Origin of the sequence: Kosakonia sp. LAM2021, assembly GCF_016620385.1 — a bacterium.
Classification (GTDB): domain Bacteria; phylum Pseudomonadota; class Gammaproteobacteria; order Enterobacterales; family Enterobacteriaceae; genus Kosakonia; species Kosakonia sacchari.
On sequence record NZ_JAENHT010000009.1, the window covers coordinates 167,896 to 213,025 of the forward strand.

At 54.1% G+C, this 45,130-nt stretch carries 42 protein-coding genes (1 of these 42 cut by a window edge); 25 read left to right on the top strand and 17 right to left on the bottom strand.

Translation table 11 applies throughout. The features are described 5' to 3' along the window. From yceG to ptsG, 5 genes are all read left to right on the top strand, one after another. On the top strand, nt 1-422 hold the end of the coding sequence (gene yceG / locus JKP81_RS18495) for a cell division protein YceG (protein ID WP_017456426.1). It extends 601 nt beyond the left edge of the window; the window shows 422 of its 1,023 coding nt (coding positions 602-1,023); its start codon lies off the left edge, out of view; the stop codon is at nt 420-422. Then, complete coding sequence (tmk, locus tag JKP81_RS18500; protein WP_200552861.1) at nt 412-1,053, top strand: dTMP kinase; 642 nt, start codon at nt 412-414, stop codon at nt 1,051-1,053. The genes yceG and tmk overlap by 11 nt, the downstream gene beginning before the upstream one ends. After that, nucleotides 1,050-2,054: a DNA polymerase III subunit delta' gene (gene holB, locus JKP81_RS18505; protein ID WP_200552862.1), complete on the top strand. Its 1,005-nt coding sequence runs from the start codon at nt 1,050-1,052 to the stop codon at nt 2,052-2,054. The genes tmk and holB overlap by 4 nt, the downstream gene beginning before the upstream one ends. Before the next feature lie 9 nt (nt 2,055-2,063). Then, on the top strand, nt 2,064-2,858 hold the full coding sequence (locus JKP81_RS18510; protein ID WP_200552863.1) for a metal-dependent hydrolase: 795 nt from the start codon (nt 2,064-2,066) through the stop codon (nt 2,856-2,858). 299 nt (nt 2,859-3,157) lie between these two features. Further along, complete coding sequence (gene ptsG, locus JKP81_RS18515; RefSeq protein ID WP_200552864.1) at nt 3,158-4,591, top strand: PTS glucose transporter subunit IIBC; 1,434 nt, start codon at nt 3,158-3,160, stop codon at nt 4,589-4,591. A gap of 525 nt (nt 4,592-5,116) precedes the next feature. Here ptsG and fhuE read toward each other — a convergent pair. Beyond that, entirely contained in the window at nt 5,117-7,330 is a 2,214-nt protein-coding gene (gene fhuE, locus JKP81_RS18520; protein ID WP_200552865.1) for a ferric-rhodotorulic acid/ferric-coprogen receptor FhuE, read from the bottom strand. 339 nt (nt 7,331-7,669) lie between these two features. On the opposite strand from fhuE, the gene hinT reads away from it, so the two are divergent. From hinT to JKP81_RS18560, 8 genes are all read left to right on the top strand, one after another. Beyond that, the gene (gene hinT, locus JKP81_RS18525) at nt 7,670-8,029 is read left to right on the top strand and encodes a purine nucleoside phosphoramidase (RefSeq protein ID WP_200552866.1); all 360 of its coding nucleotides are present in this window, start codon (nt 7,670-7,672) and stop codon (nt 8,027-8,029) included. A 1-nt stretch (nt 8,030) separates the two neighbouring features. Further along, nucleotides 8,031-8,405: a YcfL family protein gene (locus JKP81_RS18530; protein WP_200552867.1), complete on the top strand. Its 375-nt coding sequence runs from the start codon at nt 8,031-8,033 to the stop codon at nt 8,403-8,405. A gap of 10 nt (nt 8,406-8,415) precedes the next feature. Next, nucleotides 8,416-9,075 carry a penicillin-binding protein activator LpoB gene (lpoB, locus tag JKP81_RS18535; RefSeq protein ID WP_200552868.1) on the top strand — a complete coding sequence of 220 codons (660 nt, stop codon included), beginning with the start codon at nt 8,416-8,418 and terminating at the stop codon, nt 9,073-9,075. Next, nucleotides 9,056-9,871, top strand: a complete 816-nt coding sequence (gene thiK / locus JKP81_RS18540) for a thiamine kinase (protein ID WP_200552869.1) — start codon at nt 9,056-9,058, stop codon at nt 9,869-9,871. Before lpoB ends, thiK begins: the two co-directional genes overlap by 20 nt. A gap of 11 nt (nt 9,872-9,882) precedes the next feature. Then, nucleotides 9,883-10,908 carry a beta-N-acetylhexosaminidase gene (gene nagZ, locus JKP81_RS18545; protein WP_200552870.1) on the top strand — a complete coding sequence of 342 codons (1,026 nt, stop codon included), beginning with the start codon at nt 9,883-9,885 and terminating at the stop codon, nt 10,906-10,908. Between the two features lie 36 nt (nt 10,909-10,944). Continuing rightward, the gene (ycfP, locus tag JKP81_RS18550) at nt 10,945-11,487 is read left to right on the top strand and encodes an alpha/beta hydrolase YcfP (protein WP_020457464.1); all 543 of its coding nucleotides are present in this window, start codon (nt 10,945-10,947) and stop codon (nt 11,485-11,487) included. Nucleotides 11,488-11,745: 258 nt separating this feature from the next. Continuing rightward, nucleotides 11,746-13,050, top strand: a complete 1,305-nt coding sequence (locus tag JKP81_RS18555; RefSeq protein ID WP_200552871.1) for an NAD(P)/FAD-dependent oxidoreductase — start codon at nt 11,746-11,748, stop codon at nt 13,048-13,050. Nucleotides 13,051-13,244: 194 nt separating this feature from the next. Continuing rightward, nucleotides 13,245-13,784 carry a glycine zipper 2TM domain-containing protein gene (locus tag JKP81_RS18560; protein WP_065368729.1) on the top strand — a complete coding sequence of 180 codons (540 nt, stop codon included), beginning with the start codon at nt 13,245-13,247 and terminating at the stop codon, nt 13,782-13,784. Between the two features lie 521 nt (nt 13,785-14,305). Here JKP81_RS18560 and JKP81_RS18565 read toward each other — a convergent pair. Then, the gene (locus tag JKP81_RS18565; RefSeq protein ID WP_065368728.1) at nt 14,306-14,941 is read right to left on the bottom strand and encodes a TetR/AcrR family transcriptional regulator; all 636 of its coding nucleotides are present in this window, start codon (nt 14,939-14,941) and stop codon (nt 14,306-14,308) included. Between the two features lie 244 nt (nt 14,942-15,185). Here JKP81_RS18565 and JKP81_RS18570 point away from each other — a divergent pair, with 244 nt between their 5' ends. Further along, nucleotides 15,186-15,443 (top strand): DUF1471 domain-containing protein, encoded by a 258-nt coding sequence (locus JKP81_RS18570; protein WP_200552872.1) that lies wholly within the window; start codon nt 15,186-15,188, stop codon nt 15,441-15,443. A 77-nt stretch (nt 15,444-15,520) separates the two neighbouring features. Here JKP81_RS18570 and JKP81_RS18575 read toward each other — a convergent pair whose 3' ends face one another. From JKP81_RS18575 to JKP81_RS18585, 3 genes are all read right to left on the bottom strand, one after another. Beyond that, nucleotides 15,521-16,486, bottom strand: a complete 966-nt coding sequence (locus JKP81_RS18575) for a L,D-transpeptidase family protein (protein WP_200552873.1) — start codon at nt 16,484-16,486, stop codon at nt 15,521-15,523. 160 nt (nt 16,487-16,646) lie between these two features. Continuing rightward, nucleotides 16,647-20,093 (bottom strand): transcription-repair coupling factor, encoded by a 3,447-nt coding sequence (mfd, locus tag JKP81_RS18580; protein WP_200552874.1) that lies wholly within the window; start codon nt 20,091-20,093, stop codon nt 16,647-16,649. Between the two features lie 112 nt (nt 20,094-20,205). Then, the gene (locus JKP81_RS18585; protein WP_200552875.1) at nt 20,206-21,279 is read right to left on the bottom strand and encodes an acyltransferase family protein; all 1,074 of its coding nucleotides are present in this window, start codon (nt 21,277-21,279) and stop codon (nt 20,206-20,208) included. A 293-nt stretch (nt 21,280-21,572) separates the two neighbouring features. On the opposite strand from JKP81_RS18585, the gene lolC reads away from it, so the two are divergent. The 8 genes from lolC (at nt 21,573) to JKP81_RS18625 (ending at nt 29,417) form a co-directional block, all read left to right on the top strand. Then, entirely contained in the window at nt 21,573-22,772 is a 1,200-nt protein-coding gene (lolC, locus tag JKP81_RS18590; protein ID WP_200552876.1) for a lipoprotein-releasing ABC transporter permease subunit LolC, read from the top strand. Then, entirely contained in the window at nt 22,765-23,466 is a 702-nt protein-coding gene (gene lolD, locus JKP81_RS18595) for a lipoprotein-releasing ABC transporter ATP-binding protein LolD (protein ID WP_200552877.1), read from the top strand. The genes lolC and lolD overlap by 8 nt, the downstream gene beginning before the upstream one ends. After that, a complete protein-coding gene (gene lolE, locus JKP81_RS18600; protein WP_200552878.1) occupies nt 23,466-24,710 on the top strand; it encodes a lipoprotein-releasing ABC transporter permease subunit LolE in 1,245 nt (414 codons plus the stop codon). The genes lolD and lolE overlap by 1 nt, the downstream gene beginning before the upstream one ends. Before the next feature lie 35 nt (nt 24,711-24,745). Beyond that, complete coding sequence (gene nagK / locus JKP81_RS18605; protein ID WP_200552879.1) at nt 24,746-25,657, top strand: N-acetylglucosamine kinase; 912 nt, start codon at nt 24,746-24,748, stop codon at nt 25,655-25,657. 14 nt (nt 25,658-25,671) lie between these two features. Next, entirely contained in the window at nt 25,672-26,493 is an 822-nt protein-coding gene (cobB, locus tag JKP81_RS18610; protein ID WP_200552880.1) for a Sir2 family NAD+-dependent deacetylase, read from the top strand. Between the two features lie 161 nt (nt 26,494-26,654). Next, nucleotides 26,655-27,416 carry a MipA/OmpV family protein gene (locus tag JKP81_RS18615; RefSeq protein ID WP_200552881.1) on the top strand — a complete coding sequence of 254 codons (762 nt, stop codon included), beginning with the start codon at nt 26,655-26,657 and terminating at the stop codon, nt 27,414-27,416. Continuing rightward, on the top strand, nt 27,416-28,102 hold the full coding sequence (locus JKP81_RS18620) for a response regulator transcription factor (RefSeq protein WP_200552882.1): 687 nt from the start codon (nt 27,416-27,418) through the stop codon (nt 28,100-28,102). The genes JKP81_RS18615 and JKP81_RS18620 overlap by 1 nt, the downstream gene beginning before the upstream one ends. Then, a complete protein-coding gene (locus JKP81_RS18625; RefSeq protein WP_200552883.1) occupies nt 28,071-29,417 on the top strand; it encodes an ATP-binding protein in 1,347 nt (448 codons plus the stop codon). The genes JKP81_RS18620 and JKP81_RS18625 overlap by 32 nt, the downstream gene beginning before the upstream one ends. Nucleotides 29,418-29,438: 21 nt before the next feature. Here JKP81_RS18625 and potD read toward each other — a convergent pair whose 3' ends face one another. The 4 genes from potD to potA form a co-directional block, all read right to left on the bottom strand. Continuing rightward, nucleotides 29,439-30,485 (bottom strand): spermidine/putrescine ABC transporter substrate-binding protein PotD, encoded by a 1,047-nt coding sequence (potD, locus tag JKP81_RS18630; protein WP_175272459.1) that lies wholly within the window; start codon nt 30,483-30,485, stop codon nt 29,439-29,441. 129 nt (nt 30,486-30,614) lie between these two features. Next, on the bottom strand, nt 30,615-31,412 hold the full coding sequence (gene potC / locus JKP81_RS18635; protein ID WP_065368717.1) for a spermidine/putrescine ABC transporter permease PotC: 798 nt from the start codon (nt 31,410-31,412) through the stop codon (nt 30,615-30,617). A 26-nt stretch (nt 31,413-31,438) separates the two neighbouring features. After that, nucleotides 31,439-32,266: a spermidine/putrescine ABC transporter permease PotB gene (gene potB, locus JKP81_RS18640; RefSeq protein WP_200552884.1), complete on the bottom strand. Its 828-nt coding sequence runs from the start codon at nt 32,264-32,266 to the stop codon at nt 31,439-31,441. Next, complete coding sequence (gene potA, locus JKP81_RS18645) at nt 32,250-33,368, bottom strand: spermidine/putrescine ABC transporter ATP-binding protein PotA (protein ID WP_200552885.1); 1,119 nt, start codon at nt 33,366-33,368, stop codon at nt 32,250-32,252. Before potA ends, potB begins: the two co-directional genes overlap by 17 nt. 290 nt (nt 33,369-33,658) lie before the next feature. Here potA and pepT point away from each other — a divergent pair, with 290 nt between their 5' ends. Then, entirely contained in the window at nt 33,659-34,885 is a 1,227-nt protein-coding gene (gene pepT, locus JKP81_RS18650; protein ID WP_200552886.1) for a peptidase T, read from the top strand. Between the two features lie 51 nt (nt 34,886-34,936). Here the strand turns inward: pepT and JKP81_RS18655 are convergent, their stop codons facing one another. From JKP81_RS18655 to rluE, 8 genes are all read right to left on the bottom strand, one after another. Continuing rightward, nucleotides 34,937-36,058 carry a cupin domain-containing protein gene (locus JKP81_RS18655; RefSeq protein WP_200552887.1) on the bottom strand — a complete coding sequence of 374 codons (1,122 nt, stop codon included), beginning with the start codon at nt 36,056-36,058 and terminating at the stop codon, nt 34,937-34,939. Between the two features lie 150 nt (nt 36,059-36,208). Continuing rightward, complete coding sequence (gene phoQ, locus JKP81_RS18660) at nt 36,209-37,672, bottom strand: two-component system sensor histidine kinase PhoQ (protein ID WP_200552888.1); 1,464 nt, start codon at nt 37,670-37,672, stop codon at nt 36,209-36,211. Next, on the bottom strand, nt 37,669-38,343 hold the full coding sequence (phoP, locus tag JKP81_RS18665) for a two-component system response regulator PhoP (RefSeq protein ID WP_017456462.1): 675 nt from the start codon (nt 38,341-38,343) through the stop codon (nt 37,669-37,671). The genes phoQ and phoP overlap by 4 nt, the downstream gene beginning before the upstream one ends. A 138-nt stretch (nt 38,344-38,481) precedes the next feature. Beyond that, on the bottom strand, nt 38,482-39,852 hold the full coding sequence (gene purB, locus JKP81_RS18670) for an adenylosuccinate lyase (protein WP_200552889.1): 1,371 nt from the start codon (nt 39,850-39,852) through the stop codon (nt 38,482-38,484). 19 nt (nt 39,853-39,871) lie between these two features. Then, the gene (hflD, locus tag JKP81_RS18675; protein WP_020457488.1) at nt 39,872-40,501 is read right to left on the bottom strand and encodes a high frequency lysogenization protein HflD; all 630 of its coding nucleotides are present in this window, start codon (nt 40,499-40,501) and stop codon (nt 39,872-39,874) included. Between the two features lie 73 nt (nt 40,502-40,574). Next, nucleotides 40,575-41,681, bottom strand: a complete 1,107-nt coding sequence (gene mnmA, locus JKP81_RS18680) for a tRNA 2-thiouridine(34) synthase MnmA (RefSeq protein WP_200552890.1) — start codon at nt 41,679-41,681, stop codon at nt 40,575-40,577. Nucleotides 41,682-41,736: 55 nt separating this feature from the next. Beyond that, nucleotides 41,737-42,195, bottom strand: coding sequence for an NUDIX hydrolase (locus JKP81_RS18685; protein ID WP_200552891.1), 459 nt, complete (start codon nt 42,193-42,195; stop codon nt 41,737-41,739). 14 nt (nt 42,196-42,209) lie between these two features. Further along, nucleotides 42,210-42,857: a 23S rRNA pseudouridine(2457) synthase RluE gene (gene rluE / locus JKP81_RS18690; protein ID WP_200552892.1), complete on the bottom strand. Its 648-nt coding sequence runs from the start codon at nt 42,855-42,857 to the stop codon at nt 42,210-42,212. A gap of 185 nt (nt 42,858-43,042) precedes the next feature. Here rluE and icd point away from each other — a divergent pair, with 185 nt between their 5' ends. Together icd and JKP81_RS18700 are read left to right on the top strand one after the other, a co-directional pair. Then, nucleotides 43,043-44,293, top strand: a complete 1,251-nt coding sequence (gene icd / locus JKP81_RS18695) for an NADP-dependent isocitrate dehydrogenase (RefSeq protein ID WP_200552893.1) — start codon at nt 43,043-43,045, stop codon at nt 44,291-44,293. 149 nt (nt 44,294-44,442) lie between these two features. Continuing rightward, on the top strand, nt 44,443-45,015 hold the full coding sequence (locus JKP81_RS18700; RefSeq protein ID WP_200552894.1) for a hypothetical protein: 573 nt from the start codon (nt 44,443-44,445) through the stop codon (nt 45,013-45,015). The last annotated feature ends 115 nt before the right edge of the window (nt 45,016-45,130 follow it).

Sequence of the window (45,130 nt, forward strand, 5' to 3'; positions counted from 1 at the left end):
CGTATAAAGATCAGAATCAGTTGGTAACGATGGCGTCGATTGTCGAAAAAGAGACGGCTGTCGCCAGCGAACGCGATCAGGTGGCATCCGTCTTTATCAACCGCTTGCGCATTGGGATGCGGCTGCAGACCGATCCGACGGTTATCTACGGGATGGGCGCGCGTTATAATGGTAAGCTGTCGCGCGCCGATCTGGAAACGCCGACCGACTATAACACCTATGTGATTAGCGGTTTGCCGCCTGGCCCCATTGCAACACCTGGTGAGGCTTCGCTGAAAGCGGCGGCGCATCCGGCGAAGACGCCGTATCTCTATTTTGTCGCGGATGGTAAAGGCGGACATACGTTTAATACCAATCTCGCCAGCCATAACCGGGCAGTGCAGGACTACCTGAAAGTACTTAAGGAAAAAAATGGGCAGTAAATACATCGTTATCGAAGGGCTTGAAGGCGCAGGGAAAACCACGGCGCGCGATGTCATCGTTGAGACGCTGAAAGAGCTTGGCGTCGGTGAAATGGTGTTTACGCGTGAACCGGGCGGTACGCTGCTGGCAGAAAAATTGCGTAGCCTGGTGCTGGATATCCGTTCCGTTGGTGATGAAGTCATTACCGATAAAGCCGAAGTTCTGATGTTTTACGCCGCCCGGGTTCAACTGGTAGAAACCGTCATTAAACCCGCACTGGCACGTGGTTGCTGGGTGATCGGCGATCGCCATGATCTCTCAACGCAGGCGTACCAGGGCGGCGGACGAGGCATTGATCAGACCATGCTGGCCACGCTGCGCGATGCCGTACTGGGAGATTTTCGCCCGGATTTGACGCTCTATCTGGATGTCACGCCGGAAGTCGGCCTGAAGCGTGCGCGTGCCCGTGGCGAGTTGGATCGCATTGAACAAGAGTCGCTGGATTTCTTTAATCGTACCCGCGCGCGCTACCTTGAACTGGCTGCGCAAGATGAGCGCATTCGCACCGTTGATGCTACTCAACCGCTGGATAAAGTGATTGCCGACATCCGCCAGACGGTAACAGCCTGGGTGCAGGAGCAGGGCGCATGAAATGGTATCCGTGGCTGCGTCCCGATTTTGAGCAACTGGTTGCCAGTTATCAGAGCGGTCGTGGGCACCACGCGTTGCTGATCCATGCCCTGCCGGGGATGGGCGAAGATGCGTTGATTTACGCCATCAGCCGTTTCCTGTTATGCCAGACACCTGAAGGCCATAAAAGCTGCGGTCACTGCCGCGGCTGTCAGCTTATGCAGGCTGGAACGCACCCTGATTACTATGCATTGGCACCGGAAAAAGGAAAATCCGCGCTGGGCATTGATGCGGTGCGTGAAGTGAGTGAAAAGCTTTACGAACATGCGCGGCTGGGCGGTGCGAAAGTGGTGTGGATCCAGGATGCCGCGTTATTGACCGACGCTGCCGCCAACGCCTTGCTGAAGACGCTGGAAGAGCCGCCCGCGCGCACCTGGTTCTTCCTCGGCTGCCGCGAACCGGCGAGATTATTAGCGACCTTGCGCAGCCGCTGCCGCTTGCACCACCTTGCGCCTCCTGCAGAAAACTACGCCTGTAGCTGGCTTGCACGGGAAGTTACCACCTCGCAAGAGACAATTCTGACCGCATTACGTTTGTGCGCCGGTTCGCCTGGTGCGGCAGAAGCGCTGCTTCAGGACGATGTTTGGGCGCAACGGCAAACGCTTTGCCAGGCGACAGAGGCAGCGCTGAATAACGGTGACTGGCTGGCGATGCTCCCGACACTGAACCACGATAAAGTGGCTGAGCGTTTACAGTGGCTCTCTGCGTTGCTGCTTGATGCATTAAAAATGCAGCAAGGCGCGACGTTGCTCAGCAATGTTGATGCCTTAGCGCTGGTAGAGAAGCTGGCGCGCCAGGTGCAAGCGTCAACGCTGCACGCGCTACTGCATGCTATTTTTACCTGTCGTGAACAGTTGCTTAGTGTGGTTGGGGTTAACCGCGAGTTGCTGCTGACCGATCTATTGTTAACGCTGGAACGTTACCAACAAACAGGCGTAACGCTTCCTGTATCCCATCTGTAAGAGAAGATTATGTTTTTAGTTGATTCGCACTGCCACCTCGATGGCCTGGATTACCACTCTTTGCACAAAGACGTTGATGATGTGCTGGCAAAAGCCGCCGCGCGCGATGTGAAGTTTTGTCTGGCGGTTGCCACGACATTACCGGGTTACCGCGCAATGCGTGAGCTGGTGGGTGAGCGCCCGAACGTGGTCTTTTCCTGCGGTGTGCATCCGCTGAATCAGGATGAAGAGTACGACATTGAAACGCTGCGCCAACTGGCGGCGGAAGAGGGCGTCGTAGCGATGGGAGAAACCGGGCTGGACTATTTTTATACGCCTGAAACGAAGCCGCGCCAGCAGGAATCCTTCCGTAACCATATCCGTATTGGTCGCGAACTGAACAAGCCGGTGATCGTCCATACGCGCGATGCGCGAGAAGATACGCTTGCGATTTTGCAGGAAGAGCGCGTGACGGATTGTGGCGGCGTGTTGCACTGTTTTACCGAAGATCGCGAAACGGCGGGTAAGCTGCTAGATATGGGCTTTTACATCTCATTTTCGGGTATCGTCACCTTCCGCAACGCAGAGCAGTTGCGTGATGCGGCACGTTACATCCCGCTCGATCGCTTACTGGTCGAAACCGATTCGCCTTATCTCGCCCCGGTGCCGCATCGCGGTAAAGAGAATCAGCCAGCGATGACGCGCGATGTGGCGGAATATATGGCGGTGCTGAAAGGCGTTTCTGTCGAAGAACTTGCGCAACAAACGACACAGAACTTTGCCCATTTGTTCCATATTGACCTCTCCCGCCTGCAATCTGCCTGATCTGTCAGCTTATTTTAGTACTCGTAATTAATAAACGATCGGAGTAAAGTTCACCACCATAAAAAAGGCGGTGGCGGTCGTTTTTCATACGGAAGCTGACACCTTTTGTAAATCAATGTGAGTTTCGCGATGGGCGCTAGCTGAAACGTGATAGCCGTCAAACAAACTTTTACTGATTTATTTTACTCTGTGTAATAAATAAAGGGCGCTTAGATGCCCTTCCCACGGCGCGGTTCTCCCCCCTCGCCAATGCGTGAAAGCGTAGAAAAAAGCACTAATACTCAGGAGCACTCTCAATTATGTTTAAGAATGCATTTGCTAACCTGCAGAAGGTCGGTAAATCGCTGATGCTGCCAGTATCCGTACTGCCTATCGCAGGTATCCTGCTGGGCGTCGGTTCTGCAAACTTCAGCTGGCTGCCAGAAGTGGTTTCCCACGTTATGGCCGAAGCGGGCGGTTCCGTTTTTGCTAACATGCCGTTGATTTTCGCTATCGGTGTTGCGCTTGGCTTCACCAATAACGACGGCGTTTCGGCTCTGGCCTCCGTTGTTGCCTATGGCATCATGGTGAAAACCATGGCAGTGGTTGCGCCGCTGGTTCTGCATTTACCTGCTGAAGAAATTGCCGCAAAACACCTGGCTGATACCGGTGTGCTCGGCGGTATTATCTCCGGCGCGATTGCCGCGTATATGTTTAACCGCTTCTATCGCATCAAGCTGCCTGAGTACCTGGGCTTCTTCGCTGGTAAACGTTTCGTGCCGATCATCTCCGGTCTGGCAGCGATTTTCACTGGCGTGATCCTCTCCTTCATTTGGCCGCCGATCGGTACTGCGATTCAAACCTTCTCCCAGTGGGCCGCTTATCAGAACCCGGTTGTGGCGTTCGGTATCTACGGTTTCATTGAGCGTTGCCTGGTGCCGTTTGGTCTGCACCATATCTGGAACGTACCTTTCCAGATGCAGATTGGTGAATTCACCAACGCGGCAGGTCAGGTGTTCCACGGCGATATCCCGCGTTATATGGCGGGTGACCCGACTGCGGGCAAACTGTCTGGCGGCTTCCTGTTCAAAATGTACGGTCTGCCGGCTGCTGCTATCGCTATCTGGCACTCTGCAAAACCGGAAAACCGCGCGAAAGTGGGCGGTATCATGATCTCCGCAGCGCTGACCTCGTTCCTGACCGGTATCACCGAGCCGATCGAGTTCTCCTTCATGTTCGTTGCGCCGATCCTGTACGTTATCCACGCGATTCTGGCTGGTCTGGCATTCCCGATCTGTATCCTGCTGGGTATGCGTGACGGTACATCGTTCTCTCACGGTCTGATTGACTTCATCGTGCTGAGCGGTAACAGCAGCAAACTGTGGCTGTTCCCGGTTATCGGTGCGTGCTACGCGGTGGTTTACTACACCATTTTCCGCGTGCTGATCAAAGCGCTGGATCTGAAAACCCCGGGTCGTGAAGACACCACTGAAGAGAGCAAAACTGGTGTTACCAGCGAAATGGCTCCGGCTCTGGTTACGGCGTTCGGCGGTAAAGAGAACATCACCAACCTGGATGCGTGCATCACGCGTCTGCGTGTCAGCGTGGCTGACGTAGCGAAAGTGGATCAGGCTGGCCTGAAGAAACTGGGTGCTGCGGGTGTGGTTGTTGCTGGTTCCGGTGTGCAGGCAATTTTCGGTACTAAATCCGATAACCTGAAAACCGAAATGGATGAGTACATCCGTAACAACTAAGCCATAGTCTGGGGAGACTGAGGGAGCCTGATGGCTCCCTTTTTTATTGCCCACTGAAAACCACGTTCATGGATGTGGTCAGTAGCAGGTTTTGGTTGCGGATTTACATGTCACGGAGCAGACAACGGTTTCCTTTTCAGTCCGCCGGTATGCCTTTCTTGGCGCAATCAATGTGTTTTTTATAACGGCAAATTTTCACGGTTCTGAAAAAGCAGAAGGAAAAGTCAGTCGCCGTCAACAGGCCGTGTGCTGTTAATCGCCTCCGCGCCCACACACTCGCTGCGATTGCCACCGAATGTGGCTCACAAATGCGCCCACAAACTCACGTCAGGTTTAGCGCTCAACGTACAGAGGTAAAAGATCTGTCATAAACGGCCCGTTGATGCTGGCTGGGTGGAAGCAGGGCCGTTACCGGTGATGGCGGTTTTGGCGGGAGCCACGCGGTTTTTGGAAAACACAATCTGTAGAGCATAAAAAAAGCCCGCGTGTCGTACGGCGGGCTTAGCGAGTGCACTGCTGTGATTATCAGAAGCTGTAACTGGCGCTTACGGAGAAGTTACGCGGCGCACCGTACACACCATAAGTGCCCAGATAATCGTAATACTCTTTATCGAACACGTTGTTCAGATTGGCTTGAACCGCAAAGTTTTTGGTTGCCTGGTAGCGAGTGAAGAGATCCACCACCGTATAACCGCTCTGGGTGATGCGCATATCGCCGCTCGGGCCTTTGATATCCTGCCAGGTTTTATTCTGCCAGCGCGCGCCGCCGCCAACGGAAAGTTCCGGCAGCATCGGCAACTGGTAACGCGTGAACAATTTCATGGTAGTGCGTGCCTGCTCCGGGTTAACGGCTACACCGTCACCATCTTCAGCCATAAAACGGCTGGCACCAAAGGTGAGCTGTAAGTTGTCGGTGAGAGCACCATTGAGCTCAAATTCGACGCCTTTGCTTACCGTGCCGTTGACGGATTTATACGCTGTCTGGCCGCCGGAGTTCGGAATGTACTCGCCTGTCGATACGGCGACATGATCCTGCTCGGTACGGAATACCGCCAGGGTCGCCGTCAGACGTGTGTTATACCAGTCACCCTTGATCCCGGCTTCATAGCTTTTACCGGTTGTAGGTTCCAGGAACTCGCTGTTGATATCGCGCTGGCTGGACGGTTCGAAAATAGAGGTGTAGCTACCGTAAACAGACCAGGTGTCATCAATGTCATAAATCAGACCAGCGTAGGGCGTGACGTCATCGGATTTGCTGTTACGGATCTCATCCGGCTTGCGTTCCAGATTATATTTTGCGCTCCATTCGGTATAACGCGCGCCGAGGATCAAGTGCAGCGGATCGGCTAAAGAGATACGTGTTGCCGCATACAGTGATTTCTGGCGGATCACATCGCGCTGGTAGAGCGCCCAGTTAGACCAACTCGGGTCGGCCAGCGTGTTACCGTTATATTTATGAATGTTGCCGACATCCATCAGGCCGGAATTGTCATTAACCGGGTATGAGTTGTCATAATTATTGCGCTGGCGGCTGTAGCTACCGCCGAACATCACTTCGTGCTGGCGACCAAACAAATCGTACCCACCGCGCACAAACGCATCGATGGAGTCCTGTTTGCGCTCGCCACGGTTCCAGCCGCCCCATGCGCCCTGCCACTGCGAGGCATCATACAGACCGATGGTTTTATCCGGGTAACCGTCGATATACATCAACTTGCTGTCGAAGTTGGTTTCCGCATGCATGGCGTTAACTTTCACCTCCCAGCCGTTGTCAAAACGCTGGGTCAGGTTGGCGAAAATTTTTGAAGAGTCGACATTGGAGTAAGCCCAGTCAGCCGCCGTGTTGAAACCGCGGCGGAAATGCGTGCGGCTGCCGTCGCTATACAGCGACGGGAAACCGCCCCAGGTCGGGCTGTCTTCTTCACTTTCCTGATAGTCATAGCCAAGAGAAAGGGTGGTGGAGTCGGTGATATCCGCATCCACTACGCCGGTGACGAATTTTTTGCGGTAGTGGTTACGTTCAACCCACGAATCTTTATCCTGGTAACCGGTGATAACCCGGCCGCGCACGTTGCCGGATTCGGTCAGCGGTGCTTGCAGATCCAGCACATAGCGCTGATCGTTCCAGCTACCGTAAGTCGCGGTTGCGGTTCCTTTAAATTCTTTGCTGTCGGCATGTTTACGCACCATGTTGACATAAGCAGAGGGATTGCCTGTTCCACTCATCAAACCGGCCGCGCCGCGCACCACTTCAATCTTGTCATAAATTGCCGTGTCGCCTGCGGTATCTCCAAAATTCCAGCGGTTATCAAGGAATGTCGGCATATCTTCATAAGCAAAGTTACTGACGAAAAAGCCGCGCGCGAAGAAGTTCGTGCGGTGGGTATCAATGCGCGATGCGCTGACGCCAATCGTATTATCCAGCACTTGTTCGATGGTATTTAACTGCTGATCCTGCATACGCTGCTGGCTGACTACACTCACTGATTGCGGGATGTCACGCGGAACCAGTAACAGCTTGGTGCCTGTGGTGGTGGTTTTCACGCTGTAGTCTTGTGCCTGGCTGTCAGCGGTGCTTAACGCTGCGCCATCAACCACAACCGTATCTTCAGATGTTGCAGCGGTATCGGCCGCAAACGCAGCAGAGTGCACTAAAGCCATTGCAATGCAGGCGGCAAGCAGAGACGGTGTGGCGGCTAACGAACGCGCTTCGTTCCTGGCATGATGAGTGAAAGACATGAATAAACCCTTAATGGTGCGTTAGAGGGAAAGCCTTGCCGCGATACGTTGTCGCGTCAGGCGGGTTTTGTAATTCGTCTGGTAATAATTGCGCATGAAAATGCAAATGCGAAATATACGCATTCACTTCATGAATGTAAACAGATGTAATATTCACCACCGAAATGCCATTTCACCGCCAGGCCGCTTAAATAGAGTCGATTTGCACGCCAGCAAAGCCGGAAAGGTGAAAGAAAAACAGCGTTTTGGTTGAAACAATAAGAGAATCTCGATCATACTCTAGGGCACGTAATTGACGACGGCTGCGGGCTGGCTCCGCGTACATAAAAGGAAAACGTCATGGCTGAAGAAACCATTTTCAGTAAAATCATTCGCCGCGAAATTCCCTCGGATATTGTTTACCAGGACGAACTGGTTACCGCTTTTCGCGACATCTCTCCGCAGGCTCCAACCCATATCCTGATTGTGCCAAACATCCTGATCCCAACCGTGAACGACGTGACCGAAGCGCACGAGCAGGCGCTGGGGCGCATGGTGACGGTTGCGGCGAAAATCGCCCGCGATGAGGGGATTGCTGAAGACGGTTACCGTTTGATCATGAACTGTAATCGTCATGGCGGGCAGGAGGTTTACCATATTCATATGCACCTGCTCGGCGGGCGCGCATTAGGGCCGATGCTGGCTCATAAAGGTCTTTGATATGACGAACGGGCGTGTCGCGTTATGGCTGGCAGCGCTGGCTCTGGTGGGGTGCAGTTCACGCCCAACGATCCCGGTCGCCGACGACCAGACGTTAGTGATGGAATCGAGCATTCTGGCCTCAGGGATTATCGCGCAGCCGCCGACGTTAAGTACGCAGGAACTCCAGCCTTCCGCGTCTTCACGGTTGTTTAATGAACGACAGCAGCCCGTTACCGTGCATTATCGTTTTTTCTGGTATGACGCCAGAGGTCTGGAAATGCACCCGCTGGAAGCGCCGCGTACCGTCACGATCCCGGGGAATTCGGGCGTGACGCTGTATGGCAGCGCCAACTATTTGGGTGCGCACAGCGTCAGACTTTATCTTTACCTGTAAGGGGTGACTCTTGATTAAAACTATTGGACGCTACGCGCTTTTGACAACCCTGGCCGTGCTGCTTGCGGGCTGTATTAGCGATCAGCAACCCGCGCCGGTTGATCAGGCGGGTGGTGCAGGCACGCCGCAACAACCCACGCCGGTACAGCCGCAGCAACCGGTGCCGGAGGTGCCTTCTGTCCCGACGCTGCCGCAGCAGCAACCGGGGCCGATTGAGCACCAGGATCAAACGGGGCAGCCCGCGCCGCGCGAGCGTCATTTTGACTGGAATGGCGCCGTTCAGCCGATGGTCGGCAAAATGTTGCAGGCCAGCGGTGCGAACGCAGGCAGCGTGCTGTTAGTGGATAGCGTCAATAACCGAACCAACGGTTCCATCAACACGGGCGAAGCAACGGGTGTGGTGCGCAACGCGTTAGCAAATAACGGTAAATTTACGCTTGTTACCGAGCAGCAACTGGCGGTCGCGAAGCAGCAACTGGGGCTCTCTCCACAGGACAGCCTCGGTACGCGCAGTAAAGCCATCGGTATCGCCCGTAACGTCGGGGCGCAGTATGTGCTCTACTCCAACGCGACCGGGAATGTCAACGCACCGGCGCTGCAAATGCAATTGATGCTGGTACAGACCGGCGAAATTATCTGGTCGGGTAAAGGTGCGGTTCAGCAACAATAAACAGACGCGTGACGAGGTGTTGTCACGCTACTTTCCGACCTATACTCCCGTCGCCAGCCAGAATACCGGCCTCAGCGGCGGGAGTTGTCTTATTAGCGATGGACGGCATACGCTGGTGCTGCGAAAACGGCACCAGGCGACATCATCGCCTTTTCTGCGTCAGTATCGCTTACTCCGCCGCTTGCCCGCTTCTATTGCTCCACGCCCGCGCTTATTCACCGGCGAGTGGATGGCGGTCGATTATCTACCCGGCGAGGTCTGCGCCGTGCTGCCACAGGCCAGGGTGCTGGTGCCATTACTCCATGATTTACACCGACAGCCGCTGTTTGGCTGGCGGATAACTTTATTGCCGCTGCTTGAGGGGTACTGGCAGCAGAGCGCACGTTCGCGGCGGACGCCGTTATGGCTGCGCCAGTTAAAGCAGTTGCGGCAACAAAAAGAGCCTGTGCCGCTACGGCTGGCACCGTTACATATGGATGTCCACGCCGGAAACCTGGTGCAGAGTGCCTCGGGGTTGCGGCTGATCGACTGGGAATATGCGGGCGACGGCGATGTCGCGCTGGAATTGGCGTCAATATGGACGAAAAACGAAGCAGAGCGGCAGGAACTGGTGAATCACTATGCGCAACAGGCTGCCATCAATCCCGCTCAGCTGTGGCGCCAGGTCCGGCGCTGGCGTCCGTGGGTTCTGATGCTGATGGCTGGCTGGTATGAGTGCCGCTGGCAGCAAACGGGCGATCAACAATTTATTACGCTGGCGAATGAAATATGGCGTCAGTTAGCGACAAAAGAATAAGAGAGGTAAATGTGGGCCCAGTGATGTTGGATGTGGAAGGGTACGAACTGGATGCGGAAGAGCGCGAGATTCTGGCACACCCGCTGGTTGGTGGCCTGATCCTTTTTACCCGTAATTATCACGATCCCGAGCAATTACGGGAGCTGGTGCGCCAGATCCGCAGCGCTTCGCATCATCGTCTGGTGGTGGCGGTCGATCAGGAAGGCGGGCGTGTTCAGCGCTTTCGTGAGGGCTTTACGCGTTTACCCGCCGCACAATCCTTTGCTGCTTTGCTTGGGCTGGAGGAGGGCGGTCGCCTGGCGCAGGAAGCGGGTTGGCTAATGGCCAGCGAAATGATCGCCATGGATATCGACATTAGTTTTGCCCCGGTGCTGGATGTTGGGCATATTAGCGCGGCGATTGGCGAGCGTTCGTATCATGAAGATCCGGTGAAAGCGCTGACTATGGCGACGCGCTTTATCGATGGAATGCACAGCGCAGGGATGAAAACTACCGGTAAACACTTTCCCGGTCACGGGGCGGTTACGGCCGATTCCCATAAAGAGACGCCACGCGATTCGCGTCCACACGGCGAGATCCGCGCGCATGATATGACGATTTTCCGCAACCTCATTGAGCAAAACAAACTCGATGCAATTATGCCCGCGCATGTGATCTATACCGGCGCAGATCCGCGTCCGGCCAGCGGCTCTCCATATTGGCTGAAAACGGTGTTACGCGGCGAGCTGGGTTTTGACGGCGTGATTTTTTCGGATGATTTGTCAATGGAAGGCGCGGCTATCATGGGAAGTTACGCTGAACGTGGGCAAGCATCGCTGGATGCCGGTTGCGATATGATCCTGGTCTGTAATAATCGTAAAGGCGCGGTAAGCGTGTTGGATAACCTGTCGCCGATCAATGCGCAACGTGTTACGCATTTGTATCATAAAGGTTCATATTCTCGTCAGGAGTTGATGAGCTCGGCGCGCTGGAAGGCTGCTCATAACGAACTGGAGCAGTTGCATGCACGCTGGCAGGAGCACAAAGAGGCTCGTTAATTCCTGCGGACGCGATGTCGAAGTGGTGAGGATACCATGATTATCTATTTACACGGTTTTGACTCAAACAGCCCCGGCAACCATGAAAAAGTGTTGCAGCTGCAGTTTATTGATCCGGATGTGCGTCTGATTAGCTACAGCACGCGCCATCCGAAGCATGATATGCAGCACCTGCTGAAAGAAGTGGATAAGATGTTGCAGCTCAATATCGACGAGCGCCCGCTAATTTGCGGTGTCGGCCTTGGCGGTTACTGGGCAGAGCGCATCGGTTTCCTGTGCGATATCCGTCAGGTGATCCTCAATCCTAACCTGTTTCCTTACGAAAACATGGAAGGGAAAATTGACCGCCCGGAAGAGTACCAGGACATTGCCACCAAATGCGTGTCTAACTTTCGTGAGAAAAATCGAGATCGCTGCCTGGTGATCCTCTCACGCCAGGATGAAGCACTGAACAGCCAGCGCTCAGCCGAGGAGTTACATCCCTACTACGAAATTGTCTGGGACGAAGAACAGTCGCATAAATTCAAGAACATCTCGCCGCATCTCCAGCGTATCAAAGCCTTTAAAACCCTCGGTTAATCCTCCCTTCCGGCAGGTTATCTTACCTGCCGGCGTCATTTTATCTGTGCCTTTCGCCGGGCATTATTTTGTCTGTCGGCTACACTTGCTCATCTTTTAAGCATCAAAACTTGATGCATATCAATTTTGGTATGACCATTGAACCGTTCGTGTTATTCTCGACGTCAATATCTGGTTGTGAGTGCGTAACTTGTTGTTAATTAAAAGCTATTTTTATAACCTTTAGTTAACAATTGGTTAATATTTTAGGGGGTCACGTTGACTACACCATTGAAGAAAATTGTAATTGTAGGCGGTGGTGCTGGTGGTCTGGAACTGGCGACGCAGTTAGGTAAAAAGCTTGGCCGCGGCAAAAAAGCGAAAATCACGCTTGTCGATCGTAACCACAGCCATTTGTGGAAGCCGTTGCTGCACGAAGTGGCAACCGGTTCGCTGGATGAGGGTGTCGATGCGCTGAGCTACCTGGCACATGCGCGTAATCATCATTTTCAGTTCCAGCTCGGTTCTGTCGTCGATATTAATCGTGAAAGCAAAACCATTACGCTTGCTGAACTGCGCGATGAGAAAGGCGATTTGCTGGTTCCGGAACGTAAACTGGCCTATGACACGCTGGTAATGGCGCTCGGCAGTACCTCGAACGACTTCAACACGCCTGGCGTGAAAGAGCACTGTATTTTCCTCGACAACCCGCACCAGGCACGCCGTTTCCACCAGGAGATGCTCAATCTATTCCTGAAATATTCGGCGAACCTTGGCGCTAACGGCAAAGTTAATATTGCGATTGTTGGCGGTGGGGCAACCGGTGTTGAACTCTCTGCGGAGCTGCACAACGCGGTGAAACAGCTGCACAGTTATGGTTATAAAGGCCTGACAAACGAAGCGCTGAATGTGACGCTGGTGGAAGCTGGCGAACGTATTCTGCCTGCGCTGCCGCCACGTATTTCCGGTGCCGCGCATAACGAGTTGACCAAAATGGGCGTACGCGTACTGACCCAAACGATGGTGACCAGCGCCGATGAAGGCGGTCTGCACACGAAAGAGGGCGAATACATCAACGCCGATCTGATGGTGTGGGCGGCGGGTATTAAAGCGCCGGACTTTATGAAAGAAATTGGCGGGCTGGAAACCAACCGCATTAACCAGCTGGTGGTCGAACCAACATTACAAACCACTCGCGATGCGGACATTTACGCAATTGGCGATTGCGCGTCGTGCGCACGACCGGAAGGTGGTTTTGTACCGCCGCGTGCGCAGGCTGCTCACCAGATGGCAAGTCTTGCTTTGCATAACATTCTGGCGCAGGTCAAAGGTAAACCGCTGAAATCGTATGTCTATAAAGATCATGGCTCGCTGGTTTCCTTGTCCAATTTCTCAACCGTTGGCAGTCTGATGGGCAACCTGATGCGCGGTTCGATGATGGTTGAAGGCCGTATCGCACGCTTTGTGTATATCTCGCTGTACCGTATGCACCAGGTCGCGCTGCATGGGTATTTCAAAACGGGCCTGATGATGCTGGTCGGCAGTATTAACCGGGTGATCCGCCCGCGTCTCAAATTGCACTAACGCTGTTCTGCTCCCTGGGCGTTCTCTGCCCAGGGAGCAGCATATCGCGCTACAGGTGGTGTTAAACCGCTCGGATAACTCTGAATGTCGTCATTTTCCTGCTCACTATCCCTCTTTTTACGCTCTTTCTGATTGGCTTCCTTGCTTGCGAAGTTGCAAAATTGTTACCAATAGCAAACAGGGAGAGAATCCTGATGAACAAATCAATGTTAGCGGGTATCGGTATTGGCGTGGCCGCTGCACTGGGCGTTGCCGCAGTTGCCAGCCTGAACGTGTTTGAGCGCGGTCCTCAGTACGCGCAAGTGGTTTCTGCGACGCCAATCAAGGAAACGGTTAAAACGCCACGTCAGGAGTGTCGAAATGTGACAGTGACGCATCGTCGTCCCGTACAAGATGAAAACCGTATTACCGGTTCTGTTCTTGGCGCGGTGGCGGGGGGCGTGCTGGGGCACCAGTTTGGTGGTGGTCGCGGTAAAGATGTCGCCACGGTCGTTGGTGCGCTGGGAGGCGGTTACGCCGGTAATCAGATTCAGGGTGGGATGCAAGAAAGGGATACCTACACTACGAACCAGCAACGTTGCAGCACCGTGTATGACAAGTCAGAAAAAATGCTCGGTTATGACGTGACGTATAAAATTGGTGACCAGCAGGGGAAAATCCGCATGGATAAAGATCCTGGTACGCAAATTCCACTGGATGGCAATGGTCAACTGGTTTTGAATAACAAAGCGTAAAACAGAAGTACTCTGCATGTTGGCTCCTCATCGCTCAGGCTGAGGAGCCTTTTTTCATTAAAAAAGCCTCACATTTCTGCAAGGCTTTAATCAGTCAAATAAAGTCGTGTTGGCGAACTAGCAGCAGGCCTGTTATCACAATCGAGATAAATGCAAACAGTACTGAACCACCCAACAGAACCCACAGACCAAATAATAATGTTATTACTATTAACACTTTAATGAATGGTAATAGCAAAATCATCTCCATTTTCCTTCTGCATGTGTTAAGTACAGGTAAATACCCTTTATCCTCGAAAGTCGTTCAATACGGCACTTAGGGTGAGAGCAAAGGAAGCAAGTACACAACCGCATCATCATGATGCTCGTTATTTGTATCATCCGGGCTAATCATTAGCCGCGCAATAATCACAATTAAGAATAGCAAAGCATGGGAAAACGCTGATAGATTTTACCTATTATTGAAATGTGATATCTCTATCACAGAGGCGAGATGAGACGGTTTCCCGTCTCATTTTTTTTCAGGCTTTGATCAAATCTGGCCACAGTCGCAGGGTGGTTTGAATGATTTGCAGCAGTTTTTCACAACTTGCGCCTTCACGCGCGCTGATGGACATGCCCTGCAAGATACATCCTAAAAACTGCGCTAATGCGAGCGTGTCAACCGCTTGCGGAATTTCGCCGCGTAGCTGGCGAGCGGTGAGGAACTGACGCAGCGTCTCTTCCTGCTGCGCATGGCGGGATTTTATGGTGTTCGCAATTGCCTGTGACGATGCCGCCAGCGTCGCTGAGGTGTTGATCATAAAGCACCCGGCGGGCGTATCCGTGCTGGTAAAACACTTCGCCACGGCGGTGAAGTAATCTCGCAGCGCGCTTTCCACAGATTTTTCTTCGCACAACAACTGCGCTTCGTGCTGACGCGCGAAGCGGGTGATGTAACGATCGAGGACGGCGCGAAACAGCCCCTCTTTGTTGGTGAACTCGGCATACAACGTCGGCGCTTTCGCACCGGTCGCTTCGACGAGATCGGATAATGATGTGGCTTCGTAACCATGTTGCCAAAATAGCGTCATGGCTTTGTCGAGCGCCGCTTCCCTGTCGAACACTTTCGGTCGGCCACGGCTTTTTTTGGTGCAACTGCTGACTTCACTGGTCATATCGCCGCCTAACCTTTGTTAGTTTGTTGAATGACCATTATAAAAATATTCCCGACAGATAACCAGCAGCAAATTAGCACATATCGATAAATCATATCGTTATGAATTTTAAATGAATTTTATTTTATTTAATGATCGTTATAAAAAACCATTGACGCCTGATGCAGATCACATCTACGATTTGTGTATCGATCGTTAACTTAATGTTTAACGACATCCTTCACCTGCATCCAGGAAAGACATCATGAAAAATATCACTGCGCTGTTTACTGCTGCTGTACTGAGTTCTCTCTCTTTCGCCAGTTTCGCTGCTGTTGAAGTGCAATCTGCGCCGGCAGGCCAGCAGGAAGTGGCAACCGTTGGTGTGCGTGCGAACTCCAACCTCGCCTCTGTTGAAGATCAACTGGCACAGAAAGCCGATCAACTGGGCGCTAAATCGTTTCGCATCACCTCTGTGACCGGCTCCGATAACCTGCACGGCACGGCTGTTCTTTACAAATAAGCGCAACACATTACGCCACAGTTATATAAAAAAGGCCCCGCGAATTATCGCAGGGCCTTTTTTCACCAGCAGGGCAGTTACATCACCTGCGGCACATTTTCAATGTGGCGGGTGATATCGACCGGCATCCCGGAACGCACTTCCATCGCATGGCTCATCACTGCTGCATCGCTGCGCGCATCATCTTTGAACGTTTGCATCGCGGCATTCAGCACGATGGGTAACGTTTTGGGATCATCGTTAATCGATTTCGATAGTGGCTGGTGCACTTCAACCAGACGCCTGCCATCAGGTTCAACTGACGCTTTGATAGGCGTATTGATGATATTCACTGGCGTACCCGGGGAAACCTGGGCAAACAGGTTAGAAATGTCCTTGTCACGCAGGCGAATGCAGCCGGAGCTAACGCGCATACCAATACCGAAATCGGCGTTAGTGCCGTGCAGCAAATAGACGCCACCAAACGCGGCAAGGCGAATGGCGTGGTGTCCCATCGGGTTATCCGGCCCGGCAGGCATCACCGCGGGTAGATCTATTCCCTGTGCTTTATAGCGCGCGCGAATATTCGCGGTCGGTGTCCAGGTGGGGTTCGCGCGTTTATCAGAGACTGTGGTGACCATGGTGGGCGTCAGCGTGTCGCCACCCAGTTGGCCAATACCGATCGGGTAAACTGTGACTTCGTTTTTACCTGGCGGATAGTAATAGAGGCGCAGCTCGGCGAGGTTGATCACAATGCCTTTGCGCGGCACATCGGGTAGCAGCGTTTGCAGCGGAATGGTCAGTACGCTGCCCGCGCGCGGGACATACGGATCAATACCGGGATTGGCCTGCAAAAGCGCAAGAAATCCCACATTGTATTGCTTAGCAATCGCCTCCAGTGAACCGCCGTCGTTCTGCACGACATGAAAACGATTCTCGCCAACCAGGTTGCTGCCGGAAGGAGGTAAAGGCCAGGTATTAGCGTGTGCGGGTAGGGCGAGAGCGACAGTGGCAGTGGCGACCAGCAGCGCGAGCCAGTGAACGAAACGCGACGTTTTTATCATTACCATAATCCATGTAAATCATAAGGTTATTGCTATAAAGCTCTGTGATGGAATTATGGTAGGTCAGCGTGTAGGGAAATCCTGGGGTATTGCAAAATATTTGTAAATGTTGAGGAAAGTAAAGGTGCCGGGTCGTGTGACCCGGCCTGGATCATTTTTGTCAAGCTACCGCGTTTTCGGCGAGCTGCTGCATAAAGTTACGAACCCAATCCATACGTACTTTGCGCTCACTGAGATCCTGCATAAACTTCAGCCGCGTTGGGCCATCGAGGCGGAAATGCTGCGGTTGTTTCTGCAGTAAGCCAATCAGCCATGCCGGGTTGACATGATTTTTCGCGTTGAACTCAATCATGCCGCCTTTCTCGTTGCCTTCCAGCTTGCGGATCCCCAATTTTTGCGCCTGCTGGCGCAAGCGGGCAATATCCAGCAGGGTACGCGCCGCATCCGGCAACAGGCCGAAACGGTCAATCAGCTCGACTTTAATCTCCTCCAGCGCGTTCTCATCTTTGGCGCTGGCGATGCGTTTATAGAATGACAAGCGTGTGTTGACGTCAGGAATAAAGTCATCCGGCAACAGCGAAGGCATACGTAATTCAACTTCAGTTTGCTGGCTGGTGAGATCTTCCAGCGACGGTTCGCGGCCCGCTTTCAGCGCATCGACCGCGTTTTCCAGCAGCTCCATATAGAGCGAGAAGCCGATAGTTTCCATCTGCCCACTCTGGTCTTCTCCCAACAATTCTCCCGCGCCGCGGATCTCCAGGTCATGCGTTGCCAGCGCAAAGCCCGCACCTAAGTCTTCCAGCGAAGCAATGGCTTCCAGACGTTTTTGCGCATCGCTGGTCATGGCTTTAGGATGCGGCGTCAGCAGCCAGGCGTACGCCTGGTGGTGCGAACGCCCGACACGTCCGCGTAACTGGTGCAGCTGGGCAAGGCCGAAGTGATCGGCGCGTTCAATAATGATGGTGTTGGCGGTCGGAATATCGATCCCGGTTTCAATAATGGTGGTGCACACCAGCACGTTGAAACGTTGATGGTGGAAATCATTCATCACCCGCTCCAGCTCGCGTTCACGCATCTGGCCGTGGCCGATGGCGATGCGCGCTTCCGGCACCAGTTCCGCCAGCCGGTCAGCAGCTTTCTGGATATTTTCCACATCATTGTAGAGATAGTAGACCTGCCCACCGCGCAGGATCTCACGCAGCATCGCTTCGCGAACCACCAGGTTGTCGTACTCACGTACAAAGGTTTTTACCGCCAGGCGGCGCGCGGGCGGGGTGGCGATAATCGACAGATCGCGCATCCCGCTCATCGCCATATTCAGCGTACGGGGGATCGGCGTGGCGGTCAGCGTCAGGATATCCACATCGGCGCGCATCGCTTTAATACGCTCTTTGTGACGCACACCGAAACGGTGCTCTTCATCGACAATTAACAGGCCGAGATCCTTCATCTTGACATCGCTTTGCAGCAGCTTATGAGTGCCAATCAGGATATCGATTTTCCCCTCTGCGGCTTGCTCCAGGATCTGCGCCTGCTCTTTGGCACTGCGAAAACGTGAAAGCATTTCAATGCGCACCGGCCAGTTGGCGAAGCGATCGCGGAAGTTATCGAAGTGCTGCTGAGCGAGGAGGGTGGTGGGCACCAGCACCGCCACTTGCTTATTGTTCTCAACCGCGAGAAACGCGGCGCGCATCGCTACTTCAGTTTTACCAAAGCCGACATCGCCACATACCAGTCGGTCCATTGCCAGCGGTTGGCACATATCGCTGAGCACCGCATTAATGGCCTGTGCCTGATCCGGCGTGGTTTCAAACGGGAAACTGTCGCAGAAAAGTTGATACTGCTCTTTGTCATGTTTAAAGGCGAAGCCCGCTTTGGCTGCGCGCTGAGCATAAATATCCAGCAGCTCTGCGGCAACATCGCGCACTTTCTCCGCCGCTTTTTGCCGCGCGCGCGACCAGGCATCGCTACCCAGTTTATGCAGCGGCGCGTTCTCTTCTGCACCGCCCGCGTAGCGGCTGATTAAATGCAGCGACGAAACGGGCACGTACAATTTGGCATCACCCGCGTAGGTCAACATCAGGTATTCGCCTTTGATGCCGCCCGCTTCCAGCGTGGTCATTCCGGCATAACGCCCCACGCCGTGCTCCAGATGCACCACCGGCTGGCCGTCATGCAGTTCGGCGAGGTTGCGGATCAGGGTATCCGGGTTAATGGTGCGTCGTGTGTCCTGGCGGCGACGCGCGACGCGCTCGCCGAGCAGATCGCTTTCACAAATCAGCGCCCGGCTGCGCAATGTATCGATAAAGCCGTGTTCTGCTGAGCCGATCATCAGATATGCGCCAGGCGCTTCGGCCTCGTCGAGACGCATAATGCGTTTAGGCGCAACTTTGATGCGCGCCAGCAGTTCAATTAATGCCTCGCGACGACCTTCACTCTCAACGGAGAACACCACCGGTCCGGCGAACGATTCCAGAAACTTACGCAGGTTATCGAGCGGCGATTTCTGCTGCGCTTGTACCGCCAGATCCGGCAATGATCGGTAACCCAGGTTAACATGCGCGGCTTTGTCGGAGAGTTGTTCGGTTTTTAACTGGATGCGCGGCCATTTCTTTAGCTCGCTATAGAGTTCATCAACGCGAAGCCACAGCGTCTCCGGCGGCAGCAAAGGGCGCATGGGATCAACGCCGCGATTCTCAAAACGCGCCTGCGTCTCCTGCTGGAAGCGTTCGGCGCTGTTTTCCAGATTACCGGTGTTGACCAGCAACGTGTTCGCCGGGAAATAACTGAACAGCGGCGGTAGCGGTTCGCTGAAAAACAGCGGTTGCCAGTACTCAATCCCGGTAGGCAACGTACCTTTACTGACTTGCTGGTAGATATGCTCTGCGTCGCGTTTGACCTCAAATTTATCGCGCCACTGGCTGCGGAACAGCTCAATGGCGTTTTTATCGGTCGGAAATTCGTGCGCGGGCAGTAAGTTAATCGCCTCGACTTCTTCCAGCGTACGCTGGGTATCGGCGTCGAACAGACGCAAACTGTCGATTTCGTCGTCGAAAAAGTCGAGGCGGAAGGGCTGCTCGCTGCCCATCGGGAAAAGATCGAGCAGCGCGCCGCGCGTGGCGTATTCCCCGTGCTCCATCACCTGATCAACATGGCGATAACCCGCGCTATCCAGTTGGCTGCGCAGTTCATCGCGCGACAAACGTTGTCCTTTTTTCATCACCAGCGCATGGCCATGCAGGTAACTGTGCGGGCAAACGCGTTGCATCAGCGTATTTACCGGAACAATCAGCACGCCGCGCTGCATGGAGGGCAGTTGATATAACGTCGACAGGCGGGAAGAGATAATTTCCTGATGTGGCGAGAAACTGTCATACGGCAGCGTTTCCCAGTCGGCAAGGTTCATCACCAGGTTATCGGTAAATTGACCAATCTCATCCTGCAAGCGCAGCGCGTTTTGCATATCCGGCGCAATCAGCACGACCGGGCCAGGATGGCGCTCAATGATTTCCGCAACTTCGGTGGCGCAGGCAGCACCTGTCAGTTCGCCAAACTGGCGCTGGTCGCCTGCTTTGACAGGCAGGGAATAACGGTATTGTTCAGGCATGGGGATATCAAGATCTCGTTATGGATATGCCCCCGTTATGGGGGCATATCCCTGATACGCAATACCATTATTATCTGTGATTAGGCGGCTTTAGCCAATACGACGTGCAGGATTAACGCGCTTGCACCGTTGTGAGATGTTTCGTTGGCGGCGTGAAAAAGAGATCGGCGAACAGCGCTGACGACAATTTTCGCACCATCAGCCCAGCCAGCGTACAAATCAACAACGTGGCGAACGGATAGACTAACAGCAGCGCCAGTTCGACCGTTTGCGGCCATGCGCCCGCGTTCATCGGTTTGAGTAGCGCAAGGCTGATGGCCTCAATCAGAATGCGATGCGTGGTGTAAATCGCCAGCGTATTAGAGCCGACCACGTTCAGCAGGCTCTTTTCGTTGGGTGGAAAACGCTGCTCCAGCACCTGGAACAAACGCATAATACCCACAATGGAAAGCAGGCACAGCGGCAGTGGCATATTGAACATCCACAGCCCGAAAGCCACCACGGCCGCCAGCGCGAACAGCAACCCGTAACGGCGGAGCGACACGGTTTTGACCCACTCCATTACGCTTGCCCCATACCAGGCACCGAGCGAATAGAAAATCATATTGCGCACCACGCTGTTCATCCCCCACCACGGCAGTGGCAGGTAATTAATCGCCAGGCTTGCCAGCATCATCAGCGCTAAGAGGGGCACTTTCCAATTGCTGAGCAGCTTACAAAGCGTGAAATAGACCACCAGCGCATAGAGGTACCACAAGCTGGTGCTGGCGGTGAGCATGCCCTGCGCGAACTCGCGCCAGTTCTCCGCGTAAGCCGCGTTGGCGGCATTACTCAGATCGCGCTGCGGCGCGAGCCAGTCATTAATCTGGCTTAAGCCCGCCCATTGCAGGAGGCCCCACAGCGCCAGCACATAGACGATGCTCCAGATACGTTTATCAAGCGTATCTTTCCATGGCACATCGTCTATATATCGGCGAATGAGATAGCCGGAGATAAAAAAGAACACCGGCATACGAAACGGTGCGAGGTAAAGGTTGAAATAAATCCAGCATTTAGAGAGCGTTTGCGACCACGGATGCTGGAAAGTCGATAGGTGCGGGTAAAACGTGATGACTGAGTGATAAACCACAACCAGACAAATACATAGCCCCTTGATTTGATTAATCCATAATGCTTTCTGTTTCATTAACACTGTTGCCTGTTTTGCCAAAATTCTGGCCATTGATCCTGGTCAGGCTGGAGGGCGATGTATTGGGGAAGTGTCTGTATTTGTTCATTTTCGGATTAAGGTGAGAGGAAATGAACGGTTAACTGCCGTACAAACAAACGGAAATGCAAACTGGCCGACGGTTTGTTATTGGATTGATTTCACGGAATTTTTCCTTATCTGTCTGACGAATACTTACCGTTTCACTCATTTACGCTCTGTGCTTTCGCTTATATACTCCTCACTCTGCTATCAGCAACCAGACGGATTTCATGTACCAACCTGTCACTCTTTTCATAGGCCTGCGCTATATGCGCGGGCGCGCAGCGGACCGCTTTGGTCGCTTTGTCTCCTGGCTGTCAACCATTGGCATCACCCTCGGTGTTATGGCGCTGGTAACGGTGTTATCGGTGATGAATGGCTTTGAGCGCGAGCTGCAAAACAACATCCTGGGGCTGATGCCGCAGGCCACTCTTACCACGCAAAACGGCTCACTGAATCCAGCGCAACTCCCGGCAAGCCAGGTCAAATTGCAGGGCGTGACGCGTATCGCGCCGCTCACCACAGGCGATGTGGTGCTTCAGAGCGCGCGCAGCGTCGCGGTTGGCGTGATGATGGGCATCGATCCAGCACAAGCCGATCCGTTGACGCCATATCTGGTCAATGTCAAACAAAGCGACCTGCAAGCGGGCAAATACAACATTATCCTCGGTGAGCAACTGGCTGGTCAGTTGGGCGTGAACCGTGGCGATCAAATTCGCGTGATGGTGCCGTCCGCCAGCCAGTTTACGCCGATGGGCCGCTTGCCGAGCCAGCGTCTGTTTACCGTAGTGGGTACATTTGCGGCGAACAGCGAAGTCGACGAATACCAGATGCTGGTCAATATTGATGACGCTTCACGCCTGATGCGCTACCCGGCGGGCAATATTACCGGCTGGCGTTTATGGTTGAACGAGCCGCTGAAAGTCGATGTGCTCAGCCAGCAAAAATTGCCGGAAGGCACCAAATGGCAGGACTGGCGCGATCGTAAAGGCGAGCTGTTCCAGGCCGTGCGGATGGAAAAAAATATGATGGGGCTGCTGCTGAGCCTGATCATCGCCGTTGCGGCATTCAACATTATTACCTCGCTGGGTTTGATGGTGATGGAAAAGCAGGGCGAGGTAGCCATTTTACAAACCCAGGGCTTAACCCCACGTCAAATCATGGCCGTGTTTATGGTGCAAGGAGCCAGCGCCGGGATCATTGGCGCGTTGCTGGGGGCCGGGCTGGGCGCACTGCTCGCCAGCCAGTTAAATAATCTGATGCCGATTATTGGTGCCTTCCTTGATGGCGCAGCGCTGCCGGTGGCGATTGAACCGCTGCAGGTGATTGGTATTGCGCTGGTGGCGATGGCCATCGCGCTGCTCTCTACGCTTTATCCTTCCTGGCGCGCTGCCGCCACTCAACCCGCTGAGGCTTTACGTTATGAATAAGATCCTGTTGCAATGCGACAACCTGTGCAAACGCTATCAGGAAGGCAGTGTGCAAACTGACGTACTGCACGATGTCAGCTTTAGCATGGCGGAAGGGGAGTTAATGGCGATTGTCGGCAGCTCCGGTTCCGGCAAAAGTACGCTGCTGCATCTGTTAGGTGGGCTGGATACGCCAACCTCAGGCGATGTGATTTTCCGTGACCAGCCGATGAGCAAACTCTCCTCGACCGCTAAAGCGGAGCTGCGTAACCGGGAATTAGGCTTTATCTACCAGTTTCACCATCTGTTGCCGGATTTTACCGCGCTGGAAAACGTGGCAATGCCGCTGTTGATTGGTAAAAAGAAACCGGCGGAAATTAATGAACGTGCTCTGGAAATGTTGCGCGCGGTTGGGCTTGAACATCGCGCCAGCCACCGTCCTTCCGAGCTTTCCGGCGGCGAACGCCAGCGTGTGGCAATTGCCCGCGCGCTGGTCAACAATCCGCGCCTGGTACTGGCGGATGAACCGACCGGGAATCTCGATGCGCGTAACGCAGACAGCATTTTCGAACTGCTGGGCGAGTTGAACAAAATGCAGGGCACCGCTTTCCTCGTGGTGACGCATGATTTACACCTGGCGAAGCGTATGAACCGCCAGCTGGAAATGCGCGATGGTCGCCTGAATACTGAAGTCACCCTGATGGGGGCCGAGTAATGGCCTCACCCCTCTCTTTACTGATTGCGCTGCGTTTTAGCCGTGGTCGCCGTCGTGGCGGTATGGTGTCGCTGATTTCGGTGATCTCCACCGTTGGTATCGCGCTGGGCGTGGCGGTGCTGATTGTCGGATTAAGTGCGATGAACGGTTTCGAACGTGAACTGAACAACCGCATTCTGGCGGTGGTGCCGCACGGTGAAATCGAGCCGGTGAATCAGCCGTGGACGAACTGGGACACAGCGCTGGAAAAAGTGAAAAAAGTGCCGGGCATTGCCGCCGCTGCGCCCTATATTAATTTTACCGGGCTGGTGGAAAGCGGTGCCAACCTGCGCGCGATTCAGGTGAAAGGCGTTGACCCGGCGCAGGAATCACAGCTCAGCGCCTTGCCGAAATTTGTACAGGGCGACGCCTGGCAGAATTTCCGTGCCGGTGAGCAGCAAATCATTCTGGGTAAAGGCGTGGCCGATGCGTTGAAAGTGAAGCAGGGCGACTGGGTTTCTATCATGATCCCCAACTCCGATGATGCGCATAAACTGCTGCAACCCAAACGCGTGCGTTTGCACGTGACGGGCATTTTGCAACTGAGCGGCCAGCTTGATCACAGCTATGCGATGATCCCGATGCAGGATGCGCAGCAATATCTGGATATGGGCGGCAGCGTCACCGGTATCGACATCAAAGTAAATGATGTGTTTAACGCCAACAAACTGGTGCGCGACGCGGGTGAAGTGACCAACAGCTACGTCTATATCAAAAGCTGGATCGGTAAGTACGGCTACATGTACCGCGACATTCAGATGATCCGCGCCATAATGTATCTGGCGATGGTTTTAGTGATTGGCGTGGCTTGTTTTAACATTGTCTCGACGCTGGTCATGGCGGTAAAAGACAAGAGCGGTGATATTGCCGTGCTGCGTACGCTTGGGGCGAAAGATGGGCTTATCCGCGCCATTTTCGTCTGGTACGGTCTGCTGGCGGGCCTGCTTGGCAGCATCAGCGGTGTGGTGATCGGCGTTGTCGTGTCGTTGCAATTAACGCCAATCATTAACGTGATTGAAAAGTTGATCGGCCATCAGTTCTTGTCGGGAGATATCTACTTTATCGATTTCCTGCCATCGGAGCTGCACCCGCTGGATGTCGTCTATGTGCTGGTGACGGCGCTGGCGCTAAGCCTGCTGGCAAGCTGGTATCCGGCGCGCCGGGCGAGCAATATTGATCCTGCACGAGTGCTGAGCGGGCAGTAATTCCGCGTGGAACGGGCCACAACGAAGGAGTGGCAATGAATTACGGATTTGATATCGGCGGCAGTAAAATCGCGTTGGGCGTCTTTGACACCAACCGGCGCTTACACTGGGAAAAGCGCGTCGCCACCCCGCACGACAGTTATGAAGCGTTTCTGCGCGCCATTGCCGATCTGGTTGCCGAAGCAGATGCGCATTTCGGCGTCAAAGGCAGCGTCGGCGTCGGTATTCCCGGCATGCCGGAAACCGCCGGCGGTACGCTGTACGCCGCTAACCTTCCCGCTGCCAGCGGTCGACCGCTGCGCGCCGATCTTACTGCGTTGCTTGAGCGCAATGTGCGTATCGACAACGACGCCAACTGCTTTACGCTCTCCGAAGCCTGGGATGACGAATTCCGCCAGTATCCGTTGGTGATGGGGTTAATCCTCGGCACCGGCGTTGGCGGTGGACTGGTGGTCAATGGCAAATCCATCCCTGGCCGTCGCTTTATCACCGGTGAGTTTGGTCATATCCGCCTGCCGGTGGATGCACTGGGGCTGATGGGCTTTGATTTCCCGCTTACCCGATGCGGCTGCGGAAAAATCGGTTGTATTGAAAATTATCTCTCTGGTCGCGGTTTTGCGTGGCTGTACCGACACTTCTATCATCAATCCTTGTCAGCGCCGGAAATCATAACGCGCTGGGAACAGGGAGATGCGAAGGCGCTGGCGCACGTGGAACGTTACGTGGATTTGCTGGCGGTGTGTCTGGCTAATATTCTGACTATCATCGACCCGGATCTGCTGGTGATTGGCGGCGGTTTATCGAATTTCAGCGCGCTGACCAGGCTGTTGCCGGCGCGTATCGCGCCGCATCTGTTACCGGCAGGCGATGTACCGCGTATCGAACGCGCGCGCCACGGCGATGCGGGTGGGATGCGCGGCGCGGCCTTTCTTCACCTCACTGACTAATCTGAGAGGATGCTATGCAATCGCGACGTTCACATCGTCTCAGCCGTTTTCGCCGTAACAAGCGCCGTTTGCGCGAGCGCTTGCGTCAGCGAATTTTTTTCAGAGACACAATGGTGCCAGGCGTAATGGAAAAACCAAGAGTCGTCGTTCTGACGGGAGCGGGCATTTCCGCTGAATCCGGTATTCGTACCTTCCGCGCGGCAGACGGGCTGTGGGAAGAGCATCATGTTGAAGACGTGGCGACACCGGAAGGTTTCGCCCGCAACCCGCAACTGGTGCAAACCTTCTATAACGATCGGCGCAGGCAGCTGCAACTGCCGGAGATTGTGCCGAATGCCGCGCATCTGGCGCTGGCGAAGCTCGAGCAGGCGCTGGGCGATCGCTTTTTGCTGATCACGCAAAACATCGACAATCTGCACGAACGCGCGGGCAATAAAAACATTATCCATATGCACGGTGAGCTGCTGAAAGTGCGCTGTTCGCAAAGCGGGCAGGTGCTGGAGTGGACGGGCGATGTCACGCACGATGACAAATGCCACTGCTGCCAGTTCCCGGCACCGCTGCGTCCGCATGTGGTGTGGTTTGGCGAAATGCCGCTGGGGATGGACGAGATCTACAGCGCGCTGGCAATGGCGGATGTGTTTATCGCGATTGGCACATCCGGGCATGTTTACCCGGCTGCCGGGTTTGTACATGAAGCGAAACTGCAGGGCGCGCACACCGTAGAGCTGAATCTCGAACCGAGCCAGGTCGGCAGCGAGTTTGAAGAAAAACATTACGGACTGGCAAGCCAGGTCGTGCCGGAATATGTCGAAAAGCTGCTGAAAGGGCTTTAACGATCAACGCCATCCTTTTAGTTAAGAGGATGGCGGTTTAGCGCGCTTTTTGCTGAGCTGTTCACCACGCGCCAGCGTGACTATCGTGAAAATCGCCGGTAAGTTCCCCGTAAGACAACGCCCCTGATGATAGCGTTTCCACCGCTAACAGGAGCCTCATCATGGTTGTTGTGCCACGTTGTGTTGTCGCAGCAAGTCTCGTCTCTGTTGTCTTTGCCGCCCAGGCCGAAGAACCGCCGGTTTGGGGAATTGGCGTCGGCGTCATTAGCACGCAAAAGCCTTACCAGGATAGTGACCGTCAGTACACCCCGATCCCGATTCTGCATTATGAAAACCGTTATTTCCGTTTTTCAGGCACGGCGGCTGAAGTTAAATTGCCCGCGCTACATCTGAGTGAAACCCAACAGCTCAATATCGGTCTAATAGCCCGTTACGACGGGGCAGGTTATTCGTCCGATGATGCCGATATCCTCAAAGAGATGGACAAGCGCAAAGGGGGATTCTGGGGCGGGGCGGGCATTGAGTGGCAAAGCCCGGTGGTGGATCTGTTTGCCGACTGGACGCACGATCTTTCCGGCAACAGCAGCGGGCAGCGTTTACGCCTGGGCGCAGAAAAAAGCTGGCATCTGAGCGAGCAATTTACGCTGACGCCGCGCCTGGTCGTCAGCCGTTATAACAGCAGCTATGTCGATTACTACTACGGCGTGCGCCGCAGCGAAGCACGTCCGTGGCGGCCTGCATACCGTGCAGATGCCTCGATTAACACCGAAATGGGCGTACGCAGCCTGTACACATTCAATGAACATCACACGCTGATGGCTGATGTGGAAATGACGCTGCTGGCGTCGGAAATTAAGGACAGCCCGCTGGTGAACAGGACTAACGAAAACCGCATCTTTATGAGTTATCTGTACTATTTCTGATGAGCCGAATATTACTGATTGAAGATCACGACCACCTGGCGCACCTGATTGCCAAAGGGCTGGCAGCGGCGGGCATCGCTGTGGATATTGTCGGGCGCGGCGATGCGGCCTGGACGGCGATAGCGCAGGTCTCTTATCAGGGGCTGGTGCTCGATCGCGGCTTGCCCGATGGTGACGGTATCCAGTTGTTGTATCGCCTGCGCCAGGCGCAGGTCGCGATCCCCTGTTTGATCCTCACTGCCCGCGATGCGCTGCACGATCGCGTCGAAGGGCTGGAGGCGGGCGCGGATGACTATCTCGCCAAGCCGTTTGCCATGGAGGAACTGGTGGCGCGCGTGCGTGCCTTGTTGCGCCGACCGGCGCAAAGCCAGCCGCTGCAACCGGCATGGGGCGATTTAACCCTGTCGCCGGAAACCAGCCTTATGCAGTGTGGCGAACAGCACATTGTGCTGGCACCCGCTGAGCTGCAAATCATGTTAGCGCTGGTGGGCAGGCAGGGCGGCGTCGTGCGCCGCAGCCGGATGGAAGCCGCCGGATGGGGCTTAAGCGATGCGGTGACGCCAAACGCGCTCGACGTCGCGCTACACCGGCTACGGCGTAAGTTAACGGCGATTGGTTCGCGCTTGCAGATTGTTAACCTCAGAGGATTAGGCTATGCCATCCGGGAAAAAACGTTGGCTGAATAGCCTTGCGCTGAAGATCCTGCTGGCGTTTATCGCCGGGGCGCTGCTGAGTATTGCATTGCTGGTGCTATCTGGCCGGGTGGTGAAAGAGCGCTTACCGGGGATGGATCTTTCTGACTACACCCACCGGCTGGCTCAGGAATTACAGTTTGACTCGCGCGGACAGCCGACCGGGTTCAACAACGGCGACCAGTATCCACTATGGATCTACCAGAGCATCACCGATGATGTGGCTTATCGTGTGCTGGATGGCAAAGGGCGAGTTGTGCTGATGTCACCCGGCGCGCAGCACTGGCCGACGCTGACACCGCAAATAGCACGAGAATTTAAATTCACGCTTAACGGCATGATTTACGATGGCGCGACCGAACCGTATGTTCTTGCAGGTAAAACCTGGTGGATCCAGATGGCCGCCAGCTCACGCATTATCGATTTTCTGCATCGCGGTTTTGCCTTACCGTTTATCCGCTTTGGTATCGAGTTGTTCAGCCTGGTGCTGCTGGTGGTCTTCGGGTTGTGTGCGTGGGTGACGCTGAAATATTCCCTCAAGCCGCTGCGCAATGTGTCAACGGAGGCGGCGCTTATTTCGCCGCGCTCGCTGGATGCCCGTCTGCAAACGCACGGGGTACCGACAGAGATCTCCCCGCTGATTGACAGCTTCAACCAGGCGCTGGCGCGACTGGAGAGGGGGTATCGCAATCAGCAGGATTTTCTGGCGAAGGCTGCGCATGAGTTAAAAACACCGCTGACGCTAATACGCGCGGAAGTCGAGCTGATGGATCAACAACTCGACGTACGCGAGCTGTTATTGTTGCAGGTCGAACATCTGGCGCGTCAGGTTCAGCAGTTATTACTGCTGGCAGAGGCCAGCGAACCGCTTAGCTACCGGTTTGCTCCGGTTGATGTACCGGCGATTGCCCGTGATAGCGTGCAGTTTCTTCAGCGTATCGCTTCAGACGCGCAGGTTTCGTTGACCTTATCAACGGCAGACGATCCGCTGCGCTGGCGCGCCGATCGCGGGGCATTATTTACCCTGCTTAAGAACCTGATCGAGAACGCTATCCAGCACGCGCCGCCCGGTACGCCAGTGCATATAGCCGTCAGTGAAAAGGGTTTTACGGTGCGCGATGTCGGGCCGGGCGTGGCGGAAGAGGAATTGCCCTTGCTGTTTTCGCGCTTCTGGCGCGGCGCGCATCGACGCGATAGCGGGGCGGGATTGGGGCTGGCGATTTGCCATGAAATTGCGCTGGCACACGGCTGGACGTTGCAGGCAGAAAATGCCAGCCCGGGGTTGCTTCTGGCGGTGTCGACCGGGTGAGCGACCCGGTCGACGATGGCGTTAACGGCCCGCTTTTAACTTCTGGTAATACTCTTCATAAATGGCGCTGGCGCTACCGACATCGTTTTGCCATTCACCTTTCTGGATGGTTTCGGCATCCGGATAGAGAGATTTATCGTTTGCCACCTCAGGTTTGAGCAGCTTACGCGCCGCCAGATTTGGCGTCGGGTAACCGATGGTTTCCGCCACCTGTTTGGCGATTTCCGGGCGCAGCAGGAAGTTAATCAGTTTCAGCGCACCGTCGACGTTTTTCGCATTAGCGGGAATCGATAAGCTGTCCATCCAGAAAATGCCGCCTTCTTTCGGCCACACGACCTCCAGCGGCGTTCCCGCCTGGCGCGCAACCCAGGCGGAGCCATTCCACACCATACCGAGGTTCACTTCGCCTTCCATATACGGGTTCGCCGGGTTATCAGAGTTGAACGCCGCCACGTTTGGCATCAGTTTTTGCAGCTCTTTATACGCGGCTTCAATCTCTTTCACATCGGTAGTGTTGCCGGAATAACCGAGTTTGCGCAGCGCCATCTGGAATACTTCGCGCGCATCATCGGTCAACAGCAGGCTACTCTTGTATTCCGGTTTCCACAGATCTGCCCAACTGGTGATGGTTTTTGCATCGATGGCGTCAGTGTTAACACCAATCGCCGTCGCGCCCCAAATGTACGGAATCGAGTAATCGTTATTCGGGTCGAACGGTTTGTTAAGCATCTCGGGATCGAGATTGTGGAAGTTAGTCAGCTTCGTTTTGTCGATCTTCTGGATCATGCCCTCTTTGCGCATTTTGTCCACGAAGTAGGTCGACGGGACGACCAGGTCGTACGCGCCTTCTTTGTACGTTTTGAGCTTGGCGTACATCGTTTCATTCGATTCATAGGTCGAATAGATAACCTTGATGCCGGTCTCTTTGGTGAACTGTTCCAGCAGGCCTGGCGGCACATACTCGGTCCAGTTATAGAAGTAGAGTGTTTTGTTGTCGTCGGCGTGTGCGGCGCTCATGCCGAGGGCAAGTGCGCCCGCCGCGAGCAGGTGGCGTGACCATTTTTTCATTCAAACGTCCCCTGAGTTTGCGCCTGTTTTGCAGGCGATTTTATTTACCATTCCGGGATTGTGCAGAGTCCAAAACCCTCACTTACTGCGGTTTTCATGCCCTGTCCGCACCCGAACTGGCTGCATCCATTACGCCTGGCGAGGCAGGCTTTTTGTTTTCGTCGTATCACGCGCAATCAACTGGCTGGCAATCACCAGCACCAGCGACAGCACCAGCAGGATTGTCGCCAGCGCGTTCACTTCCGGCGATACGCCGACTTTGACCATCGAGTAAATCTTCAATGGCAGAATTTCATACCCGGGCCCGGTGACGAAAGAGGAAACCACGACGTCATCCATCGACAGGGTAAAGCTCAGCAGCCAGCCAGCGGCGACAGCGGGCATCGCCAGCGGCAGGATGATTTTGCGCAAGATAGTCATCTCACTGGCGCCCAGATCCTTGGCCGCTTCCAGCATCCGCACATCAAACCCTTTCAGCCGCGAGAACACCGTGACCACCACAAACGGCAGGCAGAAAGTGATATGCGAAAACAGCAGCGACCAGAAACCCAGCTGCACGCCGAGCAGCATAAACAGCACCAGCAGCGAAATTGCCATCACGATATCCGGCGACATCATCACCACAAATAGCATGCCGCTAACAAACGGTTTGCCGCGAAAACGGTAGCGGTAAAGCGCCACGGCGGTCAGTGAGCCAATTAGCGTCGCGAACGTTGCCGACAGCACCGCCATCGTCAGCGAGTGCTGCGCCGCCTGCAGCAGGCTGTCGTTATTCATCAACAGGCTGTACCACTGCGTGGAAAAGCCTTGCCAGTTGATGCCAAAGCGCGAGCTGTTAAAGGAGTTGACGATCAAAATAATGATCGGGATATAAAGGTAAGCGTAAATGGCGGTCATAAAACCGCCGCGCAGCAGTCGGCCGATCATTCGAGCTCCACCTTCTTGTTCAGCAATCACGCGGCGCGCCAGTAAACCAGTAGCATCAGCCCCATGACGATAGTCAGCGTGATGCTGGTTGCCGACCCAAACGGCCAGTCGCGGATGTTCAGGAACTGGCTCTTAATCACGTTACCGACCAGCAGGTTTTTTGCGCCGCCCATCAAATCCGAGACGTAGAACAGCCCCATGGCTGGCAGCATCACCAGCAAACAACCGGCGACAATCCCCGGCATGGTCAGCGGAATAATGATGCGGATAAAGGTTTGCAGCTTGCTGGCACCGAGATCTTTTGCCGCTTCCAGCAGCGGTTTATCGAGCTTTTCGATACTGGAGTAGAGCGGCATCACCATAAACGGCAGCAGAATGTAGACCAGCCCGATAATCACCGCGCCGGGGGTAAACATAATGCGCAACGGCGTATCGATAACGCCCAGCCATAACAGGAACTCGTTAAGATACCCTTTCGTACTGAGGAAAATTTTCAGCCCATAGATGCGGATAAGCGAATTGGTCCAGAAAGGGACAATCAGCAAAAAGAGCAGTAACGGACGCACCTTTGCAGGCAGTTTCGCCAGAAACCAGGCAAACGGGTAGCCCAGCGCCAGACACGCCAGCGTGGCGATAAACGCCATGTTGAGCGAGTGCAGCAGCACGTCGAAATAGAGCGGATCGAGCAGCCTGGTGTAGTTATCCAGCGTGAAGACCAGTTTGACGAAGTTAGCGTCGTCGCGGGTCAAAAAGCTGGTGGCGATGATCATCAGGTTGGGCAGAAACACAAACAGTACAAGCCAACCGACGATGGTCGCGATCACGCCATTCTGGAATTTACTTGTACTCTTCATCTGCCAGTACGACCTCCCAGCTCTCTACCCAGTTGATGGCCATTTTCTGGTCCAGCGAATGGTCAAAATCCGGATCGTCTTCATTAAAGAACTCACTGACCATCACCATTTTGCCGTTTTCCAGCTCGACCATCGATTCCAGCGTCATCCCTTTATAGTTACGTTCGCGCACATAGCCAATCAGCCCTTCGGTTTCGGCAATATCATGGATCTCTTCGACGCGCAGATCTTCCGGGCGCAGCAGCACGTTCAACTGCTGGCCTTTTTCCACCGCGAAGTTGACATAGATATTGCACTCGCGGCCTTCGACATTTGCCCGCACACGGCTATCGTCCAGACGCTCAATCACCGTGGCGCTGAAGATATTGATTTCACCAATAAAGCTGGCGACAAACAGGTTTTTCGGCTCTTCATAAATTTCGCGCGGTGTGCCGTCCTGTTCAATGCGCCCGTCGCGCATTACCACGATGCGATCCGACATGGTCAGCGCTTCTTCCTGATCGTGGGTCACAAAGACAAAGGTGATACCGAGCTTGCGCTGCAACGCCTTCAGTTCGTTCTGCATCTGCTTGCGCAGCTTATAATCGAGCGCGGAGAGGGACTCATCCAGCAGCAGCAAGCGCGGTTTATTCACTACCGCGCGGGCAATGGCGACACGCTGTTGCTGGCCGCCAGAAAGCTGGTGCGGTTTACGCTGGGCGAACTCTTCAAGCTGCACCATGCGCAGCGCTTCGGTGACGCGCGGGGTAATGTCTTGCGCCGGGGTTTTTTGCATCCGCAGGCCAAATGCCACGTTTTCGAACACGGTCATATGCGGGAAGAGGGCGTAACTTTGAAAAACGGTATTCACATGGCGATGTTCTGCCGGAACGTGGGTGATATCCTGGGCATCAAGATGAATATGGCCGACATCAACGCTCTCCAGCCCGGCGATCAGGCGCAGAACCGTGGTCTTACCGCAGCCAGAAGGGCCAAGCAGCGTCAGAAATTCGCCGTTATTGATGGTGAGATTAAAATCCGAAATGACATTTTTGCCATCAAAGCTTTTGCGAATACCGGCCAGTTGCACCAGCGGTGAACGCGAACGCGATTGTGTGTTCAATTATTTACTCTGTCCCGTGTTTGCGCATCAAAAGTGATATCCGATGCGGGGTTTGTGATGAACCACCTTCAGGGTTGTGCACGATTTAAGGGCTGGCATTCTACGGCAAACCTATGAAATCGCCAATTGTTGTTCTCTTTTGACCGCGCAACACCGCATGTTCTCAACAATACTGACTACGCCGCGCGCAATTTTGAAAATATTGCCGTTTACGGGGTAAAAGTGACCTGACGCAATATTTGTCTTTTCGCGCTTACTGATAATGTTGTGACATTTTGTAGGGGGGCTTCATGGACAAATTATTAGAGCGTTTTTTGCAGTACGTTTCTCTGGATACTCAATCAAAGCCCGGCGTCCGCCAGGTGCCGAGCACAGACGGCCAATGGAAGCTCCTGCGTTTACTTCAGAACCAGCTGGAAGAGATGGGTCTGGAAAATGTGACGTTAAGCGATAAAGGCACGGTGATGGCGAAATTGCCGTCGAATGTGCAAACGCCGGCTCCGGCCATTGGTTTTATTTCTCATGTCGACACCTCGCCGGATTACAGCGGCAAAAATGTTAACCCACAAATTGTTGAAAATTATCGCGGCGGCGATATCGCGTTGGGCGTTGGCGATGAGATCCTCTCACCGGTGATGTTCCCGGTGCTGCACCAGATGCTGGGCCAGACGCTGATCACCACCGATGGCAAAACGCTGCTTGGCGCGGACGATAAAGCTGGCGTCGCCGAAATCATGACCGCGCTGGCGGTGCTGAAAAAGAAAAATATTCCGCATGGCGATATTTGCGTCGCGTTCACGCCGGATGAAGAAGTGGGTAAAGGGGCGAAGCATTTCGACGTGGAGAAATTCGGCGCGAAATGGGCGTATACCGTTGATAGCGGCGGCGTGGGCGAGCTGGAGTTTGAGAACTTCAACGCGGCGTCGGTGAACATTAAGATTGTTGGCAATAACGTGCATCCCGGTACGGCGAAAGGGGTGATGGTTAACGCCCTGACGCTCGCCAGCAAAATTCACGCGCAGGTTCCGGAAGAGGAGAGCCCGGAACAGACCGAGGGCTACGAAGGGTTTTACCATCTCACCAGCATTAAAGGCACGGTTGATCGCGCCGAGATGCACTACATCATCCGCGATTTTGACCGCAAAAACTTCGAAGCGCGTAAACGTAAGATGATGGAGATCGCCAAAAAAGTCGGCAAGGGGCTGCACCCGGACTGCTATATCGAACTGGTGATTGAGGACAGTTATTACAATATGCACGAGAAAGTGGTCGAGTTTCCGCACATTCTGGAGGTGGCGCAACAGGCCATGCGCGACTGCGATATTGAGCCGGATCTGAAACCGATTCGCGGCGGCACTGACGGGGCACAGCTCTCGTTTATGGGATTACCCTGTCCGAACCTGTTTACCGGCGGTTATAACTATCACGGCAAACATGAGTTTGTAACGCTGGAAGGCATGGAGAAAGCGGTGCAGGTGATTGTACGCATCGCCGAACTGACCGCTAAAGCTGAGTAAACCTTCTCTCATTGCCCGGTAGCAAACGCCGCCGGGCAATCTCATCAGGCATTAATCTTCAAAGAACCAGTAACCGCTGTTAACCAGCGCCGCAAGCATGGCGAGGAACGAGGGATCTTCCAGCGCGTCGCCGAGCAGATCTCCCGTCAGCACGATATGGCTGGCGAGTGCCTCCAGCGCCGGGCGATGCGGGGAGTTGATCCGCTCGCCGTTGGCGAACACATCTTCACCGATTCGCAACACGCGCAGGCCGCCAAGGCGCACCAGTTTGTCGCCCTGTTGCAGCGCATCGTAAATCTCATCCGGTTGATAAGGCGGCTCTGGCGGCGCGACATCCAGTTCATGGCGTGACTGGGAGATAAATTCGCCCATCCACTCCCTGAACTGCTCCGGTTGATTGATCAACTCAAGCATCATTTCGCGCAGCTTATCGAGTTCGTGCGGCAAAATATCCGCCGGATGGTCGCGCAACTGTACGTCCGGATCGCTGTAACGCTGGCTGCCCAGCTCGCGTTGCAGTACATAATCGGCGAAGCCGCTGATCAGCTCACGACCGCTTGGCGCGCGGAAGCCCACCGAGTAGTTCAAGGAGTTTTCAAGCGAATACCCTTCGTGCGGGAATCCAGGCGGAATATAGAGGATATCGCCCGGCTCCATCTCTTCATCAATAATGGCTTCGAATGGATCGACCTGAAGCAGATCCGGATGCGGGCAGTGCTGCTTAAGTTGTGTTTTCTCGCCGACGCGCCAGCGGCGACGACCGGTTCCCTGAATAATAAACACATCATACTGATCGAGATGCGGGCCAACACCGCCGCCAGGTACTGAAAATGAGATCATCAGATCGTCGGTGCGCCAGTCGGGCAGAACGCGAAACGGGCGCATCAGCGCGGCGGCCGGTTGATGCCAGTGGTTCACCGCCTGCACCAGCAACGACCAGTTGCTCTCGCCCAGGTGATCGTAACTTTCAAAAGGACCGTGACCGACCTGCCATTTGCCATCAAGGTGGCTAACCAGCCGGCTGTCCACTTCATTTTCCATTGCCAGCCCTGCCAGCTCATCGGGGCTTATCGGGTCGACGAAATTCTTAATGCCACGCTTCAGCACCACCGGGCGTTTTTGCCAGTAGCGTTGAATAAAGTCTGGCCAGTTTATCTCTACGTGATATTCCATATGCGTTTCCGGCAAATAATCAGTGACTGAATAAAAGATCATAGTAATGCTGATATGTCATTTTGTCTGCGTAACGATGTGACATAAAAGTAAAAAGGAGCCGTAATAGCTCCTTTTTGTTCTGTTTGCCCGGTTTGTTACGGTGAAGGATTAATCGTTGCCCGCCATCGTCTGCTGGCGGCCAAAAATAACCTCCATTTTTGCACCACCTAGCAGGCTTTCATCGGTCAGGATCTGCCCTTCATACTGATCAACAATTTCTCGTGCCACCGCAAGCCCAACCCCCTGGCCGGGGCGTAACGTGTCGGCGCGCTGCCCGCGATCAAACACCATCTCGCGTTTTGCCGCAGGAATTCCCGGCCCATCATCTTCCACCAGGATGTGCAGCGTATCGTCGCTCTGCCTGGCAGAGACTTCGACAAACTCCAGACAGTATTTGCAGGCGTTATCCAGCACGTTACCCATCACTTCCATAAAGTCGTTTTTCTCGCCGACAAAACTGATTTCCGGTGAAATATCGAGCGTAATATTGACGCCTTTGCGCTGATAAACTTTGTTCAGTGCCGAGGTCAGGCTGTCGAGCAGGGGCGCGACCGGGTGCAGTTCCCGGCTGAGTAAACCGCTGGAACCGCGCATGGTTGCCCGGTGCAGGTAATAGCCAATTTGCTGGGAGATCCGGCTGATTTGCTCCAGCATCACCGGCTCTGCGTCGCTGACGGTCATTTTCTCGCCGCGCAGCGATCGCAGGGTACTTTGCAGCACCGCTAACGGGGTTTTCAGGCTGTGAGTCAGATCGGTGAGGGTGGTGCGGTATTTGTCGTACCGCTCGCGTTCACTTTTTAACAACCGATTGAGGTTGCTTACCAGGCTGGTGAGCTCGCGGGTGGTTTCCGGGTTGAGCTGCTCACGATGGTGCTCTTCCAGCTCGCGTACTTCGCGCGCCAGATCTTCAATGGGTCGCAAGCTCCACCACGCCGCCAGCCACAACAGCGGCACCACTAACAGCAGGTTGGCGGCGAGCACGTAAACGAACCAGCTCCACACCATATAAGAGCGTTTAAGCTCAATGGGGATGGTATCGACCACCACAATGGTTAACTGCGGCATGTGCGCCGTTGCCGGGTAGATATTCACCGCCACCGAGTGCGTCATTTCGGAGCTGCTGTCATCATCGCGGATCTCTTTCAGCTTCTGGGCAATCGAGTGGTCATCATCAACTAGCGTACTGCTGTTATCCACATCGGCTTCAATCTCATGAAAGCCGTTAGCAGTAAGCCAGTCCGGCTCGATCAGATTTTGCAGCCACGGTACATCTTTCTGCGACCAGATAAGATTCCCCTGCTGATCGTAAATCAGCGCCACGGTCGGGCTTTGCAAATTGAGGGTGTCAGGCAGATCCACACTGAGTTTATTGTTATCCCAGTGCGCCAGGGTATAAAACAGGTTGCTTTCGCCACGCAGCAGGCGAAAGGTCGTTTTGTCGAAGCTGACGCTATAACCCACCAGCGCTACCATTCCATAGGCCAGAGAAAGCACCATCACGACGGCGGCCGTGGCGAGTAAAAAGCGAACCCGCAGAGAAAGCGGCAGAAAATGCCGCAGCAGCCGTCTCATTTCGGCAGTTCGAACAGGTAGCCCTGGCCGCGCACGGTGGTGATGACGTCATCAGGATAGAGCGTCTGGATTTTTTTACGTAACCGCCCCATCAATACGTCGATCGTGTGGCTTTCACGCAGCTCGGCGTCGGGGTAAAGCTGTAGCATCAGCGAATCTTTGCTGACCACTTTGCCGCTGTTGCGGATTAGTGTTTCCATAATGGTGTATTCGAACGCGGTGAGTTTTACCACGTCGTCATTAATGGAGAGTTCGCGGCGGGAGAGATCGACCTGGAACGGCGGCATGGAGATCAACTGAGACGCGAGGCCGCTGTTGCGGCGCATCAGCGCCTGGATACGCGCGACCACTTCTTCAATGTGGAATGGTTTGGTGACGTAATCATCTGCACCGGCACTCAGCACTTCCACTTTGTCCTGCCAGCCTTCACGCGCGGTAAGCACCAGCACCGGCAGCGTGACGTCATGGCTGCGCCAGCGGCGGATCAGCGACAGACCATCTTCATCCGGCAAGCCGAGATCGACAATAGCGATATCCGGCAGGTGTTCGTTTAGAAAGTAATCCGCTTCCTTTGCATCTTCTGCGGCGTCGACCTGATGTCCTAACTCCTGCAACTGAACCTTTAAATGGTGACGCAACAGAGCATTATCTTCCACAACGAGTACGCGCATCGTCAGAACTCTCCATATATTTTTGATATAAATAGTTTAACGCTGATTGTGGTGCGCAGGGGATAAACATTTCTTAAACCGGGGGAGAAAGAAACCCTCTTTCGCGGCGGAAAGAGGGCTAACAGCAACGGTGGGGGATTATTTCAACTCATCAACCATAGTGATGGCACGACCAATATAGTTGGCCGGAGTCATCGCCTTCAGGCGCTCTTTTTCGTTTTCTGGCAGCGCCAGGCTGTCGATAAACTGCTTCATGCCTTCGGCATCAACGCGTTTACCACGCGTCAGCTCTTTCAGTTTTTCGTACGGTTTTTCAATCCCGTAGCGGCGCATTACGGTCTGGATCGGCTCGGCCAGCACTTCCCAGTTATGATCCAGCTCGTCGAGCAGGCGGTCGCGGTTCACTTCCAGTTTGCTTACGCCTTTCAGCGTTGACTGGTAGGCAATCAATGCATAACCCACACCAACGCCCAGGTTACGCAGCACCGTGGAGTCGGTTAGATCGCGCTGCCAGCGGGAAACCGGCAATTTGCTGGCCAGGTGCTGCAACACGGCGTTGGACAGCCCAAGGTTGCCTTCGGAGTTTTCAAAGTCAATCGGGTTAACTTTGTGCGGCATGGTTGAAGAACCAATTTCGCCAGCGATGGTTTTCTGCTTGAAGTGGTTCAGCGCAATGTAACCCCAGATATCACGGTCGAAATCGATGAGGATCGTATTGAAACGCGCCATGCAGTCAAACAGCTCGGCAATATAGTCATGCGGCTCAATCTGCGTGGTGTACGGGTTCCACTGAATGCCCAGCGAGGTGACAAACTCTTCGCTGAACTGATGCCAGTCCACTTCCGGGTAAGCAGCGATATGGGCGTTGTAGTTGCCGACCGCGCCGTTGATTTTGCCCAGAATTTCCACCTGGTTAAGCTGGCGGAACTGGCGCTCCATGCGGTAAGCCACGTTCGCCATCTCTTTACCCAGCGTCGACGGCGTTGCCGGCTGGCCGTGAGTACGGGAAAGCAGCGGGATATCACGGTACTGAACGGCCAGATCTTTTACCGCCTCAATGATCTTGCGCCAGTACGGCAGGATCACTTCGTCGCGCGCGGTTTTCAGCATCAGCGCGTGAGACAGGTTGTTGATGTCTTCCGAGGTACAAGCGAAGTGGATAAATTCAGAAACGGCGTGCAGCGCCGGAATATCTGCCACCTTCTCTTTCAGAAAATACTCCACCGCTTTCACGTCGTGGTTGGTGGTGCGTTCGATGGTTTTGATGCGCGCGGCGTCTTCTTCGTTGAAGTCTTCAACGATTTTATCGAGGTAACCGTTTGCGCCGGCAGCAAAAGCAGGAACTTCCTTGATCGCCGCGTGGGTCGCCAGTTTTTGCAGCCAGCGTACTTCAACCTGAACGCGAAATTTCAGCAAACCGAATTCGCTGAAGATGCCACGCAGTGCGCTGACTTTATCGCCGTAACGTCCATCGACAGGGGAAACGGCGGTCAGGGAGGATAATTCCATAAGTCACAACTCCGGGAGGTTAACAATGAGCGAGAATTTGTTTGGCCTGCGTCGACAGGCGATTTCGGGAAAACATTAACTGTAGACGACCGCCGCCAACCTGGTGCCACAGCACCGCAGCGCGGATACCGGCCAACAACGTGGCGCGGACTTTCGCCTGCACCTGCGGGCTTTGCAACACGGCAGGCGAGCCGGTGACCTGAATACGCGGTCCCAGCGGGCTGATAACGTCGACATAGATGGCGGCCATTGCGCTGAGCAGCGTTTCTGACTGCAGGTCAAAATGCTCAAGCTGACGCTGTAAACCGGCGATGCGGTTACCGAGCGTCTCCATCGCGCCTTTGCTGGCAGCGAGCTTACGCTCCAGCACCATCATACTGAGCGTGTAGCGGGTCAGCTCTCCATTCAGGCCCTGGCGGTTGCTGGCGTTCAGCACACCGAGCAGCGTCTCCAGCCCGGTGCGCAGGTTGGTTTCGCTGCCGCCAAAGACGCCTAAGGTCGAGTCCGGGTTCAGGTCGATTACGCTATTTAACGAAACATGTAGCGCGTCAGCGTCACAGTGTCCCTGGTGCGCCAGCTGCTGCACCAGACGAGCTGACTGGCAAATTCCCGCCAGCGCCAGGGTAATATCGTAATAGTTCTTCGCCACACTCACTCCTTTATCTGCCCGTCAGCACATTATTGCTGCGGGCGTTGGCCTGTCCGGTTGTGCAAAAGGTCTTTTAAAGGGGCAGCGGCAGGCGCTGCTCAATAATTCCACCACCGAGGCATACTTCGCCCAGGTAGAATACTGCAGATTGCCCCGGTGTAACGGCGGCAACCGGTTCATCGAAGCGCACGTCAATGCGATCATCATCCAGCGCGGTAACCGTGCACGGAATATCTTCCTGGCGGTAACGCGTTTTTACCGTGCAGCGCAGCGTGCCTTTCAGCGGCTTGCGATCAACCCAATGAAGTTGTTGTGCAATCAGCCCAACGGACATCAGGCGCGGATGCTCATGACCCTGGGCGACAATCAGGATGTTGTTTTCAACATCTTTATCGACCACGTACCACGGCTCTTCGCTGCCTTCTTTGGTGCCGCCGATGCCCAGCCCTTTGCGCTGACCAAGCGTGTGATACATCAACCCCTGGTGCTCGCCGATCTCTTCGCCGTCGACAGTGAGGATTTTACCCGGCTGGGCGGGCAGATAGCGGCCAAGGAATTCGCGGAATTTACGCTCGCCAATAAAGCAGATACCGGTCGAGTCTTTTTTCTTCGCCGTAATCAAACCCAGCTCTTCGGCGATTTTACGCACCTGGGGTTTTTCCAGCTCGCCGACCGGGAACAGGCTCTGCGCGATCTGCTCATGACCAAGCGTATAAAGGAAATAGCTCTGATCCTTATTGCCATCGAGACCGCGCAGCAGACGGCTTTTGCCGTCAACGTCGGCGCGGCGCACATAGTGGCCGGTGGCAATATAATCAGCGCCCAAATCTTCAGCGGCGAACTCAAGGAAGGCTTTAAATTTGATCTCTTTGTTGCACAGAATATCCGGGTTCGGCGTGCGTCCGGCTTTATATTCAGCCAGAAAATGCTCGAACACGTTGTCCCAGTATTCTGCAGCGAAATTGACAGTGTGAAGCTCAATACCGAGCTTGTCGCAAACGGCCTGCGCGTCGGCAAGATCCGCCGCCGCAGTGCAGTATTCCTCGCCGTCATCCTCTTCCCAGTTCTTCATGAACAGGCCTTCCACCTTGTAACCTTGTTGTTGCAACAGGTAAGCGGAAACGGAAGAGTCGACACCGCCGGACATGCCGACGATCACTTTTTTTGGGCTATCAGACATAGAATACTCGCGACTAAGAACTTCAGGGCGGCGTATTCTAGCACGGGCTGGCGGCTCAGGCATCCCCTGTAAACGGCCAGTTAAATTCTGCGATGGTTTCCAGCGGCAGGCGCTTGCCGGTCTGGTAGCAGCGAATGCTCTCCGCAACCAGCGGCGAACGCAGGTTTGAGGCGTTGAGGATCTCGTCGGCGGTGACCCAGTGGCAGCAATCAATATCGCTGTCATGGGGTTCAGTGGCGCACATTTCGTTAAGCTCGACAGCAAACAGGAAACGCAGGAACGGGGTGCGATCCGGTGCCAGCCACTGGTGCATGCGGAGAAAATGCTGCGGCTCGGCGCGAATGCCGGTCTCTTCCCACAGCTCACGCTTTGCTGCTTGCAGCAGGGTTTCGTCGGCTTCGAGATGGCCTGCGGGCTGATTCCACAGCGCCTTGCCGCGAATGGTTTCTTCAACGACCAGAAATTTACCCTGCGCGTGTACCACGCAAGCGACAGTTACATGGGGTTTAAACATCAAAGCCTCCCTGATTAAGCGTCACGCCATTCGCCAGTTGCGAGGTTATCCAGCGTGTAGTTTCCCATAGCGTAGCGGATGAGACGCAGGGTAGGGAAGCCAACATGCGCCGTCATGCGCCGTACCTGGCGGTTACGGCCCTCATACAGAGTGATTTTCAGCCAGGCGGTTGGAATCGCTTTGCGCTCGCGAATGGGCGGATTACGCGGCCACAGCCAGTCGGGCTCCTCTACGCGTTCAACACCTGCTGGCAGTGTCGGCCCGTCGTTAAGCGTTACCCCGGTGCGCAGCGCTTCAATGGCATCCGGCGTCGGTTCGCCTTCCACCTGCACGTAATAAATTTTGCCGGTACGTTTGCCCGGCTGCGTCAGGCTCGCCTGTAATGCGCCGTCATTTGTCAGCACCAGCAGCCCTTCGCTGTCGCGATCCAGGCGGCCAGCGGCGTAAACACCCTGTACCGGAATAAAATCTTTTAGCGTGCTGCGTCCGGCTTCGTCGGTGAATTGCGGCAAAACATCGTAGGGTTTATTGAACAGAATCACGCGTTTTGGTTGGTTTTGTGGTTCAGACCTGGTGGCTTGTCGTGAGCTGAATCGCTTAAGGCGGTGATTTCTAAAAGAAGTTTTGTTCATGGTATTTTCAGTAGTTATCAATTGCCGCATTATAGCTGAATCACGATTGCCTTTCATGGAGCCTGAGTATCGGTTAGTATGTTCGGGCTCATTACAATTCATTAACAAAAACGGTTTGCTCTGTGTGAATCACGTAACAGGTGAGCGGACGCAGTCTGAGCGCCCCGGCATGAAGTCAGCGAGCAAACAACCAGAAGCGCTCGAAGGAGAGGTGAATGGAAAGCAAAGTAGTTGTTCCGGCGGAAGGTAAAAAGATCACCCTGCAAAATGGCAAGCTCAACGTTCCGAATAACCCGATTATCCCGTTCATTGAAGGTGACGGTATCGGCGTGGACGTGACCCCGGCGATGCTGAAAGTGGTGGATGCCGCTGTGGAGAAAGCCTATAAGGGCGAGCGTAAAATTTCCTGGATGGAAATTTATACCGGTGAGAAATCTACCCATGTTTACGGCCAGGACGTCTGGCTGCCGCCTGAAACACTCGATCTGATTCGTGATTATCGCGTTGCGATTAAAGGCCCCCTGACCACGCCAGTTGGCGGCGGTATTCGTTCCCTGAACGTTGCGCTGCGCCAGGAACTGGATCTGTACATCTGCCTGCGTCCGGTACGTTACTACGAGGGCACGCCGAGCCCGGTAAAACACCCGGAACTGACCGACATGGTCATCTTCCGTGAAAACTCAGAAGATATTTACGCGGGTATCGAGTGGAAAGCCGACTCTGCCGATGCAGAGAAAGTGATCAAATTCCTGCGTGAAGAGATGGGCGTGAAGAAAATTCGCTTCCCGGAACATTGCGGTATCGGCATCAAACCGTGCTCTGAAGAAGGCACCAAGCGCCTGGTGCGCGCCGCGATTGAATACGCAATCACTAACGACCGTGATTCTGTAACGCTGGTGCACAAAGGCAACATCATGAAGTTCACCGAAGGCGCGTTCAAAGACTGGGGCTACCAGCTGGCACGCGAAGAGTTCGGCGGCGAGCTGATCGATGGCGGTCCGTGGCAGAAAATCAAGAACCCGAAAACCGGCAAAGAGATCATCATTAAAGATGTGATTGCCGATGCGTTCCTGCAACAGATCCTGCTGCGCCCGGCAGAATACGACGTTATCGCATGTATGAACCTGAACGGTGACTACATCTCCGACGCCCTGGCGGCGCAGGTTGGCGGTATCGGTATCGCCCCTGGTGCGAACATTGGTGACGAGTGCGCGCTGTTCGAAGCGACTCACGGCACGGCGCCGAAGTACGCAGGTCAGGACAAAGTGAACCCGGGTTCAGTGATCCTTTCTGCGGAAATGATGTTGCGTCACATGGGCTGGACTGAAGCGGCTGACCTGATCGTCAAAGGCATGAGCGGCGCGATTAATGCCAAAACCGTGACCTACGATTTCGAACGTCTGATGGAAGGCGCTAAGCTGCTGAAATGTTCAGAGTTTGGTGACGCGATGATCGCGAACATGTAATCCGCCTCGCGGGTTAAACAAGAACGGGAGCCGGTTGGTTCCCGTTTTTTATTATTAGCTTTTGAACGGTTATCAAAATTTTATCAAAACAAGTTATCAAAACTTGTATGCTGAGTCGTACATGCAGACCTTGTCATAATGGGAAAAAAATGAAAATTTCTGATCGTGTGCAGTATGCTATCGATGATGCAAATTCAGGAAAACCTCTATCAGCGTTAATGCATGCGTGTTTTGCTTTAGAAGGAACCGGGAATAAAATTTTTGATAATTCCATCGGAAGCCATAATGTTTTTGTTAATACCTTCAAACGCTATCACTGGGCTATAGAACCGATGTTTGCCACCGGAATAAACATTGAGGAAACGATTTTTAGAAATATTTTATTGAAAAAAAGAGAGGCGCATTTATCAGAAATACTTTATGAGATTTTTAGATGTAATTTTGCTCATGGCAACGAACTACCTGATGGGTTTGATGTTGAACTTACTACTGATCCGAATCGTAGAACAGTATCTTTGTCTAAGCAAAGTATAATCATGCCAGATACGATCATATATGCACTCTGTTCGGCGGTGGTTTTTTCCAATATGAATGGCAATTGTAAAATAAAAGATGGTTATTATTTGACTCTTGGAACAATGTATTTTGATATCAACAAATGGTGGGGGAGAGAAGATGATGCAAAAATATGTTTTTCAACTGTAAACTCCCCTCGCATTTGAATCGCCACGGATAATCTAGACACTTCCGAGCCGTTGATAATACTGGTTTTCATATTCTGTCGGTGACATCTGTTCGCTAGAACCATGCCGACGCTTACTGTTATAAAACATTTCG

Bases quoted from the DNA above. Each gene is read 5' to 3' on its own strand.
- tmk (WP_200552861.1), top strand. From the start codon at position 412: ATGGGCAGTAAATACATCGTTATCGAAGGGCTTGAAGGCGCAGGGAAA.
- holB (WP_200552862.1), top strand. From the start codon at position 1,050: ATGAAATGGTATCCGTGGCTGCGTCCCGATTTTGAGCAACTGGTTGCC.
- JKP81_RS18510 (WP_200552863.1), top strand. From the start codon at position 2,064: ATGTTTTTAGTTGATTCGCACTGCCACCTCGATGGCCTGGATTACCAC.
- ptsG (WP_200552864.1), top strand. From the start codon at position 3,158: ATGTTTAAGAATGCATTTGCTAACCTGCAGAAGGTCGGTAAATCGCTG.
- fhuE (WP_200552865.1), bottom strand. From the start codon at position 7,330: ATGTCTTTCACTCATCATGCCAGGAACGAAGCGCGTTCGTTAGCCGCC.
- hinT (WP_200552866.1), top strand. From the start codon at position 7,670: ATGGCTGAAGAAACCATTTTCAGTAAAATCATTCGCCGCGAAATTCCC.
- JKP81_RS18530 (WP_200552867.1), top strand. From the start codon at position 8,031: ATGACGAACGGGCGTGTCGCGTTATGGCTGGCAGCGCTGGCTCTGGTG.
- ycfP (WP_020457464.1), top strand. From the start codon at position 10,945: ATGATTATCTATTTACACGGTTTTGACTCAAACAGCCCCGGCAACCAT.
- JKP81_RS18560 (WP_065368729.1), top strand. From the start codon at position 13,245: ATGAACAAATCAATGTTAGCGGGTATCGGTATTGGCGTGGCCGCTGCA.
- JKP81_RS18565 (WP_065368728.1), bottom strand. From the start codon at position 14,941: ATGACCAGTGAAGTCAGCAGTTGCACCAAAAAAAGCCGTGGCCGACCG.
- JKP81_RS18570 (WP_200552872.1), top strand. From the start codon at position 15,186: ATGAAAAATATCACTGCGCTGTTTACTGCTGCTGTACTGAGTTCTCTC.
- JKP81_RS18575 (WP_200552873.1), bottom strand. From the start codon at position 16,486: ATGATAAAAACGTCGCGTTTCGTTCACTGGCTCGCGCTGCTGGTCGCC.
- mfd (WP_200552874.1), bottom strand. From the start codon at position 20,093: ATGCCTGAACAATACCGTTATTCCCTGCCTGTCAAAGCAGGCGACCAG.
- JKP81_RS18585 (WP_200552875.1), bottom strand. From the start codon at position 21,279: ATGAAACAGAAAGCATTATGGATTAATCAAATCAAGGGGCTATGTATT.
- lolC (WP_200552876.1), top strand. From the start codon at position 21,573: ATGTACCAACCTGTCACTCTTTTCATAGGCCTGCGCTATATGCGCGGG.
- lolD (WP_200552877.1), top strand. From the start codon at position 22,765: ATGAATAAGATCCTGTTGCAATGCGACAACCTGTGCAAACGCTATCAG.
- lolE (WP_200552878.1), top strand. From the start codon at position 23,466: ATGGCCTCACCCCTCTCTTTACTGATTGCGCTGCGTTTTAGCCGTGGT.
- nagK (WP_200552879.1), top strand. From the start codon at position 24,746: ATGAATTACGGATTTGATATCGGCGGCAGTAAAATCGCGTTGGGCGTC.
- cobB (WP_200552880.1), top strand. From the start codon at position 25,672: ATGCAATCGCGACGTTCACATCGTCTCAGCCGTTTTCGCCGTAACAAG.
- JKP81_RS18615 (WP_200552881.1), top strand. From the start codon at position 26,655: ATGGTTGTTGTGCCACGTTGTGTTGTCGCAGCAAGTCTCGTCTCTGTT.
- JKP81_RS18620 (WP_200552882.1), top strand. From the start codon at position 27,416: ATGAGCCGAATATTACTGATTGAAGATCACGACCACCTGGCGCACCTG.
- JKP81_RS18625 (WP_200552883.1), top strand. From the start codon at position 28,071: ATGCCATCCGGGAAAAAACGTTGGCTGAATAGCCTTGCGCTGAAGATC.
- potD (WP_175272459.1), bottom strand. From the start codon at position 30,485: ATGAAAAAATGGTCACGCCACCTGCTCGCGGCGGGCGCACTTGCCCTC.
- potC (WP_065368717.1), bottom strand. From the start codon at position 31,412: ATGATCGGCCGACTGCTGCGCGGCGGTTTTATGACCGCCATTTACGCT.
- potB (WP_200552884.1), bottom strand. From the start codon at position 32,266: ATGAAGAGTACAAGTAAATTCCAGAATGGCGTGATCGCGACCATCGTC.
- pepT (WP_200552886.1), top strand. From the start codon at position 33,659: ATGGACAAATTATTAGAGCGTTTTTTGCAGTACGTTTCTCTGGATACT.
- JKP81_RS18655 (WP_200552887.1), bottom strand. From the start codon at position 36,058: ATGGAATATCACGTAGAGATAAACTGGCCAGACTTTATTCAACGCTAC.
- phoQ (WP_200552888.1), bottom strand. From the start codon at position 37,672: ATGAGACGGCTGCTGCGGCATTTTCTGCCGCTTTCTCTGCGGGTTCGC.
- phoP (WP_017456462.1), bottom strand. From the start codon at position 38,343: ATGCGCGTACTCGTTGTGGAAGATAATGCTCTGTTGCGTCACCATTTA.
- purB (WP_200552889.1), bottom strand. From the start codon at position 39,852: ATGGAATTATCCTCCCTGACCGCCGTTTCCCCTGTCGATGGACGTTAC.
- mnmA (WP_200552890.1), bottom strand. From the start codon at position 41,681: ATGTCTGATAGCCCAAAAAAAGTGATCGTCGGCATGTCCGGCGGTGTC.
- JKP81_RS18685 (WP_200552891.1), bottom strand. From the start codon at position 42,195: ATGTTTAAACCCCATGTAACTGTCGCTTGCGTGGTACACGCGCAGGGT.
- rluE (WP_200552892.1), bottom strand. From the start codon at position 42,857: ATGCGGCAATTGATAACTACTGAAAATACCATGAACAAAACTTCTTTT.
- icd (WP_200552893.1), top strand. From the start codon at position 43,043: ATGGAAAGCAAAGTAGTTGTTCCGGCGGAAGGTAAAAAGATCACCCTG.
- JKP81_RS18700 (WP_200552894.1), top strand. From the start codon at position 44,443: ATGAAAATTTCTGATCGTGTGCAGTATGCTATCGATGATGCAAATTCA.